The 54526-nt window shown below is 39.4% G+C and carries 59 protein-coding genes; 7 read left to right on the forward strand and 52 right to left on the reverse strand.

Annotation, left to right across the window (positions count from 1 at the left end):
• Nucleotides 1–107 precede the first annotated feature (107 nt).
• Nucleotides 108–2846: a CDP-glycerol glycerophosphotransferase family protein gene (locus J2R98_RS12405; RefSeq protein ID WP_307069456.1), complete on the reverse strand. Its 2739-nt coding sequence runs from the start codon at nt 2844–2846 to the stop codon at nt 108–110.
• A 151-nt stretch (nt 2847–2997) separates the two neighbouring features.
• On the opposite strand from J2R98_RS12405, the gene tagD reads away from it, so the two are divergent.
• From tagD to J2R98_RS12420, 3 genes are read left to right on the forward strand one after another with little or no spacing between them, the layout of a single operon-like run.
• Nucleotides 2998–3387 (forward strand): glycerol-3-phosphate cytidylyltransferase, encoded by a 390-nt coding sequence (gene tagD, locus J2R98_RS12410; protein ID WP_307069459.1) that lies wholly within the window; start codon nt 2998–3000, stop codon nt 3385–3387.
• Nucleotides 3388–3390: 3 nt separating this feature from the next.
• Nucleotides 3391–4605, forward strand: a complete 1215-nt coding sequence (locus J2R98_RS12415; protein ID WP_307069460.1) for a CDP-glycerol glycerophosphotransferase family protein — start codon at nt 3391–3393, stop codon at nt 4603–4605.
• 28 nt (nt 4606–4633) lie between these two features.
• A complete protein-coding gene (locus tag J2R98_RS12420) occupies nt 4634–5644 on the forward strand; it encodes an LCP family protein (RefSeq protein ID WP_307069462.1) in 1011 nt (336 codons plus the stop codon).
• A gap of 27 nt (nt 5645–5671) precedes the next feature.
• Here J2R98_RS12420 and J2R98_RS12425 read toward each other — a convergent pair whose 3' ends face one another.
• Entirely contained in the window at nt 5672–6610 is a 939-nt protein-coding gene (locus tag J2R98_RS12425) for an LCP family glycopolymer transferase (protein ID WP_307069464.1), read from the reverse strand.
• 166 nt (nt 6611–6776) lie between these two features.
• On the opposite strand from J2R98_RS12425, the gene J2R98_RS12430 reads away from it, so the two are divergent.
• The gene (locus tag J2R98_RS12430) at nt 6777–6923 is read left to right on the forward strand and encodes a hypothetical protein (RefSeq protein WP_017185340.1); all 147 of its coding nucleotides are present in this window, start codon (nt 6777–6779) and stop codon (nt 6921–6923) included.
• 74 nt (nt 6924–6997) lie between these two features.
• On the opposite strand, the gene J2R98_RS12435 is transcribed toward J2R98_RS12430, so the two are convergent.
• From J2R98_RS12435 to J2R98_RS12450, 4 genes are all read right to left on the reverse strand, one after another.
• Nucleotides 6998–10063: an efflux RND transporter permease subunit gene (locus J2R98_RS12435; protein ID WP_307069467.1), complete on the reverse strand. Its 3066-nt coding sequence runs from the start codon at nt 10061–10063 to the stop codon at nt 6998–7000.
• Between the two features lie 3 nt (nt 10064–10066).
• On the reverse strand, nt 10067–10933 hold the full coding sequence (locus J2R98_RS12440; protein ID WP_307069469.1) for an efflux RND transporter periplasmic adaptor subunit: 867 nt from the start codon (nt 10931–10933) through the stop codon (nt 10067–10069).
• A 12-nt stretch (nt 10934–10945) separates the two neighbouring features.
• Nucleotides 10946–11776 carry a TetR/AcrR family transcriptional regulator gene (locus J2R98_RS12445; RefSeq protein WP_307069471.1) on the reverse strand — a complete coding sequence of 277 codons (831 nt, stop codon included), beginning with the start codon at nt 11774–11776 and terminating at the stop codon, nt 10946–10948.
• Between the two features lie 172 nt (nt 11777–11948).
• Nucleotides 11949–12437 carry a competence protein ComK gene (locus tag J2R98_RS12450; RefSeq protein ID WP_307069473.1) on the reverse strand — a complete coding sequence of 163 codons (489 nt, stop codon included), beginning with the start codon at nt 12435–12437 and terminating at the stop codon, nt 11949–11951.
• Nucleotides 12438–12623: 186 nt separating this feature from the next.
• Here J2R98_RS12450 and J2R98_RS12455 point away from each other — a divergent pair, with 186 nt between their 5' ends.
• Entirely contained in the window at nt 12624–12809 is a 186-nt protein-coding gene (locus tag J2R98_RS12455) for a YjfB family protein (RefSeq protein ID WP_307069475.1), read from the forward strand.
• Nucleotides 12810–12922: 113 nt separating this feature from the next.
• On the opposite strand, the gene J2R98_RS12460 is transcribed toward J2R98_RS12455, so the two are convergent.
• The 8 genes from J2R98_RS12460 to J2R98_RS12495 form a co-directional block, all read right to left on the reverse strand.
• The gene (locus tag J2R98_RS12460) at nt 12923–13165 is read right to left on the reverse strand and encodes a hypothetical protein (RefSeq protein WP_307069477.1); all 243 of its coding nucleotides are present in this window, start codon (nt 13163–13165) and stop codon (nt 12923–12925) included.
• A gap of 315 nt (nt 13166–13480) precedes the next feature.
• Nucleotides 13481–13918, reverse strand: a complete 438-nt coding sequence (gene fabZ, locus J2R98_RS12465) for a 3-hydroxyacyl-ACP dehydratase FabZ (protein WP_307069479.1) — start codon at nt 13916–13918, stop codon at nt 13481–13483.
• 31 nt (nt 13919–13949) lie between these two features.
• On the reverse strand, nt 13950–14279 hold the full coding sequence (locus tag J2R98_RS12470) for a DNA-directed RNA polymerase subunit beta (protein WP_307069481.1): 330 nt from the start codon (nt 14277–14279) through the stop codon (nt 13950–13952).
• A gap of 22 nt (nt 14280–14301) precedes the next feature.
• The gene (locus tag J2R98_RS12475) at nt 14302–15126 is read right to left on the reverse strand and encodes a flagellar hook-basal body protein (RefSeq protein ID WP_307069483.1); all 825 of its coding nucleotides are present in this window, start codon (nt 15124–15126) and stop codon (nt 14302–14304) included.
• A gap of 19 nt (nt 15127–15145) precedes the next feature.
• Nucleotides 15146–15967 (reverse strand): flagellar hook-basal body protein, encoded by an 822-nt coding sequence (locus tag J2R98_RS12480; protein WP_307069485.1) that lies wholly within the window; start codon nt 15965–15967, stop codon nt 15146–15148.
• 35 nt (nt 15968–16002) lie between these two features.
• Nucleotides 16003–17004, reverse strand: coding sequence for a rod shape-determining protein (locus tag J2R98_RS12485; RefSeq protein WP_307069487.1), 1002 nt, complete (start codon nt 17002–17004; stop codon nt 16003–16005).
• Nucleotides 17005–17304: 300 nt separating this feature from the next.
• Nucleotides 17305–18978: an acyl-CoA dehydrogenase family protein gene (locus J2R98_RS12490; RefSeq protein WP_307069490.1), complete on the reverse strand. Its 1674-nt coding sequence runs from the start codon at nt 18976–18978 to the stop codon at nt 17305–17307.
• On the reverse strand, nt 18975–19361 hold the full coding sequence (locus tag J2R98_RS12495) for a MerR family transcriptional regulator (protein WP_307069560.1): 387 nt from the start codon (nt 19359–19361) through the stop codon (nt 18975–18977). Before J2R98_RS12495 ends, J2R98_RS12490 begins: the two co-directional genes overlap by 4 nt.
• A 155-nt stretch (nt 19362–19516) precedes the next feature.
• Here J2R98_RS12495 and J2R98_RS12500 point away from each other — a divergent pair, with 155 nt between their 5' ends.
• The gene (locus tag J2R98_RS12500) at nt 19517–20020 is read left to right on the forward strand and encodes a hypothetical protein (protein WP_307069491.1); all 504 of its coding nucleotides are present in this window, start codon (nt 19517–19519) and stop codon (nt 20018–20020) included.
• A gap of 100 nt (nt 20021–20120) precedes the next feature.
• On the opposite strand, the gene spoIIID is transcribed toward J2R98_RS12500, so the two are convergent.
• The 26 genes from spoIIID to spoIIR all read right to left on the reverse strand — a co-directional run bounded on the left by spoIIID (nt 20121) and on the right by spoIIR (nt 41764).
• Nucleotides 20121–20378 (reverse strand): sporulation transcriptional regulator SpoIIID, encoded by a 258-nt coding sequence (gene spoIIID, locus J2R98_RS12505; RefSeq protein WP_307069493.1) that lies wholly within the window; start codon nt 20376–20378, stop codon nt 20121–20123.
• Between the two features lie 484 nt (nt 20379–20862).
• Nucleotides 20863–21540, reverse strand: a complete 678-nt coding sequence (locus J2R98_RS12510; protein ID WP_307069495.1) for a M23 family metallopeptidase — start codon at nt 21538–21540, stop codon at nt 20863–20865.
• Nucleotides 21541–21716: 176 nt separating this feature from the next.
• A complete protein-coding gene (gene spoIID, locus J2R98_RS12515) occupies nt 21717–22694 on the reverse strand; it encodes a stage II sporulation protein D (RefSeq protein ID WP_307069497.1) in 978 nt (325 codons plus the stop codon).
• A 198-nt stretch (nt 22695–22892) separates the two neighbouring features.
• On the reverse strand, nt 22893–24194 hold the full coding sequence (gene murA / locus J2R98_RS12520) for a UDP-N-acetylglucosamine 1-carboxyvinyltransferase (protein ID WP_307069499.1): 1302 nt from the start codon (nt 24192–24194) through the stop codon (nt 22893–22895).
• 35 nt (nt 24195–24229) lie between these two features.
• Nucleotides 24230–24892, reverse strand: coding sequence for a YwmB family TATA-box binding protein (locus tag J2R98_RS12525; RefSeq protein ID WP_307069501.1), 663 nt, complete (start codon nt 24890–24892; stop codon nt 24230–24232).
• 73 nt (nt 24893–24965) lie between these two features.
• Entirely contained in the window at nt 24966–25199 is a 234-nt protein-coding gene (locus J2R98_RS12530; protein WP_146813212.1) for a DUF1146 family protein, read from the reverse strand.
• Between the two features lie 155 nt (nt 25200–25354).
• Nucleotides 25355–25759, reverse strand: a complete 405-nt coding sequence (locus J2R98_RS12535; protein ID WP_307069503.1) for a F0F1 ATP synthase subunit epsilon — start codon at nt 25757–25759, stop codon at nt 25355–25357.
• A gap of 56 nt (nt 25760–25815) precedes the next feature.
• Nucleotides 25816–27213 carry a F0F1 ATP synthase subunit beta gene (gene atpD, locus J2R98_RS12540; protein WP_307069505.1) on the reverse strand — a complete coding sequence of 466 codons (1398 nt, stop codon included), beginning with the start codon at nt 27211–27213 and terminating at the stop codon, nt 25816–25818.
• 36 nt (nt 27214–27249) lie between these two features.
• On the reverse strand, nt 27250–28110 hold the full coding sequence (gene atpG / locus J2R98_RS12545; RefSeq protein ID WP_307069507.1) for an ATP synthase F1 subunit gamma: 861 nt from the start codon (nt 28108–28110) through the stop codon (nt 27250–27252).
• A gap of 38 nt (nt 28111–28148) precedes the next feature.
• Nucleotides 28149–29657: a F0F1 ATP synthase subunit alpha gene (gene atpA, locus J2R98_RS12550; protein WP_307069510.1), complete on the reverse strand. Its 1509-nt coding sequence runs from the start codon at nt 29655–29657 to the stop codon at nt 28149–28151.
• A 17-nt stretch (nt 29658–29674) separates the two neighbouring features.
• A complete protein-coding gene (locus J2R98_RS12555) occupies nt 29675–30220 on the reverse strand; it encodes a F0F1 ATP synthase subunit delta (protein ID WP_307069512.1) in 546 nt (181 codons plus the stop codon).
• On the reverse strand, nt 30217–30738 hold the full coding sequence (atpF, locus tag J2R98_RS12560) for a F0F1 ATP synthase subunit B (protein WP_307069514.1): 522 nt from the start codon (nt 30736–30738) through the stop codon (nt 30217–30219). Before atpF ends, J2R98_RS12555 begins: the two co-directional genes overlap by 4 nt.
• A 181-nt stretch (nt 30739–30919) precedes the next feature.
• A complete protein-coding gene (atpE, locus tag J2R98_RS12565) occupies nt 30920–31126 on the reverse strand; it encodes a F0F1 ATP synthase subunit C (protein WP_017186789.1) in 207 nt (68 codons plus the stop codon).
• A 56-nt stretch (nt 31127–31182) separates the two neighbouring features.
• Nucleotides 31183–31905 carry a F0F1 ATP synthase subunit A gene (gene atpB, locus J2R98_RS12570; RefSeq protein WP_307069516.1) on the reverse strand — a complete coding sequence of 241 codons (723 nt, stop codon included), beginning with the start codon at nt 31903–31905 and terminating at the stop codon, nt 31183–31185.
• A gap of 1 nt (nt 31906) precedes the next feature.
• Complete coding sequence (locus J2R98_RS12575) at nt 31907–32296, reverse strand: ATP synthase subunit I (protein ID WP_307069518.1); 390 nt, start codon at nt 32294–32296, stop codon at nt 31907–31909.
• Nucleotides 32293–32508, reverse strand: a complete 216-nt coding sequence (locus J2R98_RS12580; protein ID WP_307069519.1) for an AtpZ/AtpI family protein — start codon at nt 32506–32508, stop codon at nt 32293–32295. The genes J2R98_RS12575 and J2R98_RS12580 overlap by 4 nt, the downstream gene beginning before the upstream one ends.
• A gap of 202 nt (nt 32509–32710) precedes the next feature.
• A complete protein-coding gene (locus J2R98_RS12585) occupies nt 32711–34831 on the reverse strand; it encodes a S8 family serine peptidase (RefSeq protein WP_307069521.1) in 2121 nt (706 codons plus the stop codon).
• Nucleotides 34832–35089: 258 nt separating this feature from the next.
• Complete coding sequence (gene upp, locus J2R98_RS12590) at nt 35090–35719, reverse strand: uracil phosphoribosyltransferase (RefSeq protein WP_307069524.1); 630 nt, start codon at nt 35717–35719, stop codon at nt 35090–35092.
• 138 nt (nt 35720–35857) lie between these two features.
• Nucleotides 35858–37105: a serine hydroxymethyltransferase gene (gene glyA, locus J2R98_RS12595; protein ID WP_307069526.1), complete on the reverse strand. Its 1248-nt coding sequence runs from the start codon at nt 37103–37105 to the stop codon at nt 35858–35860.
• A 60-nt stretch (nt 37106–37165) separates the two neighbouring features.
• Nucleotides 37166–37714, reverse strand: a complete 549-nt coding sequence (locus J2R98_RS12600) for a TIGR01440 family protein (RefSeq protein WP_370872001.1) — start codon at nt 37712–37714, stop codon at nt 37166–37168.
• A 291-nt stretch (nt 37715–38005) separates the two neighbouring features.
• A complete protein-coding gene (gene rpiB / locus J2R98_RS12605) occupies nt 38006–38446 on the reverse strand; it encodes a ribose 5-phosphate isomerase B (RefSeq protein ID WP_307069531.1) in 441 nt (146 codons plus the stop codon).
• Nucleotides 38443–38877, reverse strand: a complete 435-nt coding sequence (locus J2R98_RS12610) for a low molecular weight protein arginine phosphatase (protein WP_307069562.1) — start codon at nt 38875–38877, stop codon at nt 38443–38445. Before J2R98_RS12610 ends, rpiB begins: the two co-directional genes overlap by 4 nt.
• A gap of 83 nt (nt 38878–38960) precedes the next feature.
• The gene (locus J2R98_RS12615; protein WP_307069533.1) at nt 38961–39506 is read right to left on the reverse strand and encodes a manganese efflux pump MntP; all 546 of its coding nucleotides are present in this window, start codon (nt 39504–39506) and stop codon (nt 38961–38963) included.
• An 80-nt stretch (nt 39507–39586) separates the two neighbouring features.
• Nucleotides 39587–40615 carry an L-threonylcarbamoyladenylate synthase gene (locus J2R98_RS12620; RefSeq protein WP_307069535.1) on the reverse strand — a complete coding sequence of 343 codons (1029 nt, stop codon included), beginning with the start codon at nt 40613–40615 and terminating at the stop codon, nt 39587–39589.
• A 70-nt stretch (nt 40616–40685) separates the two neighbouring features.
• Nucleotides 40686–41108: a hypothetical protein gene (locus J2R98_RS12625; protein ID WP_307069538.1), complete on the reverse strand. Its 423-nt coding sequence runs from the start codon at nt 41106–41108 to the stop codon at nt 40686–40688.
• Between the two features lie 65 nt (nt 41109–41173).
• Complete coding sequence (gene spoIIR / locus J2R98_RS12630; protein WP_307069540.1) at nt 41174–41764, reverse strand: stage II sporulation protein R; 591 nt, start codon at nt 41762–41764, stop codon at nt 41174–41176.
• A 113-nt stretch (nt 41765–41877) separates the two neighbouring features.
• On the opposite strand from spoIIR, the gene J2R98_RS12635 reads away from it, so the two are divergent.
• Nucleotides 41878–42414: a GNAT family N-acetyltransferase gene (locus tag J2R98_RS12635; protein WP_307069542.1), complete on the forward strand. Its 537-nt coding sequence runs from the start codon at nt 41878–41880 to the stop codon at nt 42412–42414.
• 384 nt (nt 42415–42798) lie between these two features.
• Here the strand turns inward: J2R98_RS12635 and prmC are convergent, their stop codons facing one another.
• From prmC to rpoE, 12 genes are all read right to left on the reverse strand, one after another.
• Entirely contained in the window at nt 42799–43641 is an 843-nt protein-coding gene (gene prmC, locus J2R98_RS12640; RefSeq protein WP_307069544.1) for a peptide chain release factor N(5)-glutamine methyltransferase, read from the reverse strand.
• Nucleotide 43642: 1 nt separating this feature from the next.
• Nucleotides 43643–44713: a peptide chain release factor 1 gene (gene prfA, locus J2R98_RS12645; RefSeq protein WP_307069546.1), complete on the reverse strand. Its 1071-nt coding sequence runs from the start codon at nt 44711–44713 to the stop codon at nt 43643–43645.
• 597 nt (nt 44714–45310) lie between these two features.
• On the reverse strand, nt 45311–45934 hold the full coding sequence (locus J2R98_RS12650; protein WP_307069564.1) for a thymidine kinase: 624 nt from the start codon (nt 45932–45934) through the stop codon (nt 45311–45313).
• Nucleotides 45935–46174: 240 nt separating this feature from the next.
• Nucleotides 46175–46420: a type B 50S ribosomal protein L31 gene (locus J2R98_RS12655; RefSeq protein WP_017186215.1), complete on the reverse strand. Its 246-nt coding sequence runs from the start codon at nt 46418–46420 to the stop codon at nt 46175–46177.
• Nucleotides 46421–46562: 142 nt separating this feature from the next.
• On the reverse strand, nt 46563–47825 hold the full coding sequence (rho, locus tag J2R98_RS12660) for a transcription termination factor Rho (protein WP_307069566.1): 1263 nt from the start codon (nt 47823–47825) through the stop codon (nt 46563–46565).
• Nucleotides 47826–48069: 244 nt separating this feature from the next.
• A complete protein-coding gene (gene glpX / locus J2R98_RS12665) occupies nt 48070–49038 on the reverse strand; it encodes a class II fructose-bisphosphatase (protein ID WP_307069547.1) in 969 nt (322 codons plus the stop codon).
• A 38-nt stretch (nt 49039–49076) separates the two neighbouring features.
• The gene (gene murA, locus J2R98_RS12670; RefSeq protein WP_307069548.1) at nt 49077–50363 is read right to left on the reverse strand and encodes a UDP-N-acetylglucosamine 1-carboxyvinyltransferase; all 1287 of its coding nucleotides are present in this window, start codon (nt 50361–50363) and stop codon (nt 49077–49079) included.
• Between the two features lie 82 nt (nt 50364–50445).
• Nucleotides 50446–51096, reverse strand: a complete 651-nt coding sequence (fsa, locus tag J2R98_RS12675; RefSeq protein WP_307069550.1) for a fructose-6-phosphate aldolase — start codon at nt 51094–51096, stop codon at nt 50446–50448.
• Between the two features lie 73 nt (nt 51097–51169).
• Nucleotides 51170–51361 (reverse strand): hypothetical protein, encoded by a 192-nt coding sequence (locus tag J2R98_RS12680; protein WP_307069552.1) that lies wholly within the window; start codon nt 51359–51361, stop codon nt 51170–51172.
• An 86-nt stretch (nt 51362–51447) separates the two neighbouring features.
• Nucleotides 51448–51828 (reverse strand): response regulator, encoded by a 381-nt coding sequence (locus J2R98_RS12685; RefSeq protein WP_307069554.1) that lies wholly within the window; start codon nt 51826–51828, stop codon nt 51448–51450.
• Between the two features lie 116 nt (nt 51829–51944).
• Nucleotides 51945–53537: a CTP synthase gene (pyrG, locus tag J2R98_RS12690; protein ID WP_307069555.1), complete on the reverse strand. Its 1593-nt coding sequence runs from the start codon at nt 53535–53537 to the stop codon at nt 51945–51947.
• A gap of 155 nt (nt 53538–53692) precedes the next feature.
• Nucleotides 53693–54169 (reverse strand): DNA-directed RNA polymerase subunit delta, encoded by a 477-nt coding sequence (gene rpoE, locus J2R98_RS12695; RefSeq protein WP_307069557.1) that lies wholly within the window; start codon nt 54167–54169, stop codon nt 53693–53695.
• Between the last annotated feature and the right edge of the window lie 357 nt (nt 54170–54526).

The following is a 54526-nucleotide window of genomic DNA, read 5'->3' on the forward strand; positions in this document are numbered from 1 at the left end:
CGTGGACACCCTTGCCTTTGACTATGTGCTTACCGCTACTAGGTCGCACTCGGGACTTTCACCCGTTAGAGCTCACCCATGCCGGGCAAACAGAAAAGGTCCGAAGCTTATGCTTCGGACCTTTTTATTATTTCTTCATAAATTCTTTTACAATTATTTTGATCCCTATGTTCAAATAAATACTGCATATACTTGTTATAACTTTTATCCGTTTTAAAATCTGACTCTATATAACTCTTAATTCTATTCACAAGATCATCTTCTGTTGATTCTATATCACCTAAAAATGTTTTCTCCGGCTCCCTTAAAATACCATTTTTAAAGAAACGGTTATAATCAAATTGGTAGAACACAACTGGCTTACCTAAATAGTTAAAGTCCATAGATACAGAAGAATAATCGGTAATCATGAGATTGTGCTCTTTAATTAAATCTTGAACATTTTTATAACCTTGTGGTATCACCTTTATGTTTTCATTAGTGCTTTGGTTGAAATAGTTTAAGAAAGGCTGCATGCGATAATGAGCATAAAAATTTAGCCTGACACCGTGTTCCTTTAATAAAGCATGTAACTCACTATTTGATAATAGACTTTGATATCGAGAATAATAGTTAGAATTTATCAGTCTCTCTTCATTCGTTAACCACTCTCGCCACGTCGGAATTAATAAAATTTGTCTATTACCTTCAGATTGATCTTCCAATGCATCAAACCTCGATAAACCTGTTACTACAACTTCGTTCTCCTCATAACCCATTTCTTCTACAACTAACCGTTTTTCATCTGTAGAACTCACAATAAAAAGGTCAAATGGGTAATTATAATAACTTTTATCATACTCAACTCTTTTCCTTCCTAAGATGCCATGTTGTAAAAAGACTCTTTTTGCTTCTTTATAGGAAGGCCAATCTACCGGCTTTGTGGGTAGTAAATACTCTACATCATGAGAAGTTATAAACATTTTTGCATGAGCGCTTAATCTTAAGTGCTTCCAAGATCTCACTTCAACAACATTTCCTAAGTGATCGATGTTCTTTCTATCAGTCGAATCTGGTTCAATCACATAGTATATATTTTTATTAGGATAATTCTCTCGACAATATTTGAAGAAATGATACCCGGTATCTTGAGCAGTATCAGACCTTTCTCCAATTAACCATACGTCTTTCTTATTAAATAAAAATCTATCTAGTTGTTGTAAGTATTTTAAATAGATACTTTTCATCAAGGAGGTTTTGAAAGTTTCTATTTTCAAGTTCCCCATCGGTGTTACTAATAGATTACAATGTAAAGCTCCCTTGTTTAAAACTGTCTTTTTAGCTATGACTTCATCTTTTACAAATTCATACTCCTCTTCACCTAACTTTCTCTCTAAAACGAAATGTTCGTTTCTTACTTGGATATAGATATCATAAATTTTATGATCATTTGGAACTGTGTTATATAAATCTACTAAATTGATCCGTTGTTCAAAGTCAATCGTATAATTATCAATGTTGTAACTTATTACCTCATCACTCTCACGGTCGCGGATTACTATCTGTTTCTCTAAATCACTGTAGTCATGGTGTCCAGGTATGTTCGCACTACCTTCTATTAACAGGTGCTTCCCTTTAAACTCTTCATATACAACATCACGGTGTAACACCATCTTCTCCATCACAAGTGATAAGTTCCCATTTACTGTTTGGTACATATATAATTGGTAAGGTGAAGTAATCAAATTTATGACTGAATCAAGGGCATCAGGACTTTCTACTACTTTAATTCTCACTAAAGAACCTTGTTTCAGTTTCAAAAAGCAATGCCACTTGTCTTTTTTAAGTTCTCCATCCAATAAATGTTTATAGGATACCGTTGATGATAATTGCAATTTACCGATATGATCTTCATTTATATGAAGATCATAATCATAATAAACCTCTTCTTTATGTTCTTTTAACACTAATGCTTGCATCTGTTCTTTTCGTAATTCACCTGAGATATCACCACTTAAATTAAGAGCTAAGTTATTTTGTTTCTTGTTAAAAGTTAAATTACTTAGCGTCACAACTTGTTCTAACACTTCAATCGAAAACGAGCCTTTAACTGTTTGATATGGGGTAATATTAATAATTATATTATCTTTATTTAAAGCAGAATAATTCCATTCAATATTGACTGATTCTGTTCTAAGCCTATATTGTACGCCGTTGCTAACTTCTAAATAAAAGTCCCAAATGCCTTCATTTAATTGATCTGTTTGCAAATTAGCTAACCACTGATTATCGGGTTCAAGTTTGATACTTGATTTAAATTGAGGTTGATCCTCTCCTCTCTTAATCCCAATAAGAGAGATTTGATCACTATTTAATAAGCCGTTATGTACATAGCCACTGATTTTCAACGTTCCATCACTTAACCCTAAATTTGTCACATAATTAGGGAGACATACTAAATCTTCGTTCTTGTAGAATTTAGTAGTACGTGCAGCTAAAGCATTATCTTGTGATACCAATTCTAATAATGTTTTTTTTTGAACTTTTTTATACTTGTATCCTTGAATTTGATAATCGATTGCATCAGAAACGTGTAATGAATAAAGTTCATCTTTAATTCTGATATAAAAGCTTCCTCTTTTATTTATGCGTTTAAATGGAAACGTACACTCAAACAAACCGTCTTCTATATGATCAACTTCTGATAGTTCTAATTCATTACCAGTTCGTTGTTCATTAAAGATTAGTGAAATTGATTCATTTGTGTTAATACTTCCATCAAATTGAATAAAAACTTCGTTATTATCACTTACACTAATTTTTGTTATTCGACAAGTATTATACTTTGTAGTACTTTGCTGTTCCATTTCTTTAACATCCCCTAGCATTCAAAAATTACAACACTGTTATAATTCTAACCAATTTTTAATCTACATTTAATTGATAATTCTTAACTAAAAGTTTACAATATAAAGTAATATAATGCATTATTATGTGTGATTTTAGGGAGGAACAACAATGAAAAAAATCATTACCTACGGCACATTTGATTTATTACACGTAGGTCATATAAATATTTTAAGACGTGCAAAGGAATTAGGCGATTATTTAATCGTAGCAATTTCAACAGACGAGTTTAATGACCTTAAAGGCAAAAAGGCTTATTATAGCTTTGAGGACCGTAAAATAATCCTTGAAGCAATTGAGTATGTAGATGAGGTAATCCCTGAAAATAATTGGGAGCAGAAAATTAGCGACGTTGTAGATCATAACGTAGATGCTTTTGTAATGGGCCATGACTGGGAAGGTCAATTTGACTTCCTTAAGGATTATTGTGAAGTTGTTTATTTACCTCGTACTGAGGGGATATCTACGACAAAAATTAAAACGGATCTAAATCGAGTGTAAAACATGATTAGAGAAATATTTGTTTTCTTATATTTATTACATGTTAAGATCTGGTTTGGTATTTTTAAAATATTACCTCAAAAGAGCAAGACTGTCTTACTCTCCTCTTTTGGGGATAATATTTTTTTTGTGTGGGAAAAAGTACTTGAACAAACAAATCATGAAACTGTCATACTAAAAACGCCCGGCACTAAAGGCGAATTTAACCAAAGTGAAAGAACTGAACTAATTTCATTCGACCTTAAGAATAATTACTTTGGTTTTATTAAAGGGATTTATCATTTAGCGACTTGTCGTGTCGTTTTTGTTGATAATTATTACGGTGTCCTTGCTGGTACAAAGTTTAACTCTAACGTCCATTGTGTGCAATTGTGGCACGCTAATGGAGCAATTAAGCAATTTGGAATGCGTGACCCCTCGATTACTTTTAGAAGTGAGAAAGCGTTCAGACGTTTCAAGGCCGTCTACAATCGTTTTACTCACATCACTGTTGGTTCAGATGAAATGGCTCAAATATTTAAAGCTGCTTTCTATTTAGGTGAAGATGTCATGTTAAAAACAGGGCTTCCGAGAACAGATTTATTTTTTGACGAGCACTTACAACAGTCTATTGTTAACGACTTGGAACGATTATATCCACAAATTAAGCAGAAAAAAACGATTCTTTATGCCCCAACTTATCGTGAACAACAGCTTAAAGAACATTCCATTAAGCTCAGTTTACAGAAGTTGTATGAGGAATTAAGTGGTGACTATATATTATTATTAAGGTTGCACCCTGCTATTATAAAGAAGTATCGAAATAATTATCCGGATTTTGTCACCGATGTTTCCGACTACCATGACTTAAACCATTTATTATTAGTAACAGACTACTTAATCACTGATTATTCGTCTATACCTTTTGAATACTCCTTGTTAAATAAGCCGATGATCTTCTACCCTTATGACATAGATGAGTATCGAAAAGAGCGTGGGTTTTGGGACGATTATGAAGACTTAGTCCCTGGTCCAATTGCATTAGACACCAATGATATTATTCATTTAATTAAGCAAGATGACTTTAATCTAAATACCGTACTTGAATTTTCAAACGTATGGAATAAGTATAATGATGGTAAGGCAACCATAAATTTAATTGAAACAATTTACGGGGAACGTACGTCTAATGTAATAGAAAAACAAACTGATGCAAAAAGTATGAATAGAGAAGTCTAGAGTACAAACAGAAAGAGAGCGGGAGTTTATGACTACATCTAGAAAAGAGATGAGAAAGAAAAAATTTAAAAGACGGCTTAAAATTTGGGGATTAGTTGCGATTGCTTTTTTCTTAGTATTTACAGCTTATGTGATTTATGAATACCAACAGGGACGTAGTGTGGCTCAGCAAGATATGGCTGATTATCAAGATGAAGAACAAAGTGAACAGTATCGTGATGAATTCCAGGGTGATGCTGAAATTGAGGATCAAACTAATGTCCTCATCCTTGGAGTGGATGCTGAAGAACAAGGCAACCCAAGAACTGATGCGATTATGATAGGTCAATATGATACGGATGAAAATCGTGCAAAAGTTGTTTCGATTATGCGTGACACCTATGTTGATATTCCTGGACATGGTCGTAATAAGATTAATGCTGCATTTGCTTTTGGCGGGCCAGAATTATTAAGACAGACGATAAAAGAAAACTTCGGAGTTGACGTTAATTATTACGCTATGGTGAACTTTAGAGGATTTGAAAACATCGTTAATACAATTGCTCCAAGTGGCATTGAGATTGACGTTGAACGTCGTATGCATTACGTCGACCGTGCTGGAGGGGTGCATATTGACTTACAGCCTGGACTTCAAAAACTTGATGGTGAAAATTTATTAGATTATGTTAGGTTTAGAAGTGACAGTGAAAATGATTTCGGTCGTGTACGTCGTCAACAACAAGTAATGTCAGCCTTGAAAGGTGAAATTCTATCTTTCACTGGCGCATCGAGGTTGCCACGAGCAGTTGGTACACTAGAACCTTATGTTGATACTAACATGGAAACTGGTACAATTATTTCAATTATGACTAACTACTTTAGTAATACTCCTGATGAAATTGAATCACTTAGAATTCCAGTAGAAGGCAGTTATTGGGATGCAAGGTATAGTCATGCTGGGCAAGTACTTGAAATTGATTCAATTGAAAATAGTGAAGCTCTTCAAAGTTTTTTAGATAAAGAAGAGAATGAAGATGAAACTGGAGATGGAATAAATTAAGGAAGGCGGCTTTATGCCCCCTTCCTTTTATTGTATATCCATATGCTCATTTATGACATTTTGAATTCTACTTCGTTCTTGCTCTGATACGATGTAGTACCAAACGCCGCCTATGCGGTCGCCACTACCACTTATATCTTCATTAATTGTCTGCTTGTTTGAACCTCTATAATTGAGGAATAACTGACGCATTTCATCCATTTGCATATTTGTTTCAACATTATTGCCAGCCGCTTCTAATACGCCATCAATACGTGTGAAAGATTCAAATGAAAGTGCTTCTTGGACCATAGAATTAATAATTTGCTGTTGCCGGTCATTTCTTCCAAGGTCTCCTCTTGGGTCTTCATTACGCATTCTTGCATACTCTAATGCTTCAGAGCCACTTAGCTGAAGCTCACCTTCTTCAAAGTGATAACCTTCTTGAGAAAATGAACGTTCATTTACAACAGAAACTCCCCCTAAAGCATCAACACCATCTTTAAGCCCCATCATATTGACTTGGGAGTAGAAATGAACGGTAGTATCCAAGAAGTTTTCAACCGTTTGTACTGATAAGTCTGCACCACCAAATGCGAATGCATGGTTAATCTTATCCAGCCCACGTCCAGGGATCTCCACTCTCGTATCACGTGGAATGCTAAACATAAGCATCTCTTCAGTATTCGGATTTAAAGACAGGAATATAATTGAATCCGAACGTCCTCTTTCTCCTTCTTCTGCATCAATACCTAGAAGCAATACGTTAATCGCATCTTTATTATCTAATCTTTCTTTAACTTCATCTTTCTTTTCTTGGTCTGATTCTAGTGGATTATACATAGAGGATACCGTATCATCTAATTGCTTATATAAATAAAGGCCATAACCGGCTATTGCTATAAAGATTATTGCTAATATGGATAATGCTATTTTTAAACCTTTTCGCTTCCCCTTTGTTTTCTTTCTCTCTATTCGGCTGCTCATTTATCTTTCACCCTTCTGTTAAAAATTAACTAATGATATTATACTACACATTTTGTCTTATTAAATTAATTTTTCATTAAAAACTATGGAGATTTTGAAGAGATTTTTACAGTCGACAAGGTTCGAAAACCATAGTAATATTAAATTGTTAAAAGGAGTGACGGGCATGGACATGAAAAAGCTACAGATTGGCTGTTTAATTTATATTATCTTTGGTGTCGTTATTACGACGTTATATTTTACGATGACTGATGCTGACTTGTTTCGCCGTTATTTTGAGTGGAGTGATTTGTTTGATGCGTTCTTTGGTTAAGAACGGTTAAATGTGATACATATGTATAAAAGCCTTGGTGCCAACAATTGCACCAAGGCTTTTTTAACGTTCAATTATTCTGTCTTGCTTCTTCTCGTGAATTTTGCTGATAGGTCGTCAAATAACGTATATACAACAGGAATTAGTAATAGTGTGAAGATCATCGAAACGGTTAGACCGAAAATGATAACAACAGCTAACGGTTGTTGTGCTTCTGCACCTTCGCCAAGTCCTAGTGACAATGGTATCATACCGAGTACGGTCGTTAATGTCGTCATTAAGATTGGACGTAGACGGTTGGCGCCGGCTTCTAAGATGGCCTCGAAACGTTCTTTTCCTTTTCCTCTTAGTATATTGATATAGTCAACGAGTACGATGGCGTTGTTGACGACGATTCCGGCGAGCATGATGATCCCGATAAAGGCCGGAATGCTAAATGGTAGCCCTGTTACAAATAGGCCTAAAATGACACCAACGATCGTTGCTGGTAGTGAGAACATGATGACAAATGGATGTAAGAAGTTCTCAAACTGGACAGCCATGACGGCGTAAACTAAGAAGATCGAGAATAGTAACGCAACAGCTAAATCTTCAAATGCTTCAGCCATGTCTTCTGCTTCGCCACCCATTGACCAATCGTAGCCATCTGGTAAGTCGACACCTGCTAGTAAGTTTTCAATGTCGCCTGTTACACTTCCTAAGTCACGGTCGTCAATGCCACTTGTTACATTGACGGTGCGTTGTTGGTTTTGTCTCGTTAAGCTTGCTGGGCCTTCAACTTGAACGAGTTCTGCGACTTCTGATAGTTCAATACTCGCACCTGTTGGCGACTGGATTGTCAAGTTCTCGATGTCTTCAATTGCTGAGCGCTCATCTTCTGGTGTCATAATGCGAACGTCTAGTTCTTCACCGCCGCTTCGGTATTGTGTAGCGACTTGACCGATAAGTTCCATTTGGAGTTGACCCATGACTTGTTGGTACGTTAAGCCGTACTCACTTGCTACATCACGGTCTACTTGGATCTGCATTTCAGGGCGTCCTTCTTCAGCAGAAGTTGTCGGGTTATGCACGCCTTCAACTTCAGAAATAATATCGACGAACTGATCAGCGATTTCATCTAATACTTCATAGTCATCGCCTGTTAGTTGGATTTGAATTGGGTCGCCACCACTAATGTTTGCGCCCATTGCGTTGACTGTAATGTCTGCTCCTGCAATGTCTTGGACTTGTTCGTCCCAATCGCGCATGACTTCTTCTGTTGTACGCTCTCGTTCACTACTTGAAATGAGCTGGACCATGTAATCGGCGCTATTATTGCCGCCACGTCCAAAGCCCATTCCTCCGCCGCTACCGATTGTCACGAAGTTTGAATCAATGATGTCTTCATCTTGTTGAATAATTTCGTTGACGTGGTCTGCGACGTTTTCAGTTGTTTCTAAGTTGGTGCCTGTCGGTGTTTCAACAGATATTTCAATTTGCCCTTGGTCCGCTTCAGGAATAAATGCTGCACCTAGCTGTGGTAGCAAGAATAAACTTCCGACTACAACGGCAAATGTTCCGAGTAACATCGTCTTTCTAAACTTCAGCACACCGCGTAGCATTTTTTGATAAACCGTTATAACACGGCTTAAGAAGCGATCAAACCAGTAACGTCTTCCTCCTTGATCAACTGCTTTTGTTAATAGCTTTGATGACAACATCGGTATGAGTGTCACAGATGCTGCCAGTGAGGCAATTAATGCAAAGGCTACTGTAATCGCGAGTGGTGTGAAAATTTCAGATGCTATACCATCTACAAATACGATTGGTAAAAAGACGACTAAAGTGGTTGTCGTCGATGCAATAACCGCTGGTGCAATCTCGGATGCGCCTCGCCGTGCTGCTTCTTTTATACCGTAACCCCGTTCTCGGTAGGTGTATATGTGCTCGAGTATAACGATTGAGGAGTCGACCATCATACCGATTCCGAGCGCTAAACCACCCATTGTCAAAATGTTAACCGTTTCTCCTGTAAAGTACATGAGTGTAAAGGCTGTAATAACAGCTATTGGAATTGATAAGCCAATAACTAATGTCGCTCTAATACTCTTTAAAAATAGTAATAAGACGACTACAGCAAACGCCGCACCGATTAAAATGTTTTGAAAGACAGAATCGATTGCTTCACGAATAAAGTCTGCTGTATCAAAAACGACGTCTACTTCAACAGATTCAGGTAAATTACCTCGAATGTCCTCCATCGAACCGATAATTTCATCAGAGACGCCTACTGTGTTGGCGTCGGTTTGTTTAAGAATGCTCATGACAACAGCATTTTGACCGTTAACTAACGTCCTTTCATCCGAATCGAGAGTACGTTGTTCGACGGTTGCAATATCATTCAACCGGAGAAAATCACCTTCTCCTATTTGGATCAGTGTTTCACCAATTTCGTCGATTGAGCCGTACTCGCCAGGAATACGTAATTGTAATTCTTGTGTTCCACGGTCAATGACTCCGAGTGATGCTGATTGGTTCGCGCTTTGTACAGCTTCCATCACTTCTTGTGACGATAGCCCGAATTGACTTAGTCTTTGTTCGTCTAATTCGACTTGGATCTCCTCTGTCTCGCCACCTTCGATTGTGACAGAACCAACGCCTTGTTGACGTTCAAAAGAGGGCTCGACTTCTTCTTCGGCTAAGTTTTGTAACGTCGATTGGTCATCACCTGTTAAGCCTACCCACATGACTGGCATTTGTTGTGGGTCGAATCGTAAGACGCTTGGGTCATTCGCTCCACTTGGCAAAAAGCCTGTTACTTGATCGACCGACTCACGAACGTCGAGTAACGCTTGGTCAAGGTCGGTGTCCATAGAGAACATGATGATGACCAATGAACTGCCAGGTTGTGATTGCGCTTGGATGGTGTCGACACCTTGTATCGTACTAACAGAATCTTCTATTGGTCTTGTCACGAGCTCTTCTACTTCTTGTGGTGCTGCATCGTCGTATGACGTGGCAACGACCGCTATTGGTAAATCAATATCTGGGTATAGATCGACCGGTAAGTTACGAAATGAGATAAAGCCCATCGCTAATATAGCGAGGACAATCATAATGACGCCGACCGGTCGTTTGATCGATGTATTTACTAAACGCATAGATTAGTCCTCCTCAACGATGCGTACCGTCTGGCCATCTTCTATCGTTAATTGGCCACGTGTCACCACCGTGTCCCCTTCTGCAATGATGTCGTCGGCTAACGGTTCAATGGCTGTATATTGTGATTGCATCGCAATGACGTCGACATCAACACGAATTGCTTCTTCATTGTCGACTATATAAACAAATTGATCCGCTCCACGCTCAACGATCGCTTCAGTCGGTACAACATATGCATCTGATTCGATGACTTCATCGATTTCGATTTGTGCTGTTAAGCCTGAAGAGATTGGTTCATCGGTTTGTTCTATTTCTGCTTCTACATCAAATAATCCATTTTCACCAGCTGTGCTAGCCATGTAAGTTACTTCTGCTTCGCCTTCACGGTCTGCCTGTGACACGCTATAACGGATGTCATCGCCAACTTCAATTAAGTCACGATTGTTCGCTGTCAGTTGAAAATGTAATACGAGTGGGTTTGTATTAATAACAACGGCTGCAGGCTCTTCTGTTGTTACCATTCGCCCTTCTTGTAAATTCAACTCTTGAATAATGCCGTTGATTGGTGCTTCCATTTCCATCCAACCGTACTGAGAAGAATATTCTGCAATAACATCTCCTTCTTCTACTACATCTCCACGCTCAACAAAAAGTTCCTCTACTTCACCTGGGGCTTCAGCTAAGACTGGAACTTGGTCATTAGGCATTGAACGTGCGGTAAAACTTTTCGTTACTGAAAAATCTTCAACTGTCACTTCTTCTACTTCAACTGGTGTTACCGTTTCGACTTCTTCTTCATCTGTTTCTTCATTACAAGCCGATAAAATGAATACGCTTATTAGAGCTAACATTAACATCCACTTTTTCATCTTTCTTCACCTCTACACGTTCAATTTTGTTCTAAAATGACGGACGTCTTTTCTAATTTCACTATATGTTTCTAGATTCATCAGTAATGAATCTAATACGATTCGTTCTGGTTCTTCTTTTTTAAGTTGTTGATCTATTGCGCTTAAGGCGTCTAACGCTTTGTTTTGATTGCGTGACATCATACTAAAGACCTTTTGCCTAATGCGAGTTAGAATAATGGATTGATCGTCTAAGAAATCAGGCTTCTTTTTTATTGGGGTGCTCTCTCTTTCATTAATAAGCTGCTCACATAGCGTTTCGACTCGTTTTAAAATGAACTGTGGCAACTGGTCAACATCGATTGACTCTTCATCGACTAAAATCCAATTGTTATAGCTTTGGAGCATACCATCGACTATGACGAGTACATCATAAATATAAGGCTCTGCTTCTTGGCCATAAATTCTTTTAATATTTTGATGCAACCAATCGTAATGTTGCTGCTTCATCTCTGTCATGAAACTTTCCATATCGCGGTCGATTGGAATTTGTTCTTTCATAATCATTTTAATTAACGGTTTATTGTTTAAGAAAAACTCGAAAAAGACAGCTAATTGGTTTTGGAACTGTTCTTTTGGGTCATCTGTCTGTGTCTTTTCCTCAACCATCGCTTCTTCTAAAACAGCAAAATAAAAGTCATAAATCGCTCTTATAAGATCGTTTTTTGACGTGAAATAATTATAAAAAGACCCTTTTGCTACGTTCGCTCGATCTACGATTTCCTGTACAGACGTGACATGGAAACCTTTCTCAGCAAAAAGGTCGATACTAGCTTTAATGATTTCTATTTTCTTCTCTTGCATATAGACCATCCAATCTTTATTTAGATTTTAGAATGACCAGTCAGTCACCATTTAAACTTATCAAAATAAACCTTTTGTTACAAGTGTTCGCAAAAATGTTCACAGTATATTCAAAACGTCGAATTTTGTACATACATAATTAAAACCGGTTGCTCTTGAGCAACCGGTCTATTTAACATATATCGTCTTTTTTATAAAAATAGCCCAAAAGAAAACCTGCGTACAGCATTTGTTTTTCATAATTTGTTTTCGTTATTTCGAATTGGACTTTTAATCCATTAGTGAACTCTATTAGTGAAAAGAAATCATTGTCGCTTGGATGGAAGTTATGAATGTATCGGTATGAGATCCAGTCTGAACGAGTTCGTTTCCTTGTTGTCGTCGGTATGAACAGGCTGTTGTACTCAATTTCAATTGGTACAGGAAGCCTGATTTTGCGACTCATCAAATTCTCTACCGCTTTCTTTCTACCATCTAACGTCGTTAACCCCTTTTTCATGCAAGAGTCGTTGAGTATTTCTTCTGGCTGCTTTTCGCACAAATAAATCGTTTGTTCCTCTAAAATCCAGCTACCATACTTAGAGTCCTCATCATAGTGCTTAATAGCCATAGTGCCATCATTAATAACATAGTCAGATTTATAGTCAATGTTGTGCGACACCTTCTACATCTTCCTTTCTTTATTCAGTTATTAAATGAAATTAATGATATAATAAAACTAATACTATTTTACTATATTTTTTGTGATTTTCCACTATTTTGACTTTAATTTTAGTAAGTTTTTGAAAATGTACTAAATAAAGTGTTTTTGTTGTCGATATTATGCATAAGAACGCGAGGTGAAGGTATGGATGTAGCAAAGGCGTCAATTGCGATGAATCAAGCCCAAGTGAAACAACAGTTCAATGTTGGGCTAGCAAAAGAGGTCAAAGATCAGCTTAATCAACAAGGTGAGGCGTTCGACAAATTAGTCGAGTCGAGCCAAGTACCGTCACATCCTAACTTAGGTCATAACATTGATCTTAAAGGTTAAAAAATCCCAAAGCTATAATGAAGTGATCCCCATTCGTTAGAGTGAAAATCTAACTCGTTGTCGGGGTCACATCATGCTTTGGGATTTTTGTTCGTTATGAATCATGTTAATTGTTAATAGTTGTCTTCTTCGTCTTCATTGTCATCTGGATCAAACTCATCATCGAATTCATCTTGCATTTCATCATCTTCTTGATTTTCATCATCAAATTCTTCATCTTGCTGCATTTCACTGTCATCTTCAGGAGCATCGATTCCAGGATCCTCATAATCTTCATCATCCGTCGTTGCACACCCCATCAGTAGACCAAACGTAAGTAGCACGACCATACAAAGCTTCCAAATATGTGTTGTCATCGTTCTTACCTCCTAATTTATATGATCATGCTTTATTGTTTCCAATATTAGTTATTTTATAAAGAGTTTTTTGTGTTCGTTCGTGGGTGCGCTTGCGCGAGTGCGAATTTTGTCGATATTCGGCGTTCGCCTGATTATGAGGTGGTTTCGCCTGATTATTTAGATTTTCGCCCGATTATCGAGGATTTCGCCTAAATATTGAGAATTTCGCTTAATTATTAATTTTTTCGCCTGAATATTGAAATCTTGTATCATATAACGAACGACACATTTAAAAAAGAACTTTGCGCTGAGCAAAGTTCTTCCGCTTCTTAGTTATTGTTGTTCTGGGTCAACGATCGCAAACATAATTTCTGCTTCACATGCTACTTCGCCATCAACGGTTGCGACGGCTTTACCTTTTCCGACAGGGCCTTTAAGTTTAACCATTTCGACTTCTAGCTTTAACGTGTCACCTGGTTTGACTTGGCGCTTGAAACGGCACTTATCAATGCCTGTGAACATGCCTAACTTGCCTTTGTTTTCACCTAAGTTCAGAATTGCGACAGCTCCAACTTGTGCTAAAGCTTCTACAATTAGAACACCTGGCATGACCATGTAATTTGGGAAATGACCTTGGAAAAATGGTTCGTTTGCTGTGACGTTTTTATAACCAACAGCGCGCTTTCCGTCTTCAAGCTCTGTTACTTGATCAACGAGTAAAAAAGGATAACGATGTGGGATAATCTCTTTAATTTGTTCGATATCTAACATAAAGATCCTCCTAGATTAGGCAATAGAAATTTTATTTTCCTTTTATATAATCATATAAGTTTTCCCATAATGAACGGTCAAGAACGGAACTTGGCTCATCACCTTCACCTATGACTCCATAACCGACCATCATACCAATTGCTAAAGCGGCGATACTTAAGACAATAGCTAACACAAAGCGTAACCAAACTGGAATATAACGAATGCGGCCTTTTTTTTGCTTTTTCTCTTTTTTGCGTTCTTCTTTGGCGGCTTTTCGTTTCGATTGATCTTTTGGCGTATCTTCTTTCTCTTTAGGCTTGAACTTTTTCGCGCCTTTGAGCTTGCGCGATTTTTGATTTTGCTTATCTTCTGAAGCCATAATTACAACCTCGATTCTAATGCTATCTCATATTTCCAATTAAGCCCATCATTTGATCACCGATCGATAGTGAGCGTGCGTTAAACTGATAAGCACGTTGGGCCTCTAGTAAATCGGTCATTTCCTTAGCCATGTTAACATTAGACCCTTCTAGTGCGCTAGGGGCTAAATTCGCATCAATTGGCGCAACTTCTGCTACTAATTCCTCAACTGGTACTTCTAAGTCTTCCTCATTTATTGTAAATGAATTCGCATCAACTGGCTCCATGACTCTCGTATTTTCAATATCAACGAGTTGGAGAGTCGCTTCAACAGCTGTGTCACCATCTCTAGTGACTTCAACCTCACCAGATTCGTTAATTGAAATATCATCAAACTCTCCGTCAAGTGTGATTGGACCATCTTGACCTTCTACTGGGTATCCAGCATTTGTCGTTAGCATCATACTGCCATCTGCTTGTTCAGATAGGTAAAAGTTACCTGCACGTGTGTAACGCTCCTCAACTTCGCCGTCCTCTGTCGGTGCGTTAACGACAAAGAACCGATAGTCATCTTGGATCGCTACATCTAATGGGCGGTCACTCGGCTCGATTGTACCTGACGTCATGTTCATATTAGTGTTTGATAAACGAGCACCAGCCCCTACACGAATACCATCTGGTGTAAGACGTGGTGAACCTTGATCATAGTCTAAAATGTTATCATGTTGCTGATACAAAAGTGACGAAAATTGCCCTTCTCTAGCTTTATATCCATGGTTATTGATGTTAGATAAATTGTTAGATGTTAAATCCATGCGCTGCTGCATTTGGCCCATTGTTGCTGCTGCATTAAACATGTTTCGCATCGATTATGCCTCCTCTAGACTATCTTAAACGCCCGATTTCGTTTGCGGCTAGTTCCATACTTTGATCAAACGTTCTGACGACTTGTTGGTTCATTTCGAACATACGATGAGCGCGTGTCATGTCAGCCATTGTTGCCTGCGTGTCGACATTAGACCATTCTAGATGATTTTGTCGCACTTGAAAGTCTGCTCCTGCAGCTTCACGTGCATCAACAACTGCAGCTTCACCGTCATTGTTAAATAAATTTTCGCCTTCTTTTACAAAATCATTGGCATTTGGATGATAGCCAATACCTAATAACGTTTGATCAAAAGCAGAAATGACTTCACCATTTTCAGTTACTTCAAAAGCTTCAGAGCCTGTTTGAATCTGCTCACCATCTTCATTTAATACATAATAACCTTCATTCGTCGTTAAAAAGCCTTCTGCATCAACTGTGAAATTGCCGTTACGTGTATATCGAACTTCACCGTCTTCATTTGCTACTTCGAAAAATAGAAAGCCTGTTTCATCAGGTAAGTTTCCATTTTGAAGTGCTAAGTCTGTCGGCATACTCGTTTCGCGGACGTCTCCTTGTTCAAACAAAGGTACGTCTTCCTGCAAATAAGTACCAGAATTGATCGCCCCAACTGTATGGTTACGTGGCAAACTAAGCCCGTTTTCTGTCGGGACGTTTCTATTTTCAACGTTTTGGATTAACATTTCTGGAAATGCACGAAACGTTGAACGGTCTTGTTTAAAACCAGGTGTTAATGCATTTGACATATTGTTACTTAACGTATCTTGATGGCGCTGATTAGCAATCATCCCTGCACCAGCTGTATTAAAACCTCTTAGCATGGTGTGGCCTCCTTTTTAACCGAAAAAAGCGTTGTTTAAACGATTTTGTCTTTAGGTAATTTATCGATATTTTCAAGCATGATTCCTGTGCCTTCTGCAACACAGCTCATTGGGTCTTCTGCAATAAAGACCGGTACTTTAAGCTCTTCAGCTAGTAGTTGGTCAATTCCGTTTAATAGACCACCACCGCCAGTAATAATGACACCGCGATCAATGATATCTGCTGATAACTCTGGTGGTGTCGCTTCAAGTACTGTCTTCGTTGCCTGAACAATTAGGCTTACAGATTCGCGTAATGCTTCTTCAATCTCATCAGACTGTACCGTAATCGTGCGTGGTAGACCAGACACTAAATCACGTCCACGAATGTCCATTGATTCATCGCGGTTGCCTGGGAATACCGTTGCAACGTTCATTTTAATATCTTCAGCTGTTCGATCACCGATTAATAGTTTGTATTTGCGCTTTATGTATTGCAAAATTTCTTGATCGAATTTGTCACCAGCTAGTTTGATAGATTCAGAAGTTACGATATCACCCATTGATAAAACGGCAATATCAGTCGTTCCACCACCAATGTCGACAACCATGTTACCGCTCGGTTGGAAAATGTCCATCCCTGCGCCAACTGCTGCTACTTTTGGCTCTTCTTCTAAATAAATTCTCTTACCGCCAGACTTTTCAGCCGCTTCTTTAATCGCTTTTTGCTCAACTTTCGTAATATTCGTTGGGCAACATACTAAAATACGTGGTTTGGAAAACATTCCGCGCACGTTAATTTTTTCTATAAAGTAACGTAGCATCGCTTCTGTCACGTCAAAGTCTGCAATAACACCGTCTTTAAGTGGGCGAATCGCTTCGATGTTTCCTGGTGTACGACCGACCATACGACGTGCGGCATGCCCTACTTCTAAAACTTTTCCTGTATTGCGATCCATCGCGACAACCGATGGCTCATCTAACACAATGCCTTTTCCTTTCACATGAATCAAAACATTTGCTGTACCTAAGTCTATCCCAATATCTCTAGCGAACATGTAAAATTAATCCCCCTGACTTATATCCCATCATTTTGGCGTACGAAAATATAATTAATCTATTGTAATATTTTATCACTTTTTTCCTAAGGTGTCATGTCATTTTTCACCATTGTCGAAAGTTTATGAAAAGGACGTGGTTGACGAGTTTAATTGGTTTGTCAGCCTTTTTGTCCTATTAGGTTGGATGTCAACTGCACTCGAAGAAAAGTGAAAAAAGTCGGATGTTGCCAATGTCGTCTGCATATCAAATTACCGCACAAGCAAAAACCCACCGCCAGTGCTTGACGGTGGGTTGATTTATGATTGAGTAGGTTGTGAATTTTCTTCTTGAACGATTGTTTTAAAGTGCTTTAACGGTAAGTCTGTGACGTTGTTTTCCCTTTTAAATGTTTTTTCTAAAAATACTTCACAAACAGCATAGGAGCGTTGATCTTCTTCTGCCATTTCTAATGCTGTCACTCCTTCTAATATTTGCGTCATTAAGTTAGCGACGCGTTTAGGGTGCATGAGCATCGTTTGTTCGTCTGATTCGTTTAAGTGACTGAGCAATTCCATTAAGTCGTTGATGGCCACTTTAACGGGTGCGGCTAGTGACGTAACTCGATCTGGTAAACGGTGGATTCGCTCATTAATGTCTCGTAAAAATAATTCATGAACGTTAAACTTATTGATCAAGCGCAACACTTCAAGCCCTAAAATATTCGCTGTTCCTTCCCAAACGGTTAAAACTTGTGCATCGCGAAGCAGTCGTGGTGTGACAAAGTCTTCAATATATCCGTTGCCGCCATGCATTTCGATTGCTTCGTGTGAGAGTTCAATTGCCTGTTCCGCGGTTTCTTTTTTCAATAGAGCAATGTGTAAACGTAACATTGCTTTGTCGTCATCTGTTGCTTGTGAATTTTTAACCATCACTTGGTCAAATTGTTCGATGAGGTTAAAAGTCGCTGTCATTTCAACTTCTAACTTCGTCGCCAAATGTGTAAGTGTTTCTTGGACCATCGGGTAGTTTGCTAACTTTTCTCCAAATGCATCGCGATTAAAAGCATAATCTCGTGCTTCCGTATAAGCTCTTCTCATAATGCCAAGAGAGGCAACAACGTTACAGACGCGTGATAGATTAAGAGCTTCCATCATGTATTTGAACCCTTCAGATGGATCACCAACTAAGTAGGCTTTCGCACCGTGGAATTCGACTTCTGCTGATGGCACTGCTCGCACGCCTAGTTTATCTTTTAACCGACGAATAGATAATTTGTTATCAGCCCGGTTCTCTTCCCATGGGACTAAAAATAAACTTAAACCGCGCGACCCTTCTGGTGCCCCTTTCATTCGGGCAAGCACCATAGCAACACCGCACATACCACTGTTACTCGCAAAATATTTTTCCCCATATATGCGGTAATGATCACCTTCTTCAACCGCCTCAACGACATTCGCACCGACATCTGATCCACCTTGACGCTCGGTTAAAAACGTCGCTCCTTCAAAAAGCTCAGTATCACCTGTTGCCAACACGTGTGGTAAAAAGCGTTCTTTTAACTCATCATCAGCATAGTGATCGATTAAATAAGCCGTTGCCATCGTTAAAGTAACGGGGCAGTAAAAGCCAGGCTCTGACTGTGATAACACATAACCTTTCGCATAAGAGTAAATGTAATTGCCTGCATGACCTAACTCTGGAATATCTTTATGAACGTAGCCGACGATCCCGGTTTCATACGTTTCTTTGACTGTTTCTAGATAGCCTTCATTAACCCACACTTCATTTACTTCTTCACCCATCTTGTTATATTTTATAAGCTGTGGTTGCCCTTCTCGATCAGTGTGAACAGCGCGTTCATCAATGTCTGTTGCAACGCGTTCACCGAAATGAGTTAACTGTTGATCGGCATAATCGAAAAAATGGTCGGGCAAATGTTTTTTTAGTAACTTTTTCAGTAATGGGTCGTTCGTGTAAAAGTTTTGACTCACATTGATGCCTCCTGACGTTCTAATTGGTTTAACTCATCGTGAAACACTTGCAAAAATTGCTCCACTTCATTTTTCATTTGCTCGAGCTCTTCGATGCGTTTTGAGACTTCATGAATTTTGTCCTCGCCATATTCGATCGTACGCTTAAGCTGTTCTTTTCCAGTAGGGTCTTCTTCGAATAGGAGAACCATTTCTTTTATTTCTTCTAGGTTAAAGCCATATTTTTTGCCACGAAAGATGAGCTGGAGTTGGGTCATTTCTTTTTTCGTAAATTGTCTATGACCGCTTTTGTTGCGCTTCGGTTGTAGTAAACCGACTTCTTCATAGTAGCGAATGGTTCTAGTCGAGACGTTAAATTGTGCAGCAAGCTCGGAGATCGAAATAGTAGGACACTGACGGCACCTCCTTTTGTTTTCGGAATTTTCTCATATTTATAGTTTACCATTTACGTTAACGTTAAGTTCAACTAGTTTTTGTCATGTTTATCAAAGTTTTTGATTATATATTAATAGAGTTGTCCATAGGGAGGTGATGTCATATGGGGAAACTATTTTTGAATGTTGGTGTCGTCGTATTCTTTAGTTTGCTAACGGTTGCTCTATTGTTAATGGTGAATGATGAAGGAAGCCCTATTCAAGAAGGACAACCTGTATCTTTTGAATTAAGTGGAGAAAGCGAATTCTGGAGCTTGTCCCGTTATCAAATCGCGATTGAACCGATGCAGCTAATCGCTGGGGATGGCGTTTTAACGTTTAAAGATGATTACCGTGAAACAGATTACTTTTATTATACTGTCATGGCGAATGTTAATGGCGAGCAACAGACGATTTCAACTACCACTGTTCATATGAAAGATGGGAACAAAATTGAGATCGATGAGTTCGAAATGGGAGAAACAAAACTTGGTGGCTACTTTTATAATGTCGATGGTGGGCCAGTGACAGAAGAGGATATTTGGCAAATATATGTGATATTAGAGTGGCACGATCCTAATGGGGAAATGGTGTATGACCAGATTTTGTTGTATCAATCAAACGTTTGATTAAAAATAAAAAATTGCCTGTCACGTGTTTAGGGGGGTGTTCCCCTATATGTACAATCTTGCGTACGTATCGTGACAGACAATTAGTTCGTACAACTATTTAAACACTGCTTTTTTCTCTGTACTTCTTTTTCGTTGCCTCACCACCTCTCAGATGCCTTATTGACTTGTGGTAGTCAAGCACTTCTTTAACTTCCTTTGCTAAGGCGGGATTAATGTCCGGTAAGCGTTCGGTAAGATCTTTATGGACCGTACTTTTTGAAACACCAAACTCTTTTGCGATCGCGCGAACAGTATTACGCGAATCCAATAAATGCTCAGCAATCTTGATCGTTCTCTCTTTGATGTAATCGTGCAAATCACTCGCCTCCTGTGATGTTCACTCTTAAGGTGTAGATAGTACATTTTATTCACTGCACTAAAGGAATATGATACACAAACGTGATTTACAGAAAGCGATTTAATGCCAAGTGAGAGCTGAGTTTTTGCTCGTAGAATTATATGCATAGATTTGGAGAATATGAGTGGGGGGAGCGATTTTGTGAGCGCTGATAAGTTGAGGCTGAGTGCTGATAAGTTCGGGCTGAGCGCTGATAAATTTTCGTGAGCGCTGATAAGTTCGGGCTGAGCGCTGATAAATTTTGGTGAACGCTGATAAGTTGAGGCTGAGTGCTGATAAATTTCTGGGGTGCTACAATTTTGTTTGAGGGATAAAAGTTGTGCGAGCGCCAAAATAGAATGCACGAGCGCCATCCCCCTCTCTCAATCGTCAATTCTCCTTAAAATCAAAATAAAAGCCCCGTACAATGACGGGGCTTTTAAATGGGTGATGGCTTACTGTTTTATTGGAATCCTGGATTTACAGGTTCACCATCTTCAATTAATTGGAAGTGTACTTTGCTCACATCAGGGCCTGAGTAAACATTTTCGCCTGAGACACCAAGTTTGTCGCCTTGACTTACTTCGTCGCCTGCTTCAACATCAATTTCAGATAAGCTTGCGTAGACTGTCATGCGTTCGCCTTCGTGTTCAATTTCAACTGTTTGACCAAGTAGTTGGTCTTCTTTAACTTCAACAACTGTACCACTTAATGCTGCGATGACTTCAAATGGTTCGCCATCTGTTGATGTAATATCAACACCTTGGCTTTGGTAGTATCGGTTGTTGTAGAAAATTAATGCATCTTCCTGCTCTTCAGCAGATGCGTTGACGTCGTAGAAGTTAGTTATGATTTCTGTGCGGTCTCCTAGTAATACTGGAAGAACCAAATCTTCTTGATCTGCTACTACCGGCTCAGCCTCATCAGCATTTTGTTCCTGGTGTTCGATGAGGTCGTTTTGTTCGACTTGCCAGTTGTGATCATTTTGTTCTGCCTCATCAGTTCCAGTCATCTGATAAATCAATACCCCTGCTAACACGACAGTCACTAATGTAATGTAAAGCGTTGGATAGAACCAGCGTTGGCGTGTGAGCTTTTTCCACTTCGATTCGCGGAAAGTCCTTCTTTCCTTTTCATTCATTTTTCATCACCTCAGCAACCATTCTGAACCGAAATGACAAATTATATACATGGAATAAGAAAAATTTTCTAAAAAACGTGAGTAAAGTGTTGTTTTTAGGACAAAATATACTTTTGTCTAATGATTTGAGTGTGATGAACATGCAAAACCCACCTTAAAATCAAGGTGGGTCAGCTTTATAAAATGGTTTCGATTGATTCAATTTGGACGTCTTGATAATAGTGTTGGACAATATCTTGGTATGAGTTGCCTGATTGAGCCATGCCGTTTGCGCCGTATTGGCTCATCCCGACACCGTGTCCGTATCCGTTTGTTTTAAATATAATGTGATCTGCTTCGGCTTCGATCGAAAAGTCGTTTGAGCGCAAGCCAAGCTTTTCCCTAACTTCTCTTCCTGAAAAAGTCTCCCCGTTAATGACGAGTTCTTTGACACGGTTGCTATCTGTTCTTACTATATTAGAGACATCGAATGTATTGCCTGACAATCCGAGTAAATGCAACACTTCGCTATAGGCGAATATTTCTTGATCTCGGTATACTGGTGATTGTTCATCCCATGGGCTTGAAACACTTCTTAAATATGGGATTTCATTTTGCCAATAATCTTCAGCATTTTCAGTATAGCCATTACTTGTTGAGAAAAATGCTGCTGTAATTGGGGTTCCATCATAAGTAATAATTTCGCCTGATGTTTCTTGGACAGCTTGATTGATTTTCCCCATATTACCAGAGTAGTTCACGCCCCACGCTTCTCTTAGTTCGCTTTCAGATTGAAACACTTGGTGGTCGACAGTGTCAGTCACGTGATATTCTTCATCTGATCCGTGAATGAGCCGCTGTACGACATAAGTTCTTGCGGCTAATGCCTGTGCTTTCAGTGCTTCCATCTCAAAGTCAGCTGGTATTTCAGAAGCCACTACTAATGCGACATAATCTTCAAGCGGTACTGTTTCAATCGCGTCAGTGCTTTCTCTTAGCACGTTGACCATAATTCCGTCTTCTCCGCCAGTAGTCGACACATGTTCAGTTGATTGTTCGATATTGATATGACCATTTTCTGTAGCTGCTTCTGCGAAAGGTATGACGATTAAACTCGGAATGATTGTAATAACGGCTAGTAAAATGATTCCTAGGATCAATCCTTGTCGTTTCAATGTAAAATCCTCCTTCAGTAAATGAATATTGACTTCTATTAACATTCTTATTCGGGTAGGAAGTTTAATAGAACGTAAAAAATGAGGAGGTTCTTGAAAAAATTATGAACAAAAATATGCCCTATCCCTAAATATAATTGGACAAAATAAAAGAGGAAGCAAACACTCGCTTCCTCTTTTATTCTATGAATTTGATTATTAACTAGATTGGATTATAGAATCATTTGCTGGATTTTGATTTTCTTCATAAATACGTTCAATGTCAGCGCCGATTCCTTTAAGTTTGCCTACAAAATCTACATAACCGCGATCTAAGTGTTTAAGTTCAGTTACGACTGTGCGTCCTTCTGAAACTAAACCAGCTAAGATTAATGCTGCTGCTGCGCGAAGGTCTGTTGCTGATACTTCTGCACCTTGAAGGGTAACTGGTCCTTCAACGATGGCACTACGGCCTTCTATTTTAGCTTTAGCATTCATACGTCTAAATTCTTCAACGTGCATAAAACGGTTTTCAAACACTGTCTCAGTAAGCACACTTGTGCCATGTGCCTTCATAGTTAAAGTCATCAACTGAGCTTGAAGGTCAGTTGGAAAACCTGGGTATGGTAATGTTTTAATATCAATTGGTTTTAATAAGTCCGTTCCAATTACGCGAACACTGTTGTCATATTCTTCAATTTGAATGCCCATTTCTTTCATTTTCGCAATAAGCGATCGTAAATGAGCTGGAATTGCGCCTTCAACGATGATGTCGCCACCTGTAATAGCACCAGCTACCATGAACGTGCCTGCTTCAATACGATCAGGAATAATGGTATGTTCTACACCTTTTAATTGTGCAACGCCTTCGATACGAATCGTTTCAGTTCCAGCGCCTACGACTTTACCACCCATTTGGTTAATGTAATTAGCTAAGTCAATAATTTCAGGTTCACGGGCACAGTTTTCCATAATGGTAGTGCCTTCCGCTAATGCTGCAGCCATCATTAAGTTTTCAGTAGCACCTACACTAGGAAAATCTAAATAAATGCGTGCTCCGTGTAAACGGCCATTAGCAAATGCTTCTACATAACCGTTTCCTACTTCAATGGTCGCCCCCATAGCTTCAAGTCCTTTTAAATGTTGATCAATTGGTCTTGAACCAATTGCACAACCACCTGGCATCGCCACTTTTGCATGACCATACCTTGCTAATAAAGGTCCTAAAACTAAAACGGACGCTCGCATTTTGCGTACATATTCAAAAGGTGTTTTAGTTTTTAGTTCATTCGCCGCATCTATATGCAACGTATTCTCTTCACGTAGTACATTCACATTCATATAACGTAGTACTTCACTAATTGTATCCACATCAGCTAATGTGGGAACTTGTTTTAACGTCGTCTTTCCTTCACTTGCCATAATGCTTGCTGCGATAACAGGTAAGACAGCATTTTTAGCACCTTCAACTTTGACAGTGCCAGTTAATCTATTACCTCCAGATACGATGATCTTATCCAATATCTTTCCCTCCGTGTCGATAGTCCGTATGTTATTTAATATTCAATTAGGAGGATAGGTGTTCCGATTGTAACTGTATTTTTTCCATGATCCTCTTCACGAATAGCTAATTGAACATTCATTTTTTCATCTTGTAATGGGACAAATTCTTTTATTTGTTTTGTATATCCACTAAAGACAGACAGTTGTTCTTCTATCATTTTATTCTTGAATTCTAGTTGCAAGTCCTCTTTAATGTCGTTTAGTAACAAATTACTATCTATACTACCACTTATGTTTGACTGAAAACATGAGTATACTTTACCATTTTCAAAGAATTGGTTTAAACTGAGTTCATTAAAGCGGTCAATCGTTTCAGAGTATATGTGTTCACTCCATTGCTCACCGCTTATTCGATACACTAATTGCAATGTGTTATGACTGACTTCAACTGTATATAACGTTTCGTCATAAATACCCCCTTTATGAGGGTATTTAACCTTAATTTGTTCATTTAAAACATTTTTTAGGTTTAAAATTTCATCTTGATCACCATTTAACTTCATCGTTACATTAAATGACTGAACATCCCAACCTTGTTCTATTACATAATCGGCTAAAACCTCAAAATCTGAAGTAGTTGCTGCTTGATTACTAGATTGGTAGATTATGACTTGACTCATTAATAAAACTGACATTAACACGAACAAGAATCGCATGGACGCTTCCCCCTTTGTTAGAAGGATGGTCCATGCCTTGTTATTTTAAACATTAAAAGTTTCGACAGTTTACTTATAAAAAGTAAGACAATTGTTGTGACCAGTTAATGAAATCTAAAAAGAAATTACTTACGGTTGTACCTAAGGCAACCGTCAAGAAAATTAATAAGATTTTACTTTCTGTTTCTTTATTCTTTTTAAATAAAGCTTGTATATTAATTGATTCTAACGCTTTCCACGCTAGTATGATAAATATTATATGTGATGCCATACCTATTAAAGCATCTACAGCATTATCTATAAACATCATAACACCTCTTTGTTAAATTTTGTATAGCAATTAATGACAATTATGTGCATTACCCAGGAAATATCGACACGGAAATATAAACTTTTCTATATGTATTGCAAAAAATATTTGTTAGATAAAGTGGAAAAAAGATCTGACCTTAAGGCCAGATCTTATTTGTTGTTAACTACTTCTAGGCGATTTGTAGCACGTTGTAATGCTAACTTCGCACGTGTGAAATCGATCTCCTCTGATTTTGTTTCATTAAGACGCTCTTCAGCACGCTGTTTTGCAGCTTCTGCACGGTCTACATCAATATCAGAAGGATTTTCTGCAGCTTGTGCTAAGATTGTGACTTGATCAGGACGTACTTCTAAAAAGCCACCACTTACAGCTACATAATCCGTATTGCCTTGTTTCTTTAGTCGAACTGCACTAATGGTTAGAGGAGCAACTAATGGGATGTGACCTGGTAAGATTCCCAGTTCGCCACCTTCTGCTCTAACACTCACCATATCATATGACTCTTCTAGTACAGGGCCGTCAGGAGTGACAACACTCACAGTTAGTGTTTTCAATCTTACCCCTCCTTGGGCACTATTTAAGCGACAGTAAGCTGCCGCTTAAAGTCCCATTATTGTTCCATTTCGTTAGCTTTTTCTACTACTTCTTCAATACGTCCAACTAGACGGAACGCATCTTCTGGTAAGTCGTCATACTTACCATCAAGAATCTCTCTGAATCCTTTAACAGTTTCTTGAACCGGTACGTATGAACCTGGCTGGCCTGTGAACTGCTCAGCAACGTGGAAGTTTTGAGATAAGAAGAACTGTATACGACGTGCACGGTTTACAGTTTGCTTATCGTCTTCTGTTAGCTCGTCCATACCTAGGATTGCAATGATATCTTGTAATTCTTTATAACGCTGTAAAGTTTTCTGTACTTCACGCGCAACATCATAGTGTTCATCACCAACGATGTGTGGGTCAAGTGCACGAGAAGTTGATGATAGTGGGTCTACCGCTGGGTAGATTCCTTGCTCTGATAACTTACGCTCTAAGTTAGTTGTTGCGTCTAAGTGAGCGAAAGTTGTTGCAGGAGCCGGGTCTGTATAGTCATCGGCAGGTACGTATACAGCTTGGATCGACGTAATCGAACCTGTTTTAGTAGATGTGATACGTTCCTGTAATTGACCCATCTCTGTTGATAGTGTTGGCTGGTAACCAACGGCTGATGGCATACGGCCTAGTAGGGCTGATACTTCTGTACCCGCCTGAGTAAAGCGGAAGATATTATCGATGAATAGAAGTACGTCTTGTCCTTCTTCATCACGGAAGTATTCTGCCATTGTTAGACCTGTTAATGCTACACGCATACGAGCACCTGGTGGTTCGTTCATCTGACCGAATACCATTGCTGTCTGCTTAATTACTCCAGAGTCGCTCATTTCGTAGTAAAGGTCGTTACCTTCACGAGTACGCTCACCTACACCTGCGAAAACTGAGATCCCGCTGTGCTCTTGGGCGATGTTGTTAATAAGCTCCTGGATTAGTACTGTTTTACCTACACCTGCACCACCGAATAAACCAATCTTACCACCTTTTACGTAAGGTGCTAATAAGTCTACTACTTTAATACCTGTTTCAAGGATTTGTGTTTCAGTCGCTAAGTCTTCAAACTTAGGAGCTTGACGGTGGATTGGATCACGGCGTGTTTCTTCCGATACTGGCTCTGCTAAATCAATATGTCCACCTGTTACGTTAAACACACGACCTAGAGTGTCATTACCTACAGGTACACTGATTGGAGCACCTGTATTTTCTACTTCCATACCACGGATTAGACCATCGGTAGAGTCCATCGCGATCGTACGAACTGCATCGTCGCCAAGGTGTAAAGCAACTTCTAGTACTAAGTCCGTTTCACTTTCACCTTGTACGATTAGGGCGTTATAAATTTCAGGTAATTGGCCGCTTTCGAATTTTACGTCTACTACCGGTCCCATAACCTGTGTTATACGTCCGTTACTCATCCTTTTCCCTCCTAACTGCTCATATCCAAAAACGTTCTATTCAAGTGCTGCTGCACCACTTACAATCTCTGAAATTTCTTGAGTAATGGCTGCCTGACGTGCACGGTTATAAGAAAGTGTTAGCTCATCGATGATATCTTCTGCATTGTCAGTAGCGTTACGCATCGCTGTCATTCTTGATGCGTGTTCACTTGCCTTACCGTCTAATAAGGCACCATACACAAGGCTTTCAGCATATTGTGGCAGTAGTGTTTCTAAAATTTGTTCTTGGTTTGGCTCATACTCATACATGCTGCTTTGTTTTTCGCCGACATCAATATCATTAAGTGGGAGTACTTTCGTCTCTGTCACTTCCTGACTGATCGCACTAATAAAGTGGTTGTAGAATAGGTTCAATTCATCAACTTCTTCATCAGCAAACAAGTTTACAGCATAGTTTGCAATGTCTTTAATCTCAGCAAAGCTCGGCTGGTCTGGTAAACCTGTAACTTCGTGTGCAATTGGTAGATCACGTTTTTTACAGAAATCACGACCTACTTTACCTATTGGGATTATGACATATTCATCTTTAGATTGATGGCGCTCTTCAATTGTCTGATACAACTTACGTAACACATTTGTGTTGTAAGGACCAGCAAGACCACGGTCTGAAGTGATTACGATATAACCTGTCTTTTTTACAGGTCGTGAAATAAGCATTGGGTGGTCAACATCGATATTGCCAGTTGCAATACTTGCCACAACTTCTTGAATTTTTTTCATGTATGGAACGAATGCTTTAGCATTGTCTTCTGCTTTATTCAGTTTCGAAGCTGACACCATTTCCATTGCTTTCGTAATCTGTTTCGTGTTTGAAGTCGAACTAATTCTCGCTTTTAGATCACGTAAAGATGCCACAACGTCTCACCACCTTTTTATAGAGACTTGTTTCTTTATTATTCAGAAACGACAAATGTATTTTTGAAATCACTAACTACTTTATTAAATTCATCTTTTTCAGGTAGATTACCTGTTTCACGGATGTGGTTTAGAAGTTCAGAACCATGTTGCTTTAAGTAAGCATGTAGCTCTTCTTCAAAACGTACAACATCTTCTACTGGAATGTCGTCTAGGAATCCGTTAACTAATGCATAGATAATGGCAACTTGGTACTCAACACGTTGTGGTTGGTGTAAACCTTGCTTTAGGATTTCAACTGTACGTTGACCACGGTCAAGTTTAGCTTGTGTTGCTTTATCTAAGTCAGACCCGAACTGTGCGAAAGATTCTAGCTCACGGAATGATGCTAAGTCTAGACGTAGCGTACCTGCTACTTTCTTCATCGCTTTAATCTGAGCTGAACCACCTACACGTGATACAGATAGACCAGGGTTAATCGCTGGGCGTACACCTGAGTGGAAAAGATCAGATTGTAAGAAGATCTGTCCGTCAGTAATTGAGATTACGTTTGTTGGAATATACGCACCAATGTCACCAGCTTGTGTTTCAACGAATGGTAGTGCAGTTAAAGAACCGCCACCTTTATCGTCACTTAATTTCGCTGCACGCTCTAGTAAACGAGAGTGTAGGAAGAATACATCTCCTGGGAATGCTTCACGGCCTGGTGGGCGACGTAGTAGTAATGAAAGCTCACGGTATGCTGCCGCTTGCTTCGATAAGTCATCGTATACAACTAATACGTGCTTACCGTTGTACATGAATTCTTCACCCATTGATACACCAGCATAAGGAGCTAGGTATAGTAATGGAGCAGGTTCAGACGCACCAGCATTAACTACGATTGTGTAGTCAAGAGCTCCGTGCTGACGTAGTGTTTCAACAACACCACTTACAGTAGAGTCTTTTTGACCAATCGATACATAAATACAGATTACATCTTCTTCTTTTTGGTTAAGAATGGTATCGATCGCAATGGATGTCTTACCTGTCTGACGGTCACCAATGATTAGCTCACGCTGACCACGACCGATTGGTACCATTGAGTCGATTACTTTAATACCTGTTTGTAATGGTTCATCAACTGATTTACGATCCATTACGCCAGGTGCTTTCGCTTCGATTGGACGCGTTTTTGTTGATTCAATTGGGCCGTTACCGTCAACTGGTTGACCTAATGAGTTAACAACACGTCCGATTAGTTCGTCACCTACAGGGACTTGCATAATACGACCTGTGCGGCGAACTTCATCACCTTCACGAATTTCTGTGAATGGTCCTAGGATTACGACACCAACGTTATTCTCTTCAAGGTTTTGCGCCATTCCCATAACACCGTTAGAGAATTCAACAAGCTCACCTGACATAACGTGATCTAGACCATGAACACGTGCGATACCGTCACCGATTTCGATTACAGTACCGACATCATTTACTTCTATATCAGAGTCATAGTTTTCAATTTGCTGCTTAATAAGCGCACTTATTTCTTCAGCTTTGATGCTCATCCATTTCACCCCTATCTTTACTTGTTTGCAGAGACGACACTCTGTTCAATGCGTTTTAGCTTTCTAGCAACCGTACCATCAAAGATTTGGTTACCAACGCGTACTTTAAGACCACCAAGAATTGACTGATCGACAATATTATTAATACGAAGGGTGTTTTTATTCAACTTTTTCGCAAAAACATCTTGGATTTGTTGTTGTTCTTCTTCAGTTAAAGCACGAACAGAATATACATCAGCTTCTGCAATGCCTCTTGCTTCATTCTTCATGTCGACAAAAGACTTTACGATTTGTTTTAATGAGTTCATTCGGCTTTTATCTGTTAAGACGAGTAATAAATTGACTGTCTCTTGAGAAAAGCTTTTGAACACTTCACGGATGAAGTTTTTCTTTTCATCTTTTGAAACACGTGGATTATCAAAGAAAGCATTAAGCTTTTTGTCTTGGTTGAATACTTCAATTACGGCATTCAACTCTTCTTCTAACTGTGGTAAGTTAGACTTCTCTGTTCCAATGTCAAACAAAGCTATTGCATATCGATTCGCTACTGCTGAATTACTCATTTGCTCTCGCCTACTTTTTCTAAGTATTCGTTAATTAGCTTTTCTTGTTCATCCACAGTTAATTCTTTCTCGATTACTTTGCTTGCAATTTGTACAGATAATGTACCAACTTGTTCTTGTAATGCTTGAACAGCACGCTCTTTCTCTTGCTCGATTTCTAGGCGTGCACTTTCTTTAATGCGCTCTGCTTCTGATTTTGCAGCTTTAATCATCTCTGCTTCTTCAGATTTAGCTGTTTGACGAGCGTCATCAATAATCTTTTGAGCGTTTGTACGAGTGCCTTTTAACTCGTCTTGTGCTTCTTTCATTAAACGTTCAGATTCTTGTCTGTTTTTCTCAGCTGTATCTATTTCATTTGCGACATGTTGTTCACGCTCTTGCATGACGTTCATTAATGGACGCCAAGCGAACTTCGTAATAAGTGCTAGTAGAATGACGAACATTACTAGTTGTACGATCATATCGCCTGCATTAAATCCAATTTCTGCGTTTAAAATAAATAAACGTGGGTCTAACAAAGCCTTCACTCCTTTCGCCTATTCATCTATATAAGGCTTAAAAGGAAAAACGATGTTAACGCTCATTCGCGAAAGTTACGTTTCCTTTTATTTCATCCTTTCACAAACTAACATAAAGGAATGGCGAAGTTTCATTAAAGTCACTTCGCCATTATGATCATGTCATGTAATAAAAGACTTATTACATAACCATAAATGCAATAACTACCGCGATAATCGGTACCGCTTCTACTAGGGCAACACCGATGAACATTGTTGTTTGTAGAGCACCACGTAATTCTGGTTGACGTGAGATCCCCTCTACTGTACGACTTACGATTAAACCGTTACCAATACCAGCACCTAGTGCCGCTAAACCTACCGCTAATGCAGCTGCTAAAAATTCCATTTTATAATCCTCCTCTAAGTATCTAATAAATTTTGTTTAAATCTTTTCTATAAAGCTTAATGGTCATGACTCACTTTGTGGGACATATAAACCATAGCTAACATAACGAAAATAAATGCTTGGATACCACTAATGAATAGCTTAAATCCTTGCCATAGCAACATTGGTAAGAAACCTGCTGCTGCTTCCAATGCACCTGATGCCATTAAACTAACTAATAAAGCTAATAGCACCTCACCTGCGAAGATATTACCGTAAAGACGCATACCTAACGTCAATGTATTGGCAAACTCTTCGACAATTTTCAATGGAAATAAAATAGGAATTGGTGAAAAGAAATCTTTTACATAACCTTTACCACCTTTAAGCTTAACCCCAAAATAATGTGTTAAAGCTACTACCATTACAGCAAGCGTTAACGTAACTCCTGGGTCAGCTGTTGGCGATTTCCACCATAAATCACCGTTGTATTCTACCATGAACATAATACCAAGAACATTGGCAATAAAGATGTACATGAGTAGTGTGATTGCCAACGGAAGAAACTGTTTACCAGTTTTCCAATCCATTGTACTCGAGATCATGCCTTTAACGAAGTCGACGACCCATTCCATGAAATTTTGGAATCCCGTCGGTTTTCGTTGCAAGTTGCGACTAGCGATCACTGCTATTAAGAAAACAATTACGGACGCAACAAATGTCATAAGGACGTTTGATAGGTTAAAGTCTAGCCAACTTATCCCAAAGACATCTTCGATCATAGGAGAACCGTGATCCACATCATTCACCCCTTTTCGTAGTGGTAGTCTCTTTGTGATGGATAATAAAATCTATCATAATGACAATGTAAGGTGTCATTAAACCTACAATGGCAGCGATTAAATGAAAATGTTCAGGAAATCTTAAGACAACCACAACGAGTAATGCCGCTCCTGCAAACCGTGAAACAGTTCCAAACGACTTCGCTGTTTGGTTATTAGCCGCTTTTCCTCCGACTACGTCAATCTTCTTTTGCATTAAGTATAAGTTAAAAAATCCGATAGCTTGTCCAAAAAAAAGACTAGCGAAGATTGTTTCATAGTCTGTAAATCCCCAACCTGCAACTGAAATGGCTAACAGGTAGAGCATCCATTTACGTTGACGGTTGACCATGATTTTGTAATATGTCATGATGCGTCGTCTCCTAATAACTTATTGACTAGTGTAATCGTTCCATATACACCAGCGGCTAACCCTAAAAATAACCCTACTAATAAAAAAAGAGGACTTGTCTGAAAGTAACCATCAAGCCACCTGCCGAGAAAAATCCCAACAATAGTCGCGCCTGATAAATGACTGAGAATCGCGGTTGTAATCGCCATCCCTCTAAGTGGATGCTTCATAAATTTTACCTACCTATCACAGAATTTCAGACAAATTCACTAAGATTAGAATGATTTTTATAGACCAAAAAAGATGACTTTTTTCAACTTTTTTCGCCTTTTAACCTAACCATTCCACACTAAAATAGCATACAATAGCACCCTGTATAAGTCAATTGGTTTTGTGATGATTTTAAGGCAACTTTTTGACAATGTTATAGACTTATGGAATCATTATTTGTTTTGACTGATATAAGGTGTTATTTTGATCGTCAACAACCTCAATCACTGCCTCGTAAATACCACTTTCTAAGTCTTTCTTGTTGAGTGACTTTTCAAACGTACCTTGCGAAATACTTTCACTTTCTAAGACGACACCTTGACTGACCAAGTCTTGGTCAAAGAGCTCAATTGTAAGCGCTTTAATTTCTTCAGCTATATATAGTTTCATTTGCAGCTCTTCTTCGTCAAAAGGTGGTGCTTCGATTTCTAGTCCAGTAATCCTTGGGTAGTCTGCTGTGTCGTGGATAAATAAATAAGGAAGATATTTATCCTCACCATTCAATTCTAATGAAATATACCCTTCATGAACACCCTTTTTTAATAATTTTTGTTGAAAATTGATAGCGATTTCAAAATTAACTTGAGACAAGCCTTCTACTGTCGTCGTTAGCGGTATATTCCAATTTAACCCACTCTGTCTTCGTGGCATGTTCCAAGTGACGTTTAATGGTTCTTCACTTTCATTATGAATCGTTAATGTATGTTTATGGTTTTTAGTTGAATTAGTGACTTTTCCTAAGTTTATGGCTTCATTTTCAATTCGGTATTGTTGATCTGGAAGGTTATCCATTTGTATAAACCCACTACCTTGACTGCTTGGATCTTGTTCAAATGGTGTCGTTGCGGTAAGTAATTTTTCTTTTAACGTTTGTGGGCTAGCGTAAGGCTCTTGTTCTTTTAGTAAAGCTAAAACGCCAGCAACATAAGGTGCAGCCATACTTGTCCCTTGGAATGCAGCATATCCATCTGGTACTGTGCTAACAATATCGACACCTGGAGCTATGAGGTCAGGCTTGATCGTCCAATCGGCCGTTACTGGGCCACGGGCGCTGAAAGAAGCAATATTATTCTCATCTTTTAAATAGACGGTGTCTAACCATGTTTCGTTAGTTAAGAGCTTTTCTGCTTCTTCTTTTGTTATATAAGCAACAGGTAATGGCGAGAGGATCCAGTCCCACGTGTTGGGGTCATCTTCTTCTTTGCCGTAGATAATGACGGCAGATGCGCCTTTTTGCGAAATTTCACTCACGATTTCACCGTATTGGTAATGCTTTTTTTCAATGATGACGATTCGGTCATGGATCGATGAAGGTAGTTGTTCTAACGTTTCAATGTGCTCAATTGGGTGTTTTTGCGTAAAGTTCCACGGTTCGCTATACGGGATTGGTCTTATTGGAATCGATTCTTCATCGAACACTTGAATAAAAGGTAGTTCGATTTCTGTGTAAGCTGCGCCGACAGAAATCGCGTTTTTCGCCGTTGCGGGTGATGCTACTGTCCAATCTTCTGGCCCGCTATTACCGTTAGCGGCAACAATGACGGCACCTAATTCGAATGCTTTGTTAACGGCTTGAGCCATCGGATAATCAGGACTGTTCACGTCAGTGCCTAGCGATAGATTTATAATGTCCATTCCGTCTTTGACTGCTTGCTCTAATGCCGCTAGTACTTGAGCCGATGTGCCTGAACCACCTGGCCCAAGTGCTCTATAAGCATAAATCTCAGCATCTGGTGCCACACCTCTTAGATTACCATTGGCTGCAATAATACCTGCTACATGCGTCCCATGGTTCGTCGGCATTCCTTCATCCGCCGTTGTCTCCATCGGGTCCCCGTCAAAATCAACTGCATCAAATCCACCTTTGTAATTTTCGGTGAGGTCAGGGTGGTTATAGTCAATCCCTGTGTCGATCACGCCGATTTTGACCCCTTTTCCTGTGTATGGGTGTTGATTGTCATGGTAGTCAGGCATTTGCGTTGGGCTTGTCGTATTTTGAATTTGCGGTGCTGTGTATGTGGTAGCTTTTGAGTAATGTTGTACCCATTCTTCTTGATGTAACTCTTCGATATAACGCTCAGCACCTTTTACCGCTACTGCTTGAAGCAATGTGTCATATGTATATAAAATCTCAACAAAAGGATAGTCACGCTCAATATTTTCTACTACGACTTCTGGGTTTTCATCCACTTCAACGATCCAAACGTCTGCATCTGCGTGAGAGTGATTTGCATTTTGACTGAAAAGCAACATGAAAAATGTGAGTGAAATGAGTAAACGCATATGAATCCCTCCGATTTAAGTTAGTTTATACAAAAAAAGGAAAACAATGCGTTTTATGTAGAAGGTTTGTTCGGGATTAATGGGGCGTGTTCGACATTAAGTGTGGTTCGTTCGGCAATTATGGCGTTACGTCCGACATTAAGTGGAGTTTGTCCGACATTTATGCTGCTTCGTCCGACATTAAGTGGGTTTTGTCCGACATTTAAGCTTTCCTAAAAAGAAAAAAGCAGCAGCTCGTGGCTACTGCTTTTTTAACAATTACTTCGTTCCAAATAGACGGTCTCCTGCGTCGCCTAGTCCTGGGATGATGTAACCTTTTTCGTTTAGTTTTTCGTCTAAACCTGCAACGTAAATGTCGATGTCAGGGTGTGCTTCTTGTACGGCTTCAACGCCTTCTGGTGCTGCAATTAAGCACATTAATCTAATGTGTGTTGCGCCGCGCTTTTTCAATGAGTGGATCGCTTCGATCGCTGAACCACCTGTTGCTAGCATTGGGTCGGTCACGATTAATTCACGTTCATGAATGTCAGATGGTAACTTGATGTAGTATTCGACTGGCATTAATGTTTCTGGGTCGCGGTAAAGTCCAACGTGGCCAATTTTCGCTGCTGGAACTAAATCGACGATGCCGTCAACCATACCTAATCCGGCACGTAGGATTGGAATAATCCCTAGCTTCTTACCTGCTAAGACGTTTGATTTTGCTGTAGCGACTGGTGTCTCTACTTCAACTTCTTCTAACGGTAATTCGCGTGTAATTTCAAACATCATTAATGCTGATACTTCATCGACGAGCTCGCGGAATGCTTTTGTACCCGTATTTTTGTCACGAATGTATGTGAGTTTGTGTTGAATTAAAGGATGGTCAAATACGTAAACTTTACCCAAAACGAACAGCTCCTTTTTAAAATATCTCTTGAATTGTAGCGAAAACTGTCGCTATATGCAACTTATATTTTTAATATAAGCGAAATTAATTAAATGTAAGCACACAAAAAGTGGTGATTTAACTCACCACTTTTTATATTACTTATACATTGGGAACTTGTCAGCTAGCGCTTGAACGCGTGCTTTAGCTTCTTCTAATTTGCCTTCATCTTCATGATTATTTAATGTAAAAGCAATGATGGATGCAATTTCATCCATTTCTGCGTCGCCAAAGCCACGTGATGTTACGGCTGCTGTACCGATTCGAACACCGCTTGTGACAAATGGGCTTTCAGGATCAAAGGGAATCGTGTTTTTATTCGTAGTAACACCGACTTCATCAAGTGCCGCTTCAGCTACTTTTCCTGTTAAATTTAACGGACGAACGTCTAGTAATAATAGATGGTTGTCTGTCCCATCAGATACTAAACGAATACCTTCTTTTTTCAACGATTCGCCAAGGCGTTTAGCGTTGTCGATCACCTTTTGAGAATAGTCTTTGAATGATGACTCTAGCGCTTCTTTAAACGCTACACCTTTTGCAGCGATGATATGCATGAGTGGACCACCTTGCATACCTGGGAATACGTTGCTGTCGATCTTTTTCTTAAATTCTTCTTGGCATAAAATTAAGCCACCGCGTGGACCGCGTAACGTTTTATGTGTTGTCGTCGTTACAAAATGTGCGTGTGGTACTGGGCTTTGGTGTAAGCCAGCAGCAACTAAGCCTGCGATGTGTGCCATATCAACTAATAGGTACGCGCCTACTTCATCAGCAATTTCGCGGAACTTTTTGAAGTCGATTTCGCGTGGGTATGCGGATGCACCAGCGACGATCATTTTCGGTTCGACTTCTTTAGCTTTTGCTAACACAGCATCGTAGTCGATTGTTTCAGAGTTTTCATCAACACCATAGTCAACGACGTTGTAAAGTTTACCACTGAAATTTACCGGGCTACCGTGTGTTAAGTGGCCACCGTGGTTTAAGTTCATCCCTAAAATGGTATCGCCTGGCTTAAGTGCAGCGAAGTATACAGCCATATTCGCTTGTGCTCCTGAGTGAGGCTGAACGTTTGCATGGTCTGCACCAAATAGTTCTTTCGCACGGTCGCGCGCTAAGTCTTCAGCAATATCGACATACTCACAACCGCCGTAATAACGACGTGAAGGATAGCCTTCAGCGTATTTATTCGTTAAAACAGAGCCTGCCGCTTCCATAACAGCTTCAGATACAAAGTTTTCAGAAGCAATGAGTTCAATTTTGTCGTGTTGACGGTTTTTCTCTTTGTTAATCGCTTCTAGCATTTCTGGGTCTACTTCGTTTAATTGGTTGTGCAAATGTGTCATATGTAAAGCCTCCCTATGTATTTATATTGAGCCAAATGGCACTTTTACTAGGTTATTAGTTTATTGGTAGATTGCGCGGTTTCCACCGATTAATTTCGGGCGCGTGTAAGCAAATGTTACATGAGCATCGCCGAGTGATTTTTTAGAAAAGCGCATTGGGACTGCGACGTGTTTTAAGTGCATTCCAATCAACGTGTCACCAATATCCATGCCTAAATCCGCCTTGATGTGCTCGACTAAAACAGGGTCGTCCATTTTTCCATAAGCATATGCTGCCATAGACCCTCCTGCAGCTGGGTGTGGTACGGCGCTTACTTCATCTATGCCTAGCTTTTGTTGTAACGCTCGCTCCATAACAATGGCGCGGTTTAAATGTTCGCAACATTGATAGACGACATACACGTCCATCTCTTGTTGAAACGCTTTCAACTGTGTGTGCAACACTTCAGCAATTTCAGTACTTCCAGCTGAGCCGATTGTTTCACCTGCAATTTCACTCGTTGAACAGCCGACGACCATTACTTGCCCGCTTTTAACGACATTAGATTGCTTCCAATCGGTCATGATCTTATGAAAGTCTTGTTGTAGCTTTTGTAATGTCATAACCATCCCTCCAATTTACGAGGAAAACATCTATTTAAAGTATAACAAAAAGACTGATAAAGGTATATGCTTTCTGCTTGGACTGTTGAAAAAGTTATCCAGGGGTGAATAATTCGGCGTTCGCCGGATTATGGCACCGTTTCGCCGGATTATTTTGATTTTCGCCGGAATAATGAGATTTTCGCCGGAATATCGAAAAAATCGCCGGAATAATAAAATTTTCGCTGATAATCCATCATCTTCCACCAAAACTCTATAAAAAATCGCCGGACTTTTCATCCGACGATTCCTTTATCATTATTGTTCTTCATATGCTTTAATTTTTTCGACGCGATTAGCGTGACGTCCACCTTCATACTCTTCAGTTAAGAAGTGCGACACGATTTCGCGGGCTAATCCTGGTCCAACGACACGTTCGCCTAGTGCGATCACGTTTGCGTCATTGTGTTGACGTGTTGCTTTTGCACTGAAGACATCGTGTACTAAAGCGCAACGAACGCCTTTTACTTTATTAGCTGAGATCGTCATGCCGATCCCTGTGCCGCAAACTAAAATACCGTAGTCAAACTCTCCGTCTGCAACACGTTCAGCTGCTGGAATACCATAATCTGGATAATCGACAGATCCTTCACAATCACAGCCGATATTTTCATAGTTAATGTTCATCTCTTCTAATAGTGATATGATTTCGTTACGTAAATTAATACCACCGTGGTCTGATGCGATAATTACTCTCATGAATTTCCCTCCTGCTTTTCAACCATTTGGTCAATATATTTCTCTATTTCTTGCAATGTATGCTCATACGTCTCAACGCTTAACCCAATTGGATCAACGATGTCTAAGTCGCCTTCATCATTGACGAATTCTTTTAACGTAAACAACTTATCATCGAAGCTTGTATATTCTAGCTTGATCGATTGTTTATGTCCATCTGTCATCGTTAAAATTAAATCCGCCCAACTAAGCAACTCACGTGTCACTGGTTGAGATGTGTGATGGCATGTAATACCTTTATTTTCAAGCGCTTGCTTCGCATGGTCATTTGCTCGTTGGCCATAACCTGCAAACATGCCAGCAGATTGTACATCAAAATGAGGATATTTATGCTTCATTACCGCTTCTGCCATTGGGCTGCGGCACGTATTTCCTGTACAAACAAATAACACTCGCTGCAACTAGATTCCCTCCTGCAACTTTGGCTTCTACTCTAGTTCCATTTTACTCGATATTTGTCATCTTGTCATTTGTTTTACCAAACCATTTGTATACCAATGATCACTAACACAATGCCGCCGAACGCCTCTGAGTATCGACCTAAAAAACGCTCGCCTTGTTGCGCCAACATAATTCCAGCCCAACAACAAAGCATGCTAATAATACCAAACATAATGACAACTACGAATAAGTTAATGCCTAACATCCCGATCGTAATCCCGACAGAAAAGCTGTCCAAACTGACAGTAAAAGCAAGGATAAATAAGCTCATGTAGCCAACGTACCTTTGCATATCTTTTTCAAAAAACGTCGCGATCGCCATTTGTACACCAATCATAATTAACATCCAGCCGCCGATGATTTGTGCAATGGCGCCGAGTTGGTGTGATAAATAGTTTCCAAGTCCCATACCGAGAAGTGGCATTATAATGTGAAATAACCCAACTAGTCCAATAAAAAAGGCTAACATACGTAAACGTTGGCGCATTAGCCCTACAGACATGCTGACAGAAAATGCATCCATGCCGATTGCAAAAGCGATTAATAAAAAAGGGGTTAAGCTTTCATAAAAAGAAATCACGCTCGTTCCTCCTATGCTCGGACATACTATTTCAATGTATGCATGTCCAAACGATTTTAGAAGATGAGCGTGATTGTCTATTATATAATTTTAGTCGCCGCTTTTTCTAGACGATTCATCAAAGCTTCACCAATTCCTTCTTTTGAAAAAGACTCCGCTAAAACGACGTCGTATTGTAATGTATCGACTTTACGCAACGTATGATATAAACGCCTTGTCACTTCGGTTAAATTGTCACGACTTCCTAGATTTAAGTCAGTCGGCAAACCTAATTCTTCAGCTCGTTCGTCACTGATCATTAAGCCAACTCGCTTCCCTTCAAACTCTTGCTGTTCAATTACTTCACGCATATCATGACTACTGCCTGCAACAACCCATATTGGGCAGTCTGGGGCGTAATGTTTATATTTCATACCAGGTGAGCGAGGGGCATCGTCACCTTTTACTAATGATGGGGCGAGGTCGACAGCACCGATTACCGCTTCAATCTCCGCTTGTGTGACACCACCTGGGCGTAAAATCATCGGGACGTCTAACGTGCAATCAATTACAGTCGATTCAACACCAACACCCGTTTGTCCACCGTCGACAACTCCATTAATTTTACCATTCAAATCTTGTAAAACATGCTCATGCGACGTCGGACTTGGTTTACCTGAACTGTTGGCACTCGGTGCAGCCACTGGAATAGCCGCTTCTTGCAACAACGCTAAGGCAACCGGATGATCAGGCATTCTAACACCGACTGTCGTAAGGCCTGAGGTAACATTACTTGCCAATCCACCTTTTGACGGTAAAATGATCGTTAAAGCCCCTGGCCAAAAAGCATCGATTAATTGCTGTGCTTTCGCCGAAATAGCAGTCACATATTGCTCAATGACATTTCGCTTTCCGACGTGAACGATTAACGGGTTATCAGCTGGTCTACCTTTAGCGTCAAAAATAGCTTGTACCGCTTGTTCATCTGTTGCATCAGCACCTAAGCCATATACTGTTTCTGTCGGAAAAGCAACTGTTTTCCCATGACTCAAATACTTCGCTGCCTCTATTATATATGGATGATTTTGAAGTTGTTCACCTTCGTCTACTTTCCAACAAATCGTCTCCATTGCCGTTCTCCTTCTACTCTTAAGTTAGCTTCTATTATTATGGAAGGAAAAGTGCAAAAGTGCAAACAACTTATTCAGCATTAACGATTAATAATTTCTCAAACCAATTACCGTCTAAATTAACTTCTGGATACGGCGATTGTGATATTTTTTTAAAATGGTTCATTTCAAATAATGTTTCTCGATTGGGATCGTCTACGTGCGCAAATAACTTTTCATGTCCAACACGTTGAGCGTATTCTGAGATCCATTCAAACGTCATAATAATAAGTGCAGGATTCGCTTGTTCTTTCATGAGTAATTTTCTTAACCAAACGCCATTTTTAACAGGGTATAAAACGAAATATCCAATTCTTTGACCTTCTAGTTCTAAAAAGTAACCGTATTCTTTCGCCCAATCTTCCTGTGGTTTTTGATCTTTAGCATGTCCTTCTTTAAAAAACTGTTCATATTCTAATTCAGACACATCATTCATATGCACGACTTTAATCATTACATTCGCCTCCTAGCCTTTTTCTCTATTAAGCTATGAAGGAAAATGATTGATTATGAACAAATCTATGAAATTCCTAACAAATTCTTTAGCCAATCCCATAGAAAAAAGCTAACTTCGGCTTCTTGTTCTTCTTCTAACTCTACTTCTTCTTCATCGTCGTGTTCTAGCACCGTTGTACCGTCTGCAAACTCAACGAAACATAACGGCGGAAACAAGACACACCACCAATTGTCACCTTCACCTGACCCTAACGTAATTAAAATCGCTTCATACTCACCACCAGGATATACAAAACGGTCATACACTTTATCAGGGAATTGAATATCACCGAACTCAACCGTAAAATCGTCATCACCTGTCACGTCAGCTACGATCTCTTCTATCTTTGGTAGATTGTCAATAATAGTTTCTCTAGCCACTTCAATTGACGTTAATTCCTCGACCCACTCAGTAATTTGTTCATTTACTTCATCACGAACTTGATCTTTTACTGCTTGAGCTTCTTCCTCATTAGAATCAGCCAATATACGAAGGCGAATCGCTTCATCTGGAATAACAACATAACCTGTATCGTCTTGTTGTTCTGCTATACTTTCTGTAAAAAACACTTGTATCATAACCACAACTAACAAACCAACAATAATGTAACGCATGCCCCTCAAACCTTTCTCTTAATCTATTAATCCCATTATTAACTCGAGAGGCAAAAGATATACATGCTTCTATTAAAAATGTTAGAATACTTAAAAAGCTTAGGAGTGAAAAGATGTTTACTTATGACATTGATGACAACCTATACTTACGACTCATCGATGAAGGTGATTGTAATGCGATATATCAATTAACGAATGAAGGTCGCGACTATTTAAGAGAATGGTTGAATTGGGTTGATAACATTCAAAATCAAGAGGACACGATGGGATTCATTGAAATGGCAAAGAAAAGTTTTACTGAAAATAGTGGGTTACATGCTGTGATTGTTTTCCGAAACGAAGTCGTTGGCATTGCTGGCTTCAACAAGCTCGATCAGTCCAATCATATCGCAAAGATCGGTTACTGGTTAGGTGAAGGTTACCAAGGCAATGGGATTATAACGAAAGTGTCAAAAGCTTTAACTGATTACGCTTTTAACTATTTGAACATGAACAAAGTTGAAATTCGAGCTGCTTCAGAAAACGTTAAAAGTCGTGCGATACCTGAACGATTAGGATACACAGAAGAAGGAACGATTCGTGCTGCTGAAAATATTTATGGTGTTTATGTCGATCATGTTGTTTATGGGGTGTTGAAAAAAGAGTGGTGAAAAGAGATTAAAATTTAACTTTTTCGAGATTACCTTTTAAACTCCGCTCCATCAAAATACTTCGCTTTCCTAGGGCACGGCTCGAGCCAAGCAACTACTTCGACTAACCTTCTTATGCTTTGCACCGAGGAATCCTGCTTCGAAGCATAGCTAGAAGACACAGGTGCATCACTCGGCAAACAAAGGAACATCGGCTAAGTACCGGACGTCCTGTCCGAACGCCGAAGTGACCCACATCCTTGTGCGCCTCTGCGGGGGGTCTCGAGACTCGTGCTGTTCCCTTAGGAGTATTCACACTTTGATTCCGCTCGATTACTGCTTATCTAATGAACTATCATAAATTCTCGCCTCACAACACTTTAAGGTTTCATCTACCTTCATTTTTTACTTCCATAAAATAATTCTATCTTTCCCATTAATGTCTTGAATTACTTTCACTTTTGCGTTCGGATCAAATTTTTTAATTAAATTAGGTACCGTTTCACCTTGATCAAAACCAATTTCAAATGCCGTTAACTGAGGATTTCGTGGTAACTGCATCACTTGGTTTATAATGGTTTCATAAGCGGCAAGGCCCTCATTTTTTGCAAAGAGCGCTTGTGCAGGGTCGTGGAACGAAACAGTCTCCGATAAATGTTCCTTTTCGGCATAGGGAATATAGGGCGGGTTTGAAACGACGACATCTGGTGCAATGCCTTCATTAATAAATGGTTTTAAAAAATCACCTTCTTCAAATTGAACGTCTGCACTTAACTTTTGACTGTTAATATGTGCTACAGACAATGCTTCTTCAGATAGGTCAGACGCATAGACTTTGGCTTCTGGCCATTCTTTCTTTAGCGTAATAGCTATGATGCCACTTCCTGTCCCTAAATCAACAACCGTCTTCGGATTTTTCACTTCGTTTAATAACGCTACAATCAATTCTTCAGTTTCAGGCCTAGGAATAAGTACACGGTTGTCTACATAAAAAGACCTGTCATAAAATTCGGCTTCGTTAGTAAAATGTTCGATTGGTTTACCTGTTTCAGCGTGTTCTTTAATCCATGATATGAATTCGTGCTCAATGTGTGGGTCAACTAAGTCAGTTTGCATCGCAAGGAATTGAGCTTGATTGACTTCTAACAAATAACGTAATAACAGTTCTGCAACACGCTCTTCACGATTATGTTCTTTTAAAAAAGAAGAAGCCCACATGCGGGCTTCCCTTACTGTTCGCTTTGTCATCTTATTCACCGATTTCTTCTAATTTAGACGTTTGTTCTTCAATCGTTAACCTTTCAACGATCTCATCAATCTTACCTTCAACAATTTGGTCTAACTTATTAATTGTTAAGCCGATACGGTGATCTGTCACACGGTTTTGTGGGTAATTGTACGTACGAATACGTTCAGAACGATCACCCGTACCAACCGCTGACTTACGGTTTTCATCTAGTTCATCTTGTTGTTCTTTTTGATACATTTCATAAATACGTGCACGTAGAACTTTCATCGCTTTTTCTTTGTTTTTAATTTGAGATTTTTCGTCCTGACATGATACAACAACACCAGTAGGATCGTGTGTTAAACGAACAGCTGACATGGTTGTATTAACACTTTGGCCTCCAGGTCCGCTTGAAGCAAATGTGTCTACACGAATGTCTTTTTCGTTAATGTCAATTTCCACTTCTTCTGCTTCAGGTAAAACGGCAACAGTTGCTGTTGACGTATGGATTCGACCACCTGACTCCGTGTCTGGAACACGTTGTACACGGTGAGCACCATTCTCATATTTCAATCGTGAGAAAGCACCTTTACCATTGATCATAAAGATAATTTCTTTATAACCACCAACATCTGCTTCATGAGACTCAATAACTTCTATACGCCAACCTTGTGTTTCTGCATAGCGAGAATACATACGGTATAAGTCTCCTGCAAATAATGCCGCTTCATCTCCTCCAGCAGCACCACGAACTTCCATAATAACGTTTTTATCATCGTTCGGGTCTTTTGGAACAAGTAGTAGCTTCATTTCTTGTTCTAACGGCTCAATTTGGGGTTGTAGCTCTTCTAATTCTTCTTTAGCCATCTCAACCATATCTTCGTCAGATTCATCAGATAAGATGACTTTCGCATCTTCAATTTGTTGTGTGATTTCTTTATAATGGCGATACTTTTCTACAATCTCTTGTAATTCGGATTGTTCTTTTGAGTATTCGCGTAATTTATTGGAATCATTAATGACTTCAGGATCCATTAGTAAGTCGGTTAACTGGTTGTAACGGTCCTCAAGGTTTTGTAATTTATCGAACATATTAACGTCCACCTCTAACTATTCTGTTTATTACTCATATTATATCATACCATAAAGAGTTAAAAAATTTATGTTGCAGGGCTATAAAGTTTTTACCGAGAGAAATCTTTAAAATTAGTATGAAGGAATATGGGTGATTTATGTAATTTTGTCTCTTAATCAAACGTTTGATTGAGAAGTTCTAATAAACAAATTGAATCTAAATTATTCGCAACTACATAAAACCCGAACGAAATCAGAACTTGAATTCGCTCGGGTTTGTCTTTTAATTACCGCTCCATCAATATGCTTCGCTTTTACCCACAGGGCACAAGTGCAACATCTGCTCAAACTCCCTACGGTCGTTTGTCGCAGTGTTTTCTTTGCAAGGACGGCTGGTGAGCCAAGTACTACTTCGAGTGACCTCCTTGTGCTTTGCACCGAGGAAGCCTGCTTCGAAGATTAGCTAGAAGACGCAGGTGCATCCGGTGGGGTCTCACCCTGGTCTTTGCTCCCGTAAGAGTCTTCGCATTTTAATTCCGCTAGTTACTGCTTCACACAGCAATTCATCAATCATTCGCCTATTGACGTAGTACTTAACAATCTTCCCACATACTCTTAATATTCTTTTGAATGGGTTGATGAAACGCTTGTTCCGAGTCTTGGGTGGTTGGGTACTTCATGGTGGTGACGACAGCGCGGTTCGTATGATTCAGATGCTCCGACTAAAATAACGGGATCATCATAAGATGCTGGTTTGCCATCAATTAACCGTTGAGTACGACTTGCGGGTGAGCCGCAAATTGGGCAAATGGCATTGAGTTTTGTCACGTTTTCAGCTAGAGCTAATAGCTGTGGTAACGAGCCAAATGGTTCACCGCGGAAATCTTGGTCTAATCCAGCTACGACGACACGTATACCACGGTCAGCTAAATGTTGAACAATATCAACGACATTTTCACTAAAAAATTGAACTTCATCAATTCCGACAATGTCAACTTGGTCATCAATTTGGTCTAATATCTCACTAATATCATCGATCGGTCGAGCAATAATCGAGTTGCCGTTGTGTGAGACGACTGATTCGTCATCGTAACGATTATCAATTGCTGGTTTAAAAACACGAACATTTAAATTACCGTATGTAGCACGGCGAACACGACGAATTAATTCTTCTGATTTCCCTGAAAACATACTGCCACAGATTACTTCAATCCAACCGCTATGTTTCATCACATACATCATATTCAGCACCTCGTTTAACAATCTTTTACAAATTTTGCATAGAGAATAATAAAAAATGGCGCCCATTTGTTAATGGGTTACCCTTAATATAAACAAATATAATTGCTGTTTTTATAAAAAATAAAAAAAGCCGACCGTACAAGCCAAGCACCACAACATAGATGATATAAAATTATATAATCTAATATGGTGTTTAGCTGAGTTGAACGGTCAGCTCCTTGTGTTGAATTGCCAGTATTATGACATGTTGTACTTTTTCTTGAATCGGTCTACACGGCCACCAACTTTGTCAGCTTTTTGCTTACCTGTGTAGAACGGGTGTGAAGCAGAACTGATTTCAACACGAATTAATGGGTACGTATTACCGTCTTCCCATTCAATTGTCTCTTCAGACTCCATTGTTGAGCCGCTTAGGAATTTGAAATCAGAGCTTGTATCTAAAAATACAACTTTACGATATTCCGGGTGAATACCTTCCTTCATGATTAACACTCCTCCTTGCCCTGAATCCTTTGTGGAATCAGAGTTGATTTAAAACCGTCTAAAGACGGGAGCTAACTTCTTCAAGTCATACAGAGTGATTATACCAACTCGGTATTTATTTTGCAAGGTGTTTTAGACAAACTTAGTTCTTGCCTTTCATTTCATCGCCCATGATTTTGAAGAACTCTTCATTCGTCTTAGAAGAGCGTAGTCGACGTAAAAATCTATCTAAGAAATCATGTTGGTCTTGCATTGTTTTACGAATCGCCCACGTCTTATCAAGCTGTTCTTTCGGCATAAGTAGTTCTTCTTTACGCGTGCCTGAACGTAGTACATCAATAGCTGGGAAGATCCGTCGTTCAGCCATGCTACGATCTAAGTGTAACTCCATATTACCTGTTCCTTTAAACTCTTCGTAAATAACATCATCCATACGTGAACCTGTATCGACTAATGCCGTAGCTAGTACAGTTAGGCTTCCACCTTCTTCAATGTTACGTGCTGCACCGAAGAAGCGTTTCGGACGGTGGAATGAAGCTGGGTCAATACCACCTGATAAAGTTCGTCCACTTGGTGGGATGACTAAGTTGTAGGCACGTGCTAGACGTGTAATACTATCCATTAGAATAATAACATCTTGCTTATGCTCTACTAAGCGCATCGCACGGTCTAATACAAGTTCTGACACTTTAATATGATTTTCTGGTACTTCATCAAATGTCGAGCTTACAACGTCAACATTGTCTGCAACAGAACGCTCAATATCTGTTACCTCTTCTGGTCTTTCATCAATAAGTAAAATAATGAGCTTCGAGTTTGGGTGGTTTTCAGACACACTGTTGGCAACTTCTTTTATAATTTGGGTTTTACCAGCTTTAGGTGGTGCGACAATTAAGCCACGCTGACCAAAGCCGACTGGAGCCATCATATCAATAATACGAGTTGATAAAAGGTTGCGAGTCGTCTCTAAATGCATTTTTCGATCAGGGTATAGGGCTGTTAAACCAGGAAAGTGAATTCGTTCTTTTGCACTTTCAGGATCATCACCGTTTACCGCATCTACGTGTAATAAACCGAAGTAACGTTCATTTTCTTTTGGTGGTCTTGCTTTACCTGATACTAAGTCACCATTACGAAGGTCAAAACGACGAATTTGAGATGCTGAAATATAAATATCTTCAGCGCTCGGTGCATAGTTAATCGGACGTAAAAATCCGAAACCTTCTGATTGAATAATTTCTAATACACCATCTACGAATAGTTTACCGTCTTTTTCTGTTTGCGCTTTTAAAATCGCAAATATTAATTCTTTTTTGTTTAATTTTGCATAGTAAGAAACGCCTAAATCACGCGCTAAAGCATACAAATCTTTTAGCGTCTTCGTTTCTAATTCTGCAATCGTCATTGTCTTTGACACAAAAACACCACGCTTTATTAATTTTTACATTATGTTTAATTCTTAATTAGGAAAATAAAAATCGGGATTGTCTTTATTCTTTGAGAAGAATTGTTTTTCACTCGGGGTATAGCTTCTATATTGTATCGTGTTTAAGAGGACTGCGCAAGTTTCTCTGTTGGAATACGATTACATATAATGAAATTAAGGCTGAGTCAGTCGACTACAGCCTTAGTTTCATTATAGACATTTTTTAATCTTTGATGACGAGATCTGGCTTTTTCTTCAAGCTATGTGTCCCATCGATGAAACGAACGGTTCCTGATTTGGCACGCATAACAACTGTTTCTGTCGTTGCTTTATCGCCTCTAAATTGAACACCTTGTAACAATTCACCGTCTGTAATGCCAGTTGCAGCAAAAATGGCATCATCACCACCACATAGGTCATCCATCTTTAACACACGATTAACATCTTCAATGCCCATCTTACGACAACGTTCTTCTTGTTCTTCATCAACTGGTTTTAGTCGGCCTTGGATTTCTCCACCAAGTGCTTTTAAACCAATTGCTGATAAAACGCCTTCAGGTGCACCACCGACACCCATTAAAACGTCAACACCTGTATGATCAAATGCCGCATTAATTGAAGCTGCAACATCACCGTCAGGAATCAACTTAATACGTGCGCCTGCTTTTCGGATTTCTTTAATTAATTGATCGTGACGCGGGCGGTTTAATACAACGACGACGATATCCTCGATGTCTTTACCTTTAGCTTCTGCAACTGCTTTTAAATTTTGTTCAACAGGGGCATCTAAATCAACTTTGCCAACTGATTCTGGTCCGACTGCAATCTTCTCCATGTACATATCTGGTGCGTGAAGTAAGCGGCCACGATTTGCAATACCAACTACACAAAGTGCATTCCACGTACCTAATGCTACGATATTAGTTCCTTCAACTGGGTCAACAGCAATGTCTACTTCAGGACCTTCGCCAAGCCCTACTTCTTCTCCTATGTATAACATCGGAGCTTCGTCTTTTTCCCCTTCACCGATTACAACAGTTCCTTTCATTGGAACTGTATCAAATACTGTACGCATTGCTTCTGTTGCTGCACCGTCTGCTTCTTCTTTCTCTCCACGACCCATCCATCGTGCTGATGCTAAGGCAGCCGCTTCTGTCACACGTGCAATTTCCATTGATAAACTTCTTTCCATCGTTATGTCCTCCCCGTTTTCTCTAATCCCTTATCGTTTTATGCGTTTTGGAACATTCTTTTATCTTCATCAGTCAATTGTTCGCGCCAGACATTTGCACCTAAATTTTTAAGCTTTTCGGTTAATTCGTCATAACCACGTTCAATATGATTAATGCCAACAACTTCTGTAATCCCATCAGCCATAAGACCTGCTATGACTAAGCATGCGCCCGCACGTAAATCGCTCGCTTTTACTTTTGCACCTTCTAAAGGTGATTTGCCAGTTATGACTGCAGAGCTTCCTTCTACTTTTATATTCGCATTCATTCGTCGTAGCTCATCAATATGTTTAAAACGCGCTTGATAAATCGTATCGGTTACAATACTTGTTCCATGCGCTTGTGTTAGTAAAGCTGTAAAAGGTTGTTGTAAATCAGTTGGGAATCCTGGGTATACTAGCGTTTTTATATCGACACTAGAAAGTTCACGATTACCTCGAACAACTAAATAATCTGCTCCTTCTTCTATCTCAACGCCCATCTCACGGAGCTTGGCTGTTAACGATTCTAGGTGTGTGGGGATGACGTTATCAATATATACTTCTTCGCCTTTTGCAGCTGCTAAGATCGTGTAAGTTCCAGCTTCAATTCGGTCAGGTATAATCGTATGCTGGCAACCGTTTAATGAATCAACACCTTCAATTCGAATCACATCGGTACCTGCACCTTTAATATTCGCACCCATACTATTCAGTAACGTTGCAACATCAATAATTTCAGGTTCTTTAGCCACGTTTTCAATCGTCGTTTTACCTTTTGCCCGTACAGCTGCGAGCATGATGTTAATCGTCGCACCAACGCTTGGGACATCGAGGTAAATTTTTGCTCCAATTAGTTCGTCTGCTTTTAGGTAGATCGCACCTTGTTCGTTCGTTACTTCAGCCCCTAAAGCTTCAAAACCTTTAATATGTTGGTCAATCGGACGTGGGCCTAGGTCACACCCACCTGGTAAACCGATTACCGCCTTTTTAAAGCGACCAAGCATGGCACCCATGAAATAATAGGAGGCACGCAATTTCTTCACACGTCCATTAGGTAACGGCATTGCCACCATTTCTGATGAATCAATCGTGACTTCATCACCGTCTTGGGACACGTCACCTCCGATATCACGTAGCAGTTCTTTTAATATTTGAATGTCAGAAATATTCGGAAGGCCTTCAATTGTTACTTCTGATTCGGCTAAGATCGTCGCTGGCAGTAAAGCTACTGCGCTATTTTTCGCTCCACTTATCCGAACTTCTCCATTTAATTGGTGGCCTCCTTCGATTAGTAATTTTTCCATACGAATACCCCTCGTCACAATGTTATGGTCGTATACGTTCGTGTTGCTTCGTCTAGTTGTAGTATGTGCGCTTTTTCAATAATCATTCTTGGTTAGCTTTTTCCCAATCGTTTAAAAACTTCTCAATGCCTTGATCTGTTAATGGGTGTTTCACTAACTGTTGGATGACACCGAATGGAATCGTTGCAATATGAGCACCGCGTAAAGCAGCTTCAGATACGTGCATTGGGTGGCGGACACTCGCAGCGATAATCTCTGTATCAATACCATGAATATCAAAGATTTGTGCAATTTCTTCAATTAAGTTTAACCCGTTTTGTCCCATGTCATCTAATCGTCCTAAAAATGGTGAAACGTATGTCGCACCAGCACGTGCTGCAAGTAAAGCTTGATTTGCAGAGAATACTAGTGTCACGTTCGTTTTCACACCTTGGTCAGTTAACGATTTACACGCTTTCAAACCTTCAAGTGTCATCGGAAGCTTAATCGTAATGTTTGGAGCGATTTTCACTAATTCTTCTGCTTCCTTCAACATTCCTTCAGCATCTTCAGAAATAACTTCCGCACTTACTGAACCTTCTGTTACTTCTTGTGTAATTTCTTTTAGACGGTCGTGGAAAGAGACGCCTTCTTTAGCAACTAGTGATGGGTTTGTCGTAACACCTGATAAAACTCCTAATGCGTTAGCTTCTTTAATTTCATTGATATTTGCTGTATCGATAAAAAATTTCATAACACTTTTTACCCCTTTTTGAGTTAGTTTAATCGTCATGCATACACGAAAAGGCTAACCCATGTTAAATGGATCAGCCATTGAATATAATTTTATACTTTTGGTCTGGACACAAGCCCCTTGTTTTATCAATAAGTGTGGCGCTTAAGCCATAACAAAGCTGAGCAGCACTATTAGAAACACCACTTGTTGTAGATGCTTGCAATTCTGCTCCTTGTAGGACAGCTTGTACGACTTGATCTTTACCATTTGATAAAAAAGGCACAATTGTTTCCTCCCATGTCATGACATGATGCTTTTTATAATAAAAATCTATAGTATTAGAATACCAATTGTGCCGTGATTTCGCAACTAAACATTATAGTGTTGACGCTTTCTCACGTGCTGATCTATTAAGTCCATAACATCCTTAATTGAAAATGGTTTTTCTAAAACATCTTGATACGTTGATTCACTACTTTCTTTAACTTGCATTTTCGATAGTCCCGTCATTAGAATTACAGGAGATTGGTGACCCTGTTGTCTAATTTCTTGAATGAAGTGATCTCCCCTCATGCCTGGAAGTAAGTAATCTACGAAAAATATGTCAATGTGTTCATTTTCAACGACTTTAAATGCTTCAATTGCATTCGCAAATGTGAACACTTCAAAGCCGTCTTGTGTTAATAACTCTTTCATTAATAATGAGACACCTGATTCATCGTCAATGACGACTGCCTTCAATTTTCCCATAACGTTTAATCACCTTATTCCGTTGCTTTTAATTTAACTTTAACGGAATAAGGTAGGAAAATCAATCCAATTCAACTAATTTGTTTGTGAATTCTAAAATTTCTCACAGATTACAATTACTTTACACAGTGTTCGACAAATTTCTTAAATAACGGTTGTGGGCGTGTTGGTCTTGATTTAAATTCTGGGTGAAATTGTGATGCCACAAACCATGGGTGATCCTTTAACTCGATAATCTCTGCTAAACGTCCATCCGGGCTAAGGCCTGAGAATACAAACCCTTCAGCTTCCATTTGTTCACGATATTCATTGTTAAATTCGTAACGGTGACGGTGACGCTCGTACACTAACTCTTCTTTGTAAGCGTCATATGCATTTGTTCCCTCTTCTAAGCGGCATGCGTATACACCTAAACGTAACGTTCCACCAAGATCTTCTACATCTTTTTGCTCTGGTAGTAGGTCGATTACTGGATATGGTGTCGACGGTTCGATTTCAGCAGAATGTGCACCTTCTAACCCTAATACGTTACGCGCATATTCAACTGTTGCCAACTGCATGCCTAAACAAATCCCTAAAAACGGAACTTTGTTTTCTCTCGCATAACGAATGGCCTCAATCTTGCCATCAATGGCACGATCACCAAAGCCACCAGGAACTAAAATACCATCAACGTCGTTTAAGTACTCGTCTACATTGTCTTTTGTCACTTCTTCTGAGCTGACCCACTTGATTTCAATATCGGAATCGAAAGCAAAACCGCTATGCTTTAACGCTTCTACTACTGAAATATAAGCATCCTGTAACGCTACATATTTACCAACTAATGCGATTGTCGTCGTTTTCGATAAGTTTTTCACTTGATCGATTAGCTGATTCCACTCGGTCATATCCGCTTCAGGGTGATCCAATCCGAAATGGTCACACGCTAACTGGTCTAAGCCTTGGTTTTGCATTTCAAGTGCCACTTCGTACAGCACTTCACAGTTGCGCGCCTCGATCACTGCCTTTTCGTTAATGTCACAAAATAGCGCAATTTTATCTTTCATGCTTTGACTAATTTCACGTTCAGTTCTTAGAACGATGACATCTGGTTGAATACCTAATGAACGTAGCTCTTTTACTGAGTGTTGTGTTGGTTTCGTCTTCAACTCACCAGCCGCTTCTAAAAATGGTACTAACGTACAGTGAATGTACATTACGTTGTCACGACCAACATCACTTTTGAGCTGTCTAATCGCTTCTAAAAACGGCAAGCTTTCAATGTCACCAACTGTACCACCAATCTCAGTAATGACAACATCAGCATTCGTTTCTTTTCCTGCTTGATAAACTTTATCTTTAATTTCATTTGTAATGTGTGGGATGACTTGGACTGTACCACCTAAGTAGTCGCCACGACGTTCTTTACGAATGACAGATGAATAGACTTTACCTGTTGTGATATTGCTATATTTATTTAAATTAATATCGATGAAACGTTCATAATGTCCTAAGTCTAAATCTGTTTCGGCACCGTCTTCAGTGACGAACACTTCACCGTGTTGATACGGACTCATCGTACCTGGGTCAACATTTAAGTATGGGTCGAACTTTTGAATCGTCACGTTTAACCCGCGATTTTTTAATAAGCGACCTAATGATGCTGCTGTGATTCCTTTACCTAATGATGAAACTACTCCACCTGTTACAAAAATATACTTCGTCATTCTTTTCTGCCTCACTTTCTCTATCGTTAGGGTGTGTTAAAACCTTTATAAAAAACAAAAAAAGCTCCCGAATTCAATTCGGGAGCTTTACGTTTATTTTTAGAGAGCCCACATAGAATAATACGCCTATGTCAATTTAAAGTCAAGTTCGTTTTTTACTTTTCGTCTTCGTCTTCGTCTTCGTCACCTTTGTCTAAATCCTTCTCAAGGGTGTCAACCTCGTCTTCAAATAACTCTTCTGACTCTTCGGGTTCAACCGCTAAATCGTCTTCAAGAAGGACTTCATCTTCAACGACTGGTTCTTCTTTAGCTTTTTTCTTCTTCGCCTTTTTCTTCTTTGGTTTTTCTTCAGCAACAAATGCATCTTCAACCGTTTGATCGAACGGATACCAGTGCTTTAGTCCCCAAAGGTTTGAACCGACAGATAGGAAACGGCCATCAATATTTAAATCTGTATAAAACTGAGAAATAAATTGTTGTTTTTCTTCCTCTTCATAATCTTTTGCCTCAGCCACTAGCTTGAAAATATCTTGGAAGTTTTTAGCTTGGTTTTCTTCTAGCATGATCTCGTAAGCAATATCAATCATGGACAATTCTTTGACTTCTTCTTTACTATACTTTGTTAAGCTCACAACCAGCACTCCTTTACCCAGTTAACAGGAACTTTTTTAGCTATTTTCCTAGTTTACAGAATATCATACATTATCGTCAATTCAAGCAAAAATTATATCTATATTTTTTATTATATCATTTAAGCGTGGATTTACTTTAATTTTTATTAGTGGGGGGGGGGGGTGATTGGAACATGTGCAGGTAGGGATCGATTTATGGAGGGCTGGTATTTGGCGTTCGAGGGAGGCTTTTTGGCGCTCGTGAAGTTTTTCTGGCGCTCACCTTTTAAGCCCCCTTAATCCTTTGGACACCAAAATTGGAAAAGCTTACAATGTATTTAATCTAATTTTGGGCAATGAGGAGGGATAAAATGGGTA

Source organism: Alkalibacillus filiformis (genome assembly GCF_030814115.1).
In the GTDB taxonomy this organism is placed as follows: domain Bacteria; phylum Bacillota; class Bacilli; order Bacillales; family Alkalibacillaceae; genus Alkalibacillus; species Alkalibacillus filiformis.

What these genes read in the sequence shown, in the direction of transcription:
- rpiB (WP_307069531.1), bottom strand. Translation starts at nt 38,446, where the DNA reads ATGAGAGTAATTATCGCATCAGACCACGGTGGTATTAATTTACGTAAC.
- rho (WP_307069566.1), bottom strand. Translation starts at nt 47,825, where the DNA reads ATGACGATTGCAGAATTAGAAACGAAGACGCTAAAAGATTTGTATGCT.
- prmC (WP_307069544.1), bottom strand. Translation starts at nt 43,641, where the DNA reads ATGACAAAGCGAACAGTAAGGGAAGCCCGCATGTGGGCTTCTTCTTTT.
- J2R98_RS12455 (WP_307069475.1), top strand. Translation starts at nt 12,624, where the DNA reads ATGGATGTAGCAAAGGCGTCAATTGCGATGAATCAAGCCCAAGTGAAA.
- prfA (WP_307069546.1), bottom strand. Translation starts at nt 44,713, where the DNA reads ATGTTCGATAAATTACAAAACCTTGAGGACCGTTACAACCAGTTAACC.
- J2R98_RS12470 (WP_307069481.1), bottom strand. Translation starts at nt 14,279, where the DNA reads ATGGCTTCAGAAGATAAGCAAAATCAAAAATCGCGCAAGCTCAAAGGC.
- J2R98_RS12685 (WP_307069554.1), bottom strand. Translation starts at nt 51,828, where the DNA reads ATGGGAAAATTGAAGGCAGTCGTCATTGACGATGAATCAGGTGTCTCA.
- J2R98_RS12420 (WP_307069462.1), top strand. Translation starts at nt 4,634, where the DNA reads ATGACTACATCTAGAAAAGAGATGAGAAAGAAAAAATTTAAAAGACGG.
- J2R98_RS12575 (WP_307069518.1), bottom strand. Translation starts at nt 32,296, where the DNA reads ATGACATATTACAAAATCATGGTCAACCGTCAACGTAAATGGATGCTC.
- J2R98_RS12555 (WP_307069512.1), bottom strand. Translation starts at nt 30,220, where the DNA reads ATGAGTAATTCAGCAGTAGCGAATCGATATGCAATAGCTTTGTTTGAC.
- glyA (WP_307069526.1), bottom strand. Translation starts at nt 37,105, where the DNA reads ATGACACATTTGCACAACCAATTAAACGAAGTAGACCCAGAAATGCTA.
- atpE (WP_017186789.1), bottom strand. Translation starts at nt 31,126, where the DNA reads ATGGAATTTTTAGCAGCTGCATTAGCGGTAGGTTTAGCGGCACTAGGT.
- J2R98_RS12445 (WP_307069471.1), bottom strand. Translation starts at nt 11,776, where the DNA reads ATGCAAGAGAAGAAAATAGAAATCATTAAAGCTAGTATCGACCTTTTT.
- J2R98_RS12525 (WP_307069501.1), bottom strand. Translation starts at nt 24,892, where the DNA reads ATGCGATTCTTGTTCGTGTTAATGTCAGTTTTATTAATGAGTCAAGTC.
- tagD (WP_307069459.1), top strand. Translation starts at nt 2,998, where the DNA reads ATGAAAAAAATCATTACCTACGGCACATTTGATTTATTACACGTAGGT.
- J2R98_RS12530 (WP_146813212.1), bottom strand. Translation starts at nt 25,199, where the DNA reads ATGTTTATAGATAATGCTGTAGATGCTTTAATAGGTATGGCATCACAT.
- J2R98_RS12650 (WP_307069564.1), bottom strand. Translation starts at nt 45,934, where the DNA reads ATGTATGTGATGAAACATAGCGGTTGGATTGAAGTAATCTGTGGCAGT.
- atpA (WP_307069510.1), bottom strand. Translation starts at nt 29,657, where the DNA reads ATGAGCATCAAAGCTGAAGAAATAAGTGCGCTTATTAAGCAGCAAATT.
- J2R98_RS12415 (WP_307069460.1), top strand. Translation starts at nt 3,391, where the DNA reads ATGATTAGAGAAATATTTGTTTTCTTATATTTATTACATGTTAAGATC.
- spoIIR (WP_307069540.1), bottom strand. Translation starts at nt 41,764, where the DNA reads ATGCGTTACATTATTGTTGGTTTGTTAGTTGTGGTTATGATACAAGTG.
- J2R98_RS12625 (WP_307069538.1), bottom strand. Translation starts at nt 41,108, where the DNA reads ATGATTAAAGTCGTGCATATGAATGATGTGTCTGAATTAGAATATGAA.
- J2R98_RS12580 (WP_307069519.1), bottom strand. Translation starts at nt 32,508, where the DNA reads ATGAAGCATCCACTTAGAGGGATGGCGATTACAACCGCGATTCTCAGT.
- J2R98_RS12405 (WP_307069456.1), bottom strand. Translation starts at nt 2,846, where the DNA reads ATGGAACAGCAAAGTACTACAAAGTATAATACTTGTCGAATAACAAAA.
- murA (WP_307069548.1), bottom strand. Translation starts at nt 50,363, where the DNA reads ATGGAAAAATTACTAATCGAAGGAGGCCACCAATTAAATGGAGAAGTT.
- fabZ (WP_307069479.1), bottom strand. Translation starts at nt 13,918, where the DNA reads ATGTTAGATATCGAACAAATTAAAGAGATTATCCCACATCGTTATCCT.
- J2R98_RS12435 (WP_307069467.1), bottom strand. Translation starts at nt 10,063, where the DNA reads ATGCGTTTAGTAAATACATCGATCAAACGACCGGTCGGCGTCATTATG.
- fsa (WP_307069550.1), bottom strand. Translation starts at nt 51,096, where the DNA reads ATGAAATTTTTTATCGATACAGCAAATATCAATGAAATTAAAGAAGCT.
- J2R98_RS12655 (WP_017186215.1), bottom strand. Translation starts at nt 46,420, where the DNA reads ATGAAGGAAGGTATTCACCCGGAATATCGTAAAGTTGTATTTTTAGAT.
- J2R98_RS12620 (WP_307069535.1), bottom strand. Translation starts at nt 40,615, where the DNA reads ATGGAGACGATTTGTTGGAAAGTAGACGAAGGTGAACAACTTCAAAAT.
- J2R98_RS12600 (WP_370872001.1), bottom strand. Translation starts at nt 37,714, where the DNA reads ATGGTTATGACATTACAAAAGCTACAACAAGACTTTCATAAGATCATG.
- J2R98_RS12425 (WP_307069464.1), bottom strand. Translation starts at nt 6,610, where the DNA reads ATGAGCAGCCGAATAGAGAGAAAGAAAACAAAGGGGAAGCGAAAAGGT.
- J2R98_RS12485 (WP_307069487.1), bottom strand. Translation starts at nt 17,004, where the DNA reads ATGTTCGCTAGAGATATTGGGATAGACTTAGGTACAGCAAATGTTTTG.
- atpD (WP_307069505.1), bottom strand. Translation starts at nt 27,213, where the DNA reads ATGAGTAACGGACGTATAACACAGGTTATGGGACCGGTAGTAGACGTA.
- J2R98_RS12475 (WP_307069483.1), bottom strand. Translation starts at nt 15,126, where the DNA reads ATGCGAAACATGTTTAATGCAGCAGCAACAATGGGCCAAATGCAGCAG.
- J2R98_RS12585 (WP_307069521.1), bottom strand. Translation starts at nt 34,831, where the DNA reads ATGCGTTTACTCATTTCACTCACATTTTTCATGTTGCTTTTCAGTCAA.
- J2R98_RS12480 (WP_307069485.1), bottom strand. Translation starts at nt 15,967, where the DNA reads ATGCTAAGAGGTTTTAATACAGCTGGTGCAGGGATGATTGCTAATCAG.
- J2R98_RS12460 (WP_307069477.1), bottom strand. Translation starts at nt 13,165, where the DNA reads ATGACAACACATATTTGGAAGCTTTGTATGGTCGTGCTACTTACGTTT.
- J2R98_RS12510 (WP_307069495.1), bottom strand. Translation starts at nt 21,540, where the DNA reads ATGAATGAAAAGGAAAGAAGGACTTTCCGCGAATCGAAGTGGAAAAAG.
- J2R98_RS12500 (WP_307069491.1), top strand. Translation starts at nt 19,517, where the DNA reads ATGGGGAAACTATTTTTGAATGTTGGTGTCGTCGTATTCTTTAGTTTG.
- J2R98_RS12635 (WP_307069542.1), top strand. Translation starts at nt 41,878, where the DNA reads ATGTTTACTTATGACATTGATGACAACCTATACTTACGACTCATCGAT.
- pyrG (WP_307069555.1), bottom strand. Translation starts at nt 53,537, where the DNA reads ATGACGAAGTATATTTTTGTAACAGGTGGAGTAGTTTCATCATTAGGT.
- glpX (WP_307069547.1), bottom strand. Translation starts at nt 49,038, where the DNA reads ATGGAAAGAAGTTTATCAATGGAAATTGCACGTGTGACAGAAGCGGCT.
- J2R98_RS12430 (WP_017185340.1), top strand. Translation starts at nt 6,777, where the DNA reads ATGGACATGAAAAAGCTACAGATTGGCTGTTTAATTTATATTATCTTT.
- J2R98_RS12440 (WP_307069469.1), bottom strand. Translation starts at nt 10,933, where the DNA reads ATGAAAAAGTGGATGTTAATGTTAGCTCTAATAAGCGTATTCATTTTA.